The 41586-nt window shown below is 68.8% G+C and carries 53 protein-coding genes and 1 pseudogene; 4 read left to right on the forward strand and 50 right to left on the reverse strand.

From position 1 onward, the window contains the following. Window positions 1–12 precede the first annotated feature (12 nt). The gene (locus FMP39_RS27455; protein WP_228558380.1) at window positions 13–330 is read right to left on the reverse strand and encodes a cell wall protein; all 318 of its coding nucleotides are present in this window, start codon (window positions 328–330) and stop codon (window positions 13–15) included. A 601-nt stretch (window positions 331–931) separates the two neighbouring features. On the opposite strand from FMP39_RS27455, the gene FMP39_RS27460 reads away from it, so the two are divergent. Further along, the gene (locus tag FMP39_RS27460; RefSeq protein ID WP_141593104.1) at window positions 932–1234 is read left to right on the forward strand and encodes a hypothetical protein; all 303 of its coding nucleotides are present in this window, start codon (window positions 932–934) and stop codon (window positions 1232–1234) included. A 113-nt stretch (window positions 1235–1347) separates the two neighbouring features. Here FMP39_RS27460 and FMP39_RS27465 read toward each other — a convergent pair whose 3' ends face one another. From FMP39_RS27465 to FMP39_RS27555, 19 genes are all read right to left on the reverse strand, one after another. Further along, window positions 1348–1578: a hypothetical protein gene (locus tag FMP39_RS27465; protein ID WP_141593151.1), complete on the reverse strand. Its 231-nt coding sequence runs from the start codon at window positions 1576–1578 to the stop codon at window positions 1348–1350. Window positions 1579–1586: 8 nt separating this feature from the next. Next, window positions 1587–1973 carry a gamma-glutamylcyclotransferase gene (locus FMP39_RS27470; RefSeq protein WP_141593105.1) on the reverse strand — a complete coding sequence of 129 codons (387 nt, stop codon included), beginning with the start codon at window positions 1971–1973 and terminating at the stop codon, window positions 1587–1589. Further along, window positions 1970–2410 carry a gamma-glutamylcyclotransferase family protein gene (locus FMP39_RS27475; protein WP_141593106.1) on the reverse strand — a complete coding sequence of 147 codons (441 nt, stop codon included), beginning with the start codon at window positions 2408–2410 and terminating at the stop codon, window positions 1970–1972. The genes FMP39_RS27470 and FMP39_RS27475 overlap by 4 nt, the downstream gene beginning before the upstream one ends. Window positions 2411–2934: 524 nt before the next feature. Beyond that, on the reverse strand, window positions 2935–3900 hold the full coding sequence (locus tag FMP39_RS27480) for an amidoligase family protein (RefSeq protein ID WP_141593108.1): 966 nt from the start codon (window positions 3898–3900) through the stop codon (window positions 2935–2937). 369 nt (window positions 3901–4269) lie between these two features. Beyond that, window positions 4270–4575, reverse strand: coding sequence for a hypothetical protein (locus FMP39_RS27485; RefSeq protein ID WP_228558381.1), 306 nt, complete (start codon window positions 4573–4575; stop codon window positions 4270–4272). Between the two features lie 186 nt (window positions 4576–4761). Continuing rightward, window positions 4762–5100 (reverse strand): hypothetical protein, encoded by a 339-nt coding sequence (locus FMP39_RS27490; RefSeq protein WP_141593109.1) that lies wholly within the window; start codon window positions 5098–5100, stop codon window positions 4762–4764. A 277-nt stretch (window positions 5101–5377) separates the two neighbouring features. Beyond that, complete coding sequence (locus FMP39_RS27495) at window positions 5378–5563, reverse strand: hypothetical protein (RefSeq protein WP_141593110.1); 186 nt, start codon at window positions 5561–5563, stop codon at window positions 5378–5380. Window positions 5564–5736: 173 nt separating this feature from the next. Next, complete coding sequence (locus tag FMP39_RS27500; protein WP_228558386.1) at window positions 5737–6312, reverse strand: DUF2924 domain-containing protein; 576 nt, start codon at window positions 6310–6312, stop codon at window positions 5737–5739. 187 nt (window positions 6313–6499) lie between these two features. Further along, complete coding sequence (locus FMP39_RS27505) at window positions 6500–6724, reverse strand: hypothetical protein (protein ID WP_141593112.1); 225 nt, start codon at window positions 6722–6724, stop codon at window positions 6500–6502. Between the two features lie 184 nt (window positions 6725–6908). Next, entirely contained in the window at window positions 6909–7133 is a 225-nt protein-coding gene (locus FMP39_RS27510) for a hypothetical protein (protein ID WP_141593113.1), read from the reverse strand. A gap of 71 nt (window positions 7134–7204) precedes the next feature. Beyond that, a complete protein-coding gene (locus tag FMP39_RS27515; RefSeq protein WP_141593114.1) occupies window positions 7205–7498 on the reverse strand; it encodes a hypothetical protein in 294 nt (97 codons plus the stop codon). 81 nt (window positions 7499–7579) lie between these two features. Then, window positions 7580–7798, reverse strand: a complete 219-nt coding sequence (locus FMP39_RS27520) for a hypothetical protein (RefSeq protein WP_194858591.1) — start codon at window positions 7796–7798, stop codon at window positions 7580–7582. Between the two features lie 131 nt (window positions 7799–7929). Further along, the gene (locus FMP39_RS27525; RefSeq protein WP_141593115.1) at window positions 7930–8367 is read right to left on the reverse strand and encodes a hypothetical protein; all 438 of its coding nucleotides are present in this window, start codon (window positions 8365–8367) and stop codon (window positions 7930–7932) included. A 10-nt stretch (window positions 8368–8377) separates the two neighbouring features. Next, entirely contained in the window at window positions 8378–10288 is a 1911-nt protein-coding gene (locus FMP39_RS27530; protein WP_141593116.1) for a hypothetical protein, read from the reverse strand. Between the two features lie 64 nt (window positions 10289–10352). Further along, window positions 10353–11690, reverse strand: coding sequence for a phage tail protein (locus FMP39_RS27535; RefSeq protein ID WP_141593117.1), 1338 nt, complete (start codon window positions 11688–11690; stop codon window positions 10353–10355). Between the two features lie 9 nt (window positions 11691–11699). Beyond that, a complete protein-coding gene (locus FMP39_RS27540; RefSeq protein WP_141593118.1) occupies window positions 11700–12095 on the reverse strand; it encodes a hypothetical protein in 396 nt (131 codons plus the stop codon). A gap of 5 nt (window positions 12096–12100) precedes the next feature. Then, window positions 12101–12796 carry a hypothetical protein gene (locus FMP39_RS27545; RefSeq protein WP_141593119.1) on the reverse strand — a complete coding sequence of 232 codons (696 nt, stop codon included), beginning with the start codon at window positions 12794–12796 and terminating at the stop codon, window positions 12101–12103. A 7-nt stretch (window positions 12797–12803) separates the two neighbouring features. Continuing rightward, entirely contained in the window at window positions 12804–13331 is a 528-nt protein-coding gene (locus FMP39_RS27550; protein WP_141593120.1) for a hypothetical protein, read from the reverse strand. Between the two features lies 1 nt (window position 13332). Beyond that, window positions 13333–14862 (reverse strand): baseplate J/gp47 family protein, encoded by a 1530-nt coding sequence (locus FMP39_RS27555; RefSeq protein WP_141593121.1) that lies wholly within the window; start codon window positions 14860–14862, stop codon window positions 13333–13335. 688 nt (window positions 14863–15550) lie between these two features. On the opposite strand from FMP39_RS27555, the gene FMP39_RS27560 reads away from it, so the two are divergent. Continuing rightward, window positions 15551–17047: an AAA family ATPase gene (locus FMP39_RS27560; protein WP_141593122.1), complete on the forward strand. Its 1497-nt coding sequence runs from the start codon at window positions 15551–15553 to the stop codon at window positions 17045–17047. Window positions 17048–17247: 200 nt separating this feature from the next. On the opposite strand, the gene FMP39_RS27565 is transcribed toward FMP39_RS27560, so the two are convergent. The 28 genes from FMP39_RS27565 to FMP39_RS38195 all read right to left on the reverse strand — a co-directional run bounded on the left by FMP39_RS27565 (window position 17248) and on the right by FMP39_RS38195 (window position 38555). Beyond that, window positions 17248–17634: a GPW/gp25 family protein gene (locus tag FMP39_RS27565; RefSeq protein ID WP_141593123.1), complete on the reverse strand. Its 387-nt coding sequence runs from the start codon at window positions 17632–17634 to the stop codon at window positions 17248–17250. Window positions 17635–17644: 10 nt separating this feature from the next. Then, on the reverse strand, window positions 17645–18319 hold the full coding sequence (locus FMP39_RS27570; RefSeq protein WP_141593124.1) for a hypothetical protein: 675 nt from the start codon (window positions 18317–18319) through the stop codon (window positions 17645–17647). An 8-nt stretch (window positions 18320–18327) separates the two neighbouring features. Then, the gene (locus FMP39_RS27575) at window positions 18328–18906 is read right to left on the reverse strand and encodes a phage baseplate assembly protein V (protein WP_141593125.1); all 579 of its coding nucleotides are present in this window, start codon (window positions 18904–18906) and stop codon (window positions 18328–18330) included. Window positions 18907–18916: 10 nt separating this feature from the next. Continuing rightward, window positions 18917–20200 (reverse strand): phage late control D family protein, encoded by a 1284-nt coding sequence (locus FMP39_RS27580; RefSeq protein ID WP_141593126.1) that lies wholly within the window; start codon window positions 20198–20200, stop codon window positions 18917–18919. Further along, window positions 20197–20538, reverse strand: coding sequence for a hypothetical protein (locus tag FMP39_RS27585; protein WP_141593127.1), 342 nt, complete (start codon window positions 20536–20538; stop codon window positions 20197–20199). The genes FMP39_RS27580 and FMP39_RS27585 overlap by 4 nt, the downstream gene beginning before the upstream one ends. Further along, window positions 20538–21050, reverse strand: coding sequence for a peptidoglycan-binding protein (locus tag FMP39_RS27590; RefSeq protein ID WP_141593128.1), 513 nt, complete (start codon window positions 21048–21050; stop codon window positions 20538–20540). The genes FMP39_RS27585 and FMP39_RS27590 overlap by 1 nt, the downstream gene beginning before the upstream one ends. Window positions 21051–21064: 14 nt before the next feature. Then, a complete protein-coding gene (locus FMP39_RS27595; RefSeq protein ID WP_141593129.1) occupies window positions 21065–23749 on the reverse strand; it encodes a phage tail tape measure protein in 2685 nt (894 codons plus the stop codon). A 3-nt stretch (window positions 23750–23752) separates the two neighbouring features. After that, a complete protein-coding gene (locus FMP39_RS27600) occupies window positions 23753–23944 on the reverse strand; it encodes a hypothetical protein (protein WP_141593130.1) in 192 nt (63 codons plus the stop codon). Further along, a complete protein-coding gene (locus FMP39_RS27605; protein WP_141593131.1) occupies window positions 23941–24714 on the reverse strand; it encodes a hypothetical protein in 774 nt (257 codons plus the stop codon). Before FMP39_RS27605 ends, FMP39_RS27600 begins: the two co-directional genes overlap by 4 nt. A 234-nt stretch (window positions 24715–24948) precedes the next feature. After that, window positions 24949–25410: a phage tail protein gene (locus tag FMP39_RS27610; protein ID WP_141593132.1), complete on the reverse strand. Its 462-nt coding sequence runs from the start codon at window positions 25408–25410 to the stop codon at window positions 24949–24951. Window positions 25411–25421: 11 nt separating this feature from the next. Further along, window positions 25422–27638 carry a phage tail protein gene (locus FMP39_RS27615; protein ID WP_141593133.1) on the reverse strand — a complete coding sequence of 739 codons (2217 nt, stop codon included), beginning with the start codon at window positions 27636–27638 and terminating at the stop codon, window positions 25422–25424. After that, window positions 27635–27964, reverse strand: a complete 330-nt coding sequence (locus FMP39_RS27620) for a hypothetical protein (RefSeq protein WP_141593134.1) — start codon at window positions 27962–27964, stop codon at window positions 27635–27637. Before FMP39_RS27620 ends, FMP39_RS27615 begins: the two co-directional genes overlap by 4 nt. Then, a complete protein-coding gene (locus FMP39_RS27625; protein WP_141593135.1) occupies window positions 27961–28863 on the reverse strand; it encodes an IPT/TIG domain-containing protein in 903 nt (300 codons plus the stop codon). Before FMP39_RS27625 ends, FMP39_RS27620 begins: the two co-directional genes overlap by 4 nt. Then, window positions 28863–29468: a hypothetical protein gene (locus tag FMP39_RS27630; protein WP_141593136.1), complete on the reverse strand. Its 606-nt coding sequence runs from the start codon at window positions 29466–29468 to the stop codon at window positions 28863–28865. Before FMP39_RS27630 ends, FMP39_RS27625 begins: the two co-directional genes overlap by 1 nt. A gap of 7 nt (window positions 29469–29475) precedes the next feature. Then, complete coding sequence (locus FMP39_RS27635) at window positions 29476–30117, reverse strand: hypothetical protein (protein WP_141593137.1); 642 nt, start codon at window positions 30115–30117, stop codon at window positions 29476–29478. Further along, entirely contained in the window at window positions 30114–30392 is a 279-nt protein-coding gene (locus FMP39_RS27640; RefSeq protein WP_141593138.1) for a hypothetical protein, read from the reverse strand. Before FMP39_RS27640 ends, FMP39_RS27635 begins: the two co-directional genes overlap by 4 nt. Beyond that, window positions 30389–30913, reverse strand: a complete 525-nt coding sequence (locus tag FMP39_RS27645) for a hypothetical protein (RefSeq protein WP_141593139.1) — start codon at window positions 30911–30913, stop codon at window positions 30389–30391. The genes FMP39_RS27640 and FMP39_RS27645 overlap by 4 nt, the downstream gene beginning before the upstream one ends. Continuing rightward, a complete protein-coding gene (locus FMP39_RS27650) occupies window positions 30913–31551 on the reverse strand; it encodes a hypothetical protein (protein ID WP_141593140.1) in 639 nt (212 codons plus the stop codon). Before FMP39_RS27650 ends, FMP39_RS27645 begins: the two co-directional genes overlap by 1 nt. 1 nt (window position 31552) lies before the next feature. After that, window positions 31553–31930: a hypothetical protein gene (locus FMP39_RS27655; protein WP_141593141.1), complete on the reverse strand. Its 378-nt coding sequence runs from the start codon at window positions 31928–31930 to the stop codon at window positions 31553–31555. An 8-nt stretch (window positions 31931–31938) separates the two neighbouring features. Beyond that, window positions 31939–32109, reverse strand: coding sequence for a hypothetical protein (locus tag FMP39_RS27660; RefSeq protein ID WP_158625657.1), 171 nt, complete (start codon window positions 32107–32109; stop codon window positions 31939–31941). Continuing rightward, the gene (locus FMP39_RS27665; protein ID WP_141593142.1) at window positions 32100–32879 is read right to left on the reverse strand and encodes a phage major capsid protein; all 780 of its coding nucleotides are present in this window, start codon (window positions 32877–32879) and stop codon (window positions 32100–32102) included. Before FMP39_RS27665 ends, FMP39_RS27660 begins: the two co-directional genes overlap by 10 nt. A gap of 45 nt (window positions 32880–32924) precedes the next feature. Further along, window positions 32925–33623, reverse strand: coding sequence for a hypothetical protein (locus FMP39_RS27670; RefSeq protein ID WP_141593143.1), 699 nt, complete (start codon window positions 33621–33623; stop codon window positions 32925–32927). Further along, entirely contained in the window at window positions 33620–34972 is a 1353-nt protein-coding gene (locus tag FMP39_RS27675; RefSeq protein ID WP_141593144.1) for an XkdF-like putative serine protease domain-containing protein, read from the reverse strand. The genes FMP39_RS27670 and FMP39_RS27675 overlap by 4 nt, the downstream gene beginning before the upstream one ends. Then, a complete protein-coding gene (locus FMP39_RS27680) occupies window positions 34965–35150 on the reverse strand; it encodes a hypothetical protein (protein ID WP_141593145.1) in 186 nt (61 codons plus the stop codon). The genes FMP39_RS27675 and FMP39_RS27680 overlap by 8 nt, the downstream gene beginning before the upstream one ends. A 55-nt stretch (window positions 35151–35205) precedes the next feature. Next, window positions 35206–36285 carry a head morphogenesis protein gene (locus FMP39_RS27685; protein WP_141593146.1) on the reverse strand — a complete coding sequence of 360 codons (1080 nt, stop codon included), beginning with the start codon at window positions 36283–36285 and terminating at the stop codon, window positions 35206–35208. Continuing rightward, window positions 36266–36547, reverse strand: a complete 282-nt coding sequence (locus FMP39_RS27690) for a hypothetical protein (protein WP_141593147.1) — start codon at window positions 36545–36547, stop codon at window positions 36266–36268. The genes FMP39_RS27685 and FMP39_RS27690 overlap by 20 nt, the downstream gene beginning before the upstream one ends. Further along, entirely contained in the window at window positions 36544–38343 is a 1800-nt protein-coding gene (locus tag FMP39_RS27695) for a phage portal protein (RefSeq protein ID WP_228558382.1), read from the reverse strand. Before FMP39_RS27695 ends, FMP39_RS27690 begins: the two co-directional genes overlap by 4 nt. Then, window positions 38340–38555 (reverse strand): hypothetical protein, encoded by a 216-nt coding sequence (locus FMP39_RS38195; protein ID WP_228558383.1) that lies wholly within the window; start codon window positions 38553–38555, stop codon window positions 38340–38342. Before FMP39_RS38195 ends, FMP39_RS27695 begins: the two co-directional genes overlap by 4 nt. A 289-nt stretch (window positions 38556–38844) precedes the next feature. Between FMP39_RS38195 and FMP39_RS27700 the strand changes: the two genes are divergently transcribed. Together FMP39_RS27700 and FMP39_RS27705 are read left to right on the forward strand one after the other, a co-directional pair. Then, complete coding sequence (locus FMP39_RS27700; protein ID WP_228558384.1) at window positions 38845–39126, forward strand: hypothetical protein; 282 nt, start codon at window positions 38845–38847, stop codon at window positions 39124–39126. A 121-nt stretch (window positions 39127–39247) separates the two neighbouring features. Continuing rightward, on the forward strand, window positions 39248–40132 hold the full coding sequence (locus FMP39_RS27705; protein WP_141593149.1) for a hypothetical protein: 885 nt from the start codon (window positions 39248–39250) through the stop codon (window positions 40130–40132). Between the two features lie 80 nt (window positions 40133–40212). On the opposite strand, the gene FMP39_RS27710 is transcribed toward FMP39_RS27705, so the two are convergent. Both FMP39_RS27710 and FMP39_RS37545 read right to left on the reverse strand, forming a co-directional pair. Then, entirely contained in the window at window positions 40213–41400 is a 1188-nt protein-coding gene (locus FMP39_RS27710) for a hypothetical protein (protein WP_228558385.1), read from the reverse strand. Further along, window positions 41397–41586 (reverse strand): annotated as a pseudogene (locus tag FMP39_RS37545) (hypothetical protein); the annotation flags it as partial. The pseudogene FMP39_RS37545 and the gene FMP39_RS27710, both read right to left, overlap by 4 nt.

Genomic DNA, 41586 nt, shown 5'->3' on the forward strand with positions numbered 1-41586 from the left:
GGCGGGGGCGCTTCAGCCGCGCCGCGTCCGCGAGCGGAACTCGCTGGCCCAGCGCTGAGCGGTGGCCTTGGCGCGCTCGCCATCCGAGGGAAGGTGACTCGCTGGCGGCTTCCCGGCAGGCGTTGGCGCTCCAGGGCTGGAGGGGCCGTCCGTCCCCGTCGCCCCCTTCTTTCGCACCCACATGCGAGGGGCAGGGTTGACGGTGGGGGGTGGCGTAGCAGGCGCGGTGTCAGCCTTGGGCTTGCGCCCGCGCGGGAGGATGACGTCGGGGATGCTGCGGGGTGCGGCGTCCTCCACCCACGCGGAATGCAGGCGGCCTGTCGCCATCATGAGGCGCCGCTTCTGGTAGTGCGCTCCGCAGTAGCCCTGGCTGCGGTGGGGGCGCTGGCAGCCGATGACGGCACACGCCCTGGCCGTAGTCGCGGGAGGTGGGCGCGGGGGCAGGTGCTGCGCTGGAGCGGGTTGCGGAGGCCGCGCGTCGTGGCCTGGGCGCTGGCGCGACACTTCCTGTTGGGGCCCTGGGGCGAGACGCTTCGCCACCTCGGCCAGTCTCGCGACGAGGCTTGCGAGTGGGCGCGCCAGCTCCTCATCGAGGGCGGTGCGGAAGGCCGCCTCAATAAAGCTTGGGGACTTCGGAGCGGGTGGGCGGAGCGGCTGCCTCGTGGATGAGGATGAACCCTGAGCCGAAACGGGAGGACGTGGAATTTTGGGCATGTGTGGCTTTACTCGCCTTGCTGTGTATTCGGGGCGAATGCGCGTTGAGACGGCGGGTGATGATTACCATTCTTTGGGCATGTGTCGTAGTCGAGTATTGCTTGAGTGGAGGAAGGGAGCGCCCGCCTCTGGTGACAATACGCAGTGACCTCACGGAAATGGTTGTTGGCGTGAGTCGCCCGGCGAACTGGCACGTCGCGTGCTGTGGGGAATGCGGATGACGATGAGCGAGCGGGAGGCCCTCGCAGAAGAACTGCGGCGGGTGGAGGTGGCGTTGCAGCGAGCGTACGCGACGATGGACGGGAGTGCCGAATCGCGGACGCGGCTCGCCAGGGCGAAAGAGGAGTACCGACGAGCAGAGGTCGCGGCGTCGCACGTACTGGGAGCGGAGGATGCGTTGAGGCTGGTGGAGGCGAATGACTCGGCGTGCGCTCACCCCCCGGAGCAGGAAGCACTACGGGAGTGGGTTGTTCGCGGCGCGAGAGAGTTGCCCCTCAGTAGTGGCGAGCACCACGCATGAGGGGCGCGCCTCCTGGACGTGTGTGAAACATCAGGTGAAACAGGGCGCTTCGGCCGGCGGACGGGCCCGGGCCGCATGGGCATACCCTGAGAGGCATGCCATGCCGGCACGGCTCACCCTCGCGTCGCCAAGCCCTCGCGCAGCATTTCATCCACCAGGGACGCGGCCTTCTCCTCGGCGGTTGCGCCCTGCACGCGCAGCGCGACGGACTCGAAACGCTGGGTATTGGCAACCACCCAGTCGATGTACTCGGGAATGGAGAGGCGCTCCACGCCGAAGGCGATGTTCTGCATTCCCTTCACGATTTGGACGGCCGTGCCCTCGAAGACACGTCCGTCGCGCATGATGATCATCATGACTTCTTCTCCTTCAGGTGAGTGCGCCAGCAACCGGACTCGATGATGGGGCGGCCAGCCAACCGCCCCTTGGGAAACAGGTATGCCTCGACGCGGCCGGCACCGTCGAGGGCAATGGACGTGCGCTGGTAGAAGCGAGGGTGGCCCTCGAGCCTGTCGAGCGCCGCCAGCATGAGCGCGTCGACTTCGTACATCTCTCCCTCGACAGCGTGCTTGCCCCTGGAGGCGAGGGCAGGGAAGGGCCCGTAGTCGTAGAGGGTAAAGCGGGGAAGCGTCCGCGCTAGGCCGACGAGGCGTGCGCCGCACAAGAGTCTGTGGTTGGGCTCGCCGGACAGCAGCGTTCCGTAGACGAAGACGCGCGTCGACTTTGAGGCGCGCTTCATGCCGCACCGCCCAGGGCGCCCGCGAGCGCGGCGCGGTTGAAGCCCAGGCGCCCATAGGCGTGCCAGAGGACGCGGAAGTAGCGGCCAGCGGGCGGCCAGGCCTCGAAGCCTGCTTCGGGCTGCAGGTACACCAGCGCGCGGCGGCGGTGGCCGGCCTTGTCCGTCACCAGTCGGGCGGCGCGCCGGTACGCAAAGGGGTGCCCCTCGAAGGTGTCGAGGGCGCGCAAGTCCTCGGGGGTGAGGCGGTACAGCAACCCCTCGACGTGGGCGCCGCGCACGCGCTGGAGGCTGGCGACTGCGCCGCCCCAGCGGCGGCTGTAGCCGCCAAACACCAGGGTGTGGCCGGGAAGGGTGGCCCGGGCTTCGACGGTGGCGCCGGGGCATCGCGTGCGCATTTGGGCCCTGTCGAGGTTGGAGCCGTAGGCGAAGTAGAGCATGCGGTTCTCGCATTCGAGGCGGGCGCGGCCCGCCGTTGTCGGTTCTGATTCCAACCCAGGCACGAGGAGATACTCCTCGGCGAGCGGCCTCTTCATTCCTGGTCCGAAGCGTCATCCCGAGGAGACGCGACCTCCTTGGCCAGTTTGAGGATCTCCACCGCCTCAAGGGCACGGGCGCGCCTGTGTGCGAGCCGGGTGCCGCGGACGTGCACCTTCCGAGAGAGACGTCCGTCGTAGCTTTTTGTGGGGTACCTGCCGTGCGATGGGCAGCAGCCCCATCGGCAGTTGCCCCGGTCCTTCCGATTAACTCCGTATGCTTTCATTATTGCGTCTCGCGGTTGGCGAGGGGCACCTGCCCTTCGCGAAAGACATACACGCTCTGGTTCGCCATTGAAGCAAGCGCTGTCTGAGGGAGGGGCGCGAGGACCGCAGGAAGGTGCGGGCCCGGTGCCCGGGCTCCTTCCTCGGGCCCTGGCGCCAGCGCAGGCAGGCGCCAGGGCTTCGTGGCGCCCGCGAAGGCCCCGTCACGCGGCGGCGCGGGCTTCGGTGGGCGTGTTGCCCGGAGCGACCCCTGCGTCGCCCTGCGAGCCCTCGCTGCCGGGCGAGCCGTCCCCACCCCCACCCGGGCCGCGCCTGTCGCGGCGCTGGCCCTTCCAGGCGGCGCTGCCCTCCAGCTTCTTGAGGAGGTGGAGGCGGGCCGTCTTGAATTCCTCGCCGATGAGGCCCAGGTGCAGGAGGAACACCCGGAAGTCGTACTTGGCGGTGGCGGGGTTGAAGTCGCGGCGCTTGCTGGAGGCGGCCTTCGAGGCCAGGGCGCGGGCGGCGAGGGCCAACACCAGTTGGACGTAGGCCTTCACCTCGCCCGCGTGCACCGAGCCGTTGAAGTAGCGGAATTCAATCGTGCCCCGGAAGAAGAGGCTGTTGAGGTTGAGGCCGTGGTAGCGGCTGGAGTCGTAGCGCTGCGGGGCGAGGTTGCGGCGCCCGTACCAAGCCTCGTTCACCTCCTGCAGCGTGCGCGGGCGCCGGGCCTCCAGCCGCTGGAGGAAGGCCCCGTCAATGGGCTTGCAGAAGCGGCTCAGCCGCGCCGCGCTCACCCCGAGGGCGGTCTCCAGGAGGCGCTCCTGCTTGTGCACCATCTTCACCAAGTTGGTGACGCCCTTCGCGTCGAAGCGGCTGCCGTCGACGTGAATGTGGATGCCGGTGGAGGCGTCGGCGCGGGCGCCAGCCTCGCGGGCGGCGCGCACCACATGCTGTAAGGCGTCCAGGTCCTGGTAGGTGAGGATGGGGGAAACGATTTCGCCGCTGTAGTCGCCCCCGCTCAGCGAGCCGTCAGGCACCACCTTCCAGGCGCGGCCCTGGGGGTCCGTCACCTGCCAGCCTCGGTAGTCGCCGGAAACGTGCCCGCCCACCGCGCCCTGAATCGCGTGGGCCAGCTTCTGGCGGCTGGCGCCAACCGTCTCAATCTCAATTCCAAACCGGAGCGTCTTCATGGAGTTCGCCTCTCGCATTCGCGCGGGGCTGTGGCGCCCGTCGCGAAACACATACACGCTCTTGTGTGCGAATGAGGCAAGTCCTCTTCGACGTCTGGTTGGGTGGGTTTCAGGTGTCTGGGATAGTTGCGGGAATTCGCGGGTTTTTGCGCCGGGCGCCTGTGAATGGGTGCGGCCAGTCTGCCTGGATTGGCGGCGGTGGGCGGAATTCCAGCGTGTGTGATTGTCTCGCCGGCAGGGCGTTGGGGATTGGCGGCATAGCCCGGAGCGGACTGCCACTGCCTCTCCCGCTGATTCAGCCGGAAGAGCCTCTCACCTGCGCAGGGCTCCTGGCGTGCGCGCGCCGCATGCCGAGGGGCTCAGGAGGGGTCAACCCACGAGGCTCTTGAGCATCGCCATCGCCCGCTCCGCTTCCTCCGGTGTTCCCTCTGCAAGCTCCACGTACACGAAGCCCCCGGAGTACATGAGTATGTCTGGGAGCAGCTCAATGCGTACATTCCAGCACTCTCGCTCCGAGGTTGCCATCTCAACATCGGCGTAGATGCGATGGAGGGCGGCGTTCAGCGTGCGCTGGCGTATCTCCCTCGGGAATCGCACCTCGATGTACGGCTGGGGAATCCCATAGCGCGCGGTGCGCTGTCCCACCATCATCAGTTGCTGGCTCGTCGTGGCCATCGTTATCCTCGCGTTTCGTAGGGATGTCGCCCCGTTGTGAAAGACATACGCGCTCTTGTTGATGCGTTATGCAAGTCGAGTCTTGGGGTGCGGCGCCTGTAGGCAGTGCGTCCGCGAGCATGGACGGCTTTCGTATGGCCGGGAACCCGCGCGGTGCTGCGGCGCGGATTCCCGCCGTCCTCTCCTTCAGCCCAGCAGTATGTTGAGGAGCGCCATGCCCCGCATGGCCTCGGCCTCGTCGCCTTCGGCCAGCTCCAGGTAGATGCGGCCGTGGTTCGGCTCCGAGAGGCGCTCGGACTGCACAATCCACCGCTCGCTGTTGGGGGTGTTCAGCTCCAGGCTGGCGGCGAAGGTGTGGAGCAGCGCGCTCACCTGCCGGTGGGTGGCGCCGGGCTGAAGGAAGATGTCCAGTTGCGGCTGGGCCGTGCCGTACCGGCTCTTGCCGAGGGTCAGCGTCAATACGGTGTTGCTGAAATCAACAACCTTGACCGGGACGATGAAGGTAGGGATGGCCGTGGCGCTCATAGTCGATATTCCTGCGGAGTCGCGCGGTGCTTTGTTGCCCGTCGCGAAAGGCATACACGCTCTTGTGGGTGAGCGTATCAAGTCCTCTCTGCTGTCTTTGGGGTGTATGTGCTGTCCGGGGCATTGGCGTTCGGGCCGGGACGCTGTTCCTGATGGAGCATGTGGCTGGCGGTGAGGCAGGGCGTGCGCGCTCGGGCCCTATTTCGGCCTGCTCGCGTGGCTTGCCGGACGCGCCTGTCGCAGCCCGGCAAGGCCCTCGAATGGAGAGGGGCTGCGGCTAGGGCGCCCTCTTGGAGGCAGGGGCGGGCTTCGTGCCCTCCCGCTCGGCTTGAATCTTCATCAGCTTGTCGATGATCTCCGACTTCCTGGTTTCCCCCAGGTAGGGGAAACTGTTTCCGGTGTCGATGACATAGCGGCGCAGTTTCTTGACGGTCATTGCTTCCAATTCGCTGCGTGTCTTCATGTTGTTCCCTTGGGGACTGCGTTGAAAGAGGGGCCGGTCGAAGGTCTCGGGCGGTGTTCCACTTCACGGCGATGTTGGCGCCCGCCTCGCGTGTGGACGGCGGGGCGGAGCGCGTCCGGGTTGGGGGCCTCTCGGCCTATTCGTTGTCCTGCTGGGGCGAGTGGGTACGGGCCTCACTCCTCCTCTTTTGGGGCGAAGCGCGCGGCGGCTTCGGTGGCGCCCATGGCCGTGAGTTCTCGGTGGACCGCGCGCTTGAAGAAACGAGTCCGGCTCGGGATGCCCGCGTCGCGCCAGGCCTTGTCCAGGACCGCCAAGTCCTCCGCGTCGAAGGAGAGGGGGATGACGCGCTTGCCGTCCTCGCCCACCTTCACCTCGCGCTCGGGACGGGGGCCCACCGGCACGCGCCCGGCCTCCGCCTCCCGGATCTTCCACTTGAGGTAGGGGATGTCGCTGCTGCCTGTCGGGCGTCCCACGACTTCGCGGTACTTCGCCTGCACCTCCTCGAGCGACATGTTGGCGAAGCGCCCGCGACGGGGAGCCGGCTGCGTGCCCTCGGCCGGGGTGTCGGCCCGTGCGGCAGGCGCCGGAGGCGCGCTGGGGGTGGCGGCCGTCGCCCGGTGGGTGGGGCTTCTCCGCTTCTTCGCGGCGAGTGCCTCCTCGATGCGGCGGATGAGGTGCGTCCTGTTGGGGCTGCGCGTCTCCTCGCCCACGACTTCGCGGTACCGGGCGCGCAGCTCCGTCAGGTTCATGGACTCCAGCTTCTTCGTCTTCGTCGTCTTCGTCGTCTTCGTCGTCTTCGTCGTCTTCGGTGCGGCGTTGCGAGGCATGGTGGTGTTTTCCTTTCCGGGCCGTGGGTACACGTCTGCCGTTCACGGGGGCGGCCCGGCGGCCCTCGTGCGCGGCTGCCCCGCTGGGCGGGGCGTCGGTGGTGGTGGACTACTTGGTGGGTGTGTTGCTGGCGTCGCGCTTGCCGGCTTGGTAGGCCGCTTCGAGGGCGTCCCTCAGTTGCCATACCGCCACTTCGTAAATGTCGAGGCTGTCGCTGTTGCGTGTCTTCAGTGTTTCAATGTTCATCTCCTCGCGCGCAACGCGTTCGAGGGTTTCTGCGGGCGCCCGGGCGGGCTTCGAGGGGCTGCTGGGGCGCGGCTTGCTGGGCGTCATTGTTTCGTCCTCCCTGTGCGCCTTGGGCAGGCGCGTGCGAGGCATATGCGCTCTGTTTTTGAGGCATAGCAAGTCGAGTGGAGAGGGTTTGGGGTCGCCCTGGCTGTGACGGGCGCAGGGAGCTGTTTCGCTGTTGGTGTGTGTCTATTTGCTGGGGCCCTCCTGGAGCGAGGGAGGGAAGGCGCTATTTGCTGGGTGTGTTGCCGGCGTCGCGCTTGCCGGCTTGGTAGGCCGCTTCGAGGGCATTCCTCAGTTCCCCTACCCCCACGTTGTGGAAGTCGAGGCTGTCGCTCCAGCGCCTCTTTAGTGTTTCGATGTCCATCTCTTCGCGCGCAATGCGCTCGAGGGTTTCTTCGGGCGCCGGGGTGGGCTTCGTGGTTTTGGCGGGCCGGGGCTTGCGGGGTGTCATTGTTTCGTCTTTCCGTGCGCCTTCGGCGGCGCGCGTGAGGCATACGCGCTCTGTTTTGCGCGTATGGCAAGTCATTGCCCGCTAGGCTTGCTCAGGTGCGCGAAACACTCCAAGTCGATGGCGCGTGGATCGACATGGACGAAGGGGGTGGTGCCGTCCGGGAGGACGGGGGCGGCGTCGATGCAGTCCTCGGCCGTGACGCCTCCGAGGCGCGCCAGCGTCTCGTCGTCTTTCACGTAGTAGTCGTCCGCGTCCGGGTTGGCGTCGGGGCGAAGGGCGCCGCGCAGCACCGCGAAGATGCGGACCTTCTGCCCCCGGAGGCCGGGGATTTCGCTGCCGAGGTACGTGGTGTCGGTTCCGAACATGTGTCTCTCCCAATGCGTGCTGGTGATTTCGGTGCTGCGAATTCGGTGCGGCTTGGCGGGCAACGAGTGGCCTCGCGGCCTCTATTCATCCATCAAGTAGAAGAAGCAGCTCAGGTCGTCGGCGCGCACCGTGACGCGCGTGGGGCTGCAGGTGCGATCCGGGAGGAGGCGGGCCACCTCGACGCGGTCCGAAGCCTTGACGTCGTGTCCACGGCTGTGGACCGCGAGGATGCGGACCTCCTGCTGCTTGTGTCCGGGGACTTCGTCGCCGAGGTAGATTGCGGTGGTGCCGATATACATATGAGTCTCCCCTCGCGCAGTGGGGTGCGCGCGAAGACATACATGCTCTATCTTCGAGGCATAGCAAACCGAGAAGAGTGATGTTCGGACTGCTTCGGGGTGTGGGGTCTGGTTTTGCTGGTGGTGTGTGTCTATTGGCTGGACTCTTCAGGGGCGCGGGGCTGTTCGTCGGCGAGCACCGCGATTCGGAGGCCCTGCGGGAACCAGCGCTCGCGAGCCTCCTGCGACAGGGGATGCACGGCCACCTTCCTGGCGCCGCCCCCCTTGGGCTTGAGCACCGTATGCAGGCGTCCGCGCTGGACGAGCTCTGCGTGGACATGGCCGACGAGGAGTCGGTGCAGGTGTCCGAAGCTCCCTGGCGCCGGATGCGCCGGCTCGCTCTCGGCGGCGCGGATGAGAAATTCGGTGGAGCGGCAGGCGGGACAGGGAGGGAGCTGGACGAGGCTGTCGTCCACGTCCTCCCGACGCGCGACGCCGACCTCCAGGGTATCGAGGGAGAGGCGATTGCCACTGCCGCACCGGGCGCAGCGCTGAAGTACGTCGTCGGTGGTGACTTCGTGAATGGCCATGGGGGCGCCCTTACGCGACAGCGGTGTATGAGCCGAACCAGTACGTCGCGGCGAGGCCTGGGAGGTTTTGGTGGCTGTAGAAGGCGAAGCCGTCTTTGTCCGGCACCATGACGGTGGGATTGCCGACGAAGCTTCCGGAGAAGGCGTAGGGGCTGAGGGTGATGGAGGAGGGCGCGGAGGGGAAGCGACTGCGGAACGTCACCGAGCCGCCGCCGGCCAGGCTGTCATGCGCGACAGTGTCGCTGTTGCTGTACTGGAGGCCGAGCCGGCCCACCTCGCGCACGCTGCCCGCCAACTCGAAGGAGGTGTTGCTGGCGGTGCTACTCAGCGGGAGTCGCAACGTGCGCGTCCAGGAGGCGAAGGTGGCGGTGAGGCTGGCGTCATGGAGGAACTCGGCCTCGTTGCGTGAGAGGCGGAAACCGCCCGCCGCCGCCCCGGTGGTGTCGCGGGCCCAGGCGCTCCCATTCCAGGCGGCGTTGAGGGTGAACCACACCGAGTCGCTGTCGGCGTAGAGGCGCAGCCGCGCGGCTGCGCCGCCCGCGCCCTGGGTGTCGAGGAGAAGGACGCGACCGGCGCCCAGGACGGGCTGGAGGATGGCCTTGTGCTGGCCCGCCGACGTCTCGTTGCCGCGGAAGTGCCCGCCGCTGAAGGTCGAGAGGACTTCCGCGAGGGCCGCTTCGACGGTGCCCGCCGTCAGCAGGTTGCCCGCGTCCGCGACGGAGACGGAGGAGGCCGCGTGAGCATCGGCGGACTGGGTGACGTGCCCGTTGAGGAAGCCCAACAGCGCGGCCATCTGCTGCCGCAGGCTGCTGGCAGGGAGGGAGTGGGGCGTCCCGGCCAGCGCGTCTCCTCCGACACGAGAGGCGCCGGGACTGTTTGCCGTCGTCTCGCCGAGGCGGGTGACGACCTCCTGGAGTTGAGCCTGCACGCTGGTGCCGCTGATGTAGCCGTGGGGTGTGGCGCCAATGGCGCTGGCGTGGTGGGCCCCCGTGGCCGCGCCCTGGTGGGCGTTGACGAAGCCCAGCAGCGAGGAGAGCTGCGCATCCACGGTGCCTGCAGGCAGGAGGTTGGGCGTGCCGGGCACCGCGTCCGCACCCACGCGGGAGGCGCCCGGTGTGCCAGCAGCGGCCGAGGAGAGCTTGTCCGCGACTTCGTCCACGGCCTCCTGCACGGTGGTGGAGGTGATGAATCCGTGGGGCGCGTAGTCCACGGCACCAGCCCCGTGTCGCCGGGCGGCGCCGGAGAAGTGCCCGGCCAACTCGGCGTCCACCTCGTCCAGTGTCGCCTGCACCGTCTCCGTGCTGGGGCTCAGGACGTCCCAGGTGCCGCTCTCCACGGCCACCGAGGTGCCCCGGGCGAAGATGAAGGCCTGCCGGCGGGAGGTGTCCAAGTCCGCGGCGAGAATCTGCGTCTGCCCGGGGCGCCGCCGGACGTCACACAGCAGCAGCTCGTCGGGCTGGAGGGCGGGCTTGGGCGCCTGGCCGACGGGGCCCTCCGGCGCCTGGCGCACCACCAGCACGAAGGACTCGTCGCGGCGGAAGTACACCTGCTGGGAGTTGCCGTCCGTGCGCGGCTCGGACAGCAGTCGGGTGAAGCGCAGGAAGATGCCCACCCACCGCTCGCTGCCCGAGGTGGAGACGTCGGTGGGGATGCCGGAGACGTCCACCGCGCAGTCCACCGTTTGCCCGGTGCCGAAGAAGATGCGCTGGCCGAGGTTGTCGTAGGCGCGGCCCGGAGCCGTCAGGTCGACGGAGAGGTTGGGCACGGGAGAGTGCGGCGCGGGCACGGCCCCGGAGATGACACCGTGGACGCCCAAGTCAGAGGCGAGGTTGCGGTCGGCCTGCTCCAACTGCGCGAAGGCCAAGTCCAGCTCCGCCTCCGTCACCTTCTGCCTGAAGAAAAAATCCAGCCGGTTGCTCATGCCTGTGCCCTCCAGAGGAAGACAAAGGCCGGGCGCGAGAAATCGGGGACATGCTGAGCGAGCTTCAGTGCAAGACGGTCGTTTCGCCCAGCTCGCTGAGTCCCAGCTCCCAGTGCTCGGGGAGAATGGGCGGCAAGGGCTCCACCATGTCCACGAAGTGGGTGTGCGCGGGCTTGAGGTACTCGACGAGGGCGCGCAGGCGCTGGCGCTCCGAGAGCGTGAGAAGGCGGTCCACCTCGACGTTGAAGGCGTAGCGGGCGAATCGCTCGGAAGGGCCCAGCACCCAGTCGACGCCCAGCTCGGACTCGCCCAGCACGAGGGTGTCCGAGGCGAAGGGGGAGATGGCCCTCACCTCGATGCCCAAGAAGAAGCGGATGGCGTTGCGCAGGCCCAGTGCGGTGCCCTTCTGCTGGTACATGTGCACGAGGATGGCGGCCAGACGGCGCCGAGCGAGGACGTCCAGCTCGAAGGCGAAGGGGTTGCCCAAGTCCTGGAGGATGGCGTCCAGGAATGCCTCCGGCGCGCGCTCCAAGTCGAAGACGTCGGGGAAGGCGTCCAAGTCGGACAGGAGCAAGTCCGTCACCTCCTGGAGGCAGGACACGAAGCGGTGCAGGTCGCCCGTCACGTCGTCGCGGCGGTTGTGGCGGGGCAGCATGTCCCAGAGGCGGAAGTGCCGAGAGGGCGGCCTGGCCGGCCGGAAACCCGCGAAGGTGGCGCGGTGGTAGGGGGCGAGCACCAGGTTGCCGTGCGCGTCCGTCACGCCCTCCACACGCACTTCGTACACCACGTCCGGCGTCAGCTCCGTGTCGAGGGCGAAGTGGACGAGAAGGCCGTCTGCTGCGGCCTCGGTGACAACCACCGGGACGGCGGGCGCGCCGCGCGGGGTGAGGGTGAAGCACGCCGAGGGCGGCACCCGGACAGACTCGTAGAAGGCGAGGCGCACGGACTTGGGCCCCACGGCCTGCGCACCCACGAGGCGCGGGGCCGTCCTGTCCTCCACGGTGAAGGTGTACGTCTCGTCGAGGAGGTGCGCGCCACCGGCCGTGGCCGAGATGACGTGCACGGAGACGGTGGCCTGGCTGGCCAGCGGCACCGCCGGGTGGAGCACGACACGCAGGGTGTCCGCCGTCTGCGTCGCCGCCGCCAGCGGCCCCGCGAAGGCGGGTTGCACCTCGACGCTGTCCCCGCCCGCGAAGGCGAGGACTCCGTCCACCCAGACGCGGGTGGACGCCCGGGCGATGCCGTCTACGCCGACGTCCACCAGCTCCAGCTCCAGCGCGGCATCAACGGGGACGTCCTCCTCCTCGGGGCCCGGAGCGCGGTTGAGGAGGAGGGGGCGGCGCGTCTCGGCGAAGAGGGAGACGGTGTCGACGTAGAGGGTGGGCAGCTCAACCGTGGCCATAGCGACACCTCACGGGGAAACGAGCTCCAGGCGGACGCCCACCGTGTGGACGCCGGAGAGCTTCGAGACGTTGGCGGCCATGTCCGTGACGAGGCGCTCGCGGCCGGGGCGCCCGAGGCAGCGGGCGTACTTCACCCCGCCCACGACGAGGGACGCTTCCCAGGCCAGGCCCGCCGGGGCGCCTGAAGGCACACGGAGGCGCAATGCGGCGCGGACCAGGTCCACGCCGGTGACGTCCACGGTTTGCGTCACCTCGGCATAGTCCCCGGGAGCCAGCTCGAAGCGGCGCCCAGGCTCCTCGTCGCCGAGGACGAAGAGGTACTCGCCCGAGGCGGGCGTGGCCCGCTGGGGACGAATGCGTCCCTGGCCCAGGCCGAGGCGGCTCGTGAAGGCGGTGAGGGCCATGGGCGTCACACTTGCCGGGACAGCTCGAGCGAGTCGAAATAGGCGCGGCGCGTGACGTCCTTTACCGCGAAGCCGAAGCCGCCCCGGCCGGAGGTGAGGGGTTGGCTGCCGGAGTTGATGCCGAGGGCGTCGTCGATGAAGGCGGCCATGCCCGGCACGGGCTGCCAGTCGGGAGGCGTGCCGAGCGGGTGCGCGGCCAAGTCGTTGTGGAAGGCCTTGAGGACGACGTCGCCGTTGGCGTTGACGATGACGTCCAGGCGCAGGTGCAGCCAGGCACCCTGCGAGAAGCTAGCCGAGGACTTCAGCAGGACGCCGGGGCCGTCCGCGTCAGGCAGGCCCGTGGCCACCGCCCCCTTTCGCAGTACCACCCGGTGCGGCTCGTCGTCGGAGAGTCCGAGGAGGTAGGCGGAGTCGTTGACGGAGGTGCCCTGCCCGCAGAGGAAGAGGAAGGGGGAGAAGCCGGTGGGGCCGCCACCGGGCCCGCGCTGGAGGCAGCCACGAATGCTGCCTCCCTTGGCCATGGGGGCGAAGTCCGGGAGGTTGGCGAAGAGGCCAACAGCGCCCTGCGCCGCCGACAGCGAGTTGAACGCGAAGAGGAAGTTGCTGCCGCCCGGGGGACGGGCAATGCCCGCCGTCACGCCTCTGTCCACGGTGGCGATGTCCAGTCCGCCATTGAGGTAGGTCCAGTCTGCGAGTGCCATGGTGTCCTCACTGCGTGGTGGCTGCAGGCCACCCGGTGTTGAAGTCCTCGGTGGGCTGCGTGGTGCTGAAGAGGGCCACGCGCGCCGTCACGTCCTCCCAGCGCCAGGCGTAGGCCTCGTTGGTGTGCCAGCGCTGCTCGAAGTCCTCCCGCGGCGACTCGCTGAAGAGGCCCTCCACGGAAGCTGCGTCCCCCCAGTCTTTGAGGAAGGGCTCCTGGCCCCATGTCTCGACGGCCTGCCCCTCGAAGCGGTGCGGGACGAGCTGCGCGGGCGGCAGTTCGAAGAGGAAGGCGTCGTTGTCCCAACCTCGGGAGAAGGCCTCGAAGCCCTCGCGCTGGCCGAAGAAGGCGAGGGCCACAGGGACGTCGGAGAGGGCGGCGCGCCACACGTACCAGCGCTCGAAGTCCTCGCAGGACTCCTCCGGCACACCGAAGCCCGCCAGGGCTTCGAGGCGAGTCACCGCCGTCAGTGTCCAGTGGGCAGCCTCGCCGGGCTGGCCGCCCGCGTCCTCGAAGCTGGGGTTCAGGAGGGCCATGTCAGAGGAGCCCTCCGGTGTCCCCGTCCTGCAGGGTGACGCTTCCGAGTACCGGCAGCTCCCGCACCGTTAGCTTCACGTCCGCAGGCAGGCCGTTGAGCGTCAAGTCCATGCGCGAGTCGCCCAGCTTCCGGACGCCGGGCACGTCGCGGATGACGTTGAAGACGTCAGACCAGGCCACCTCGCCGGACGGGACGCCCTGGGCGTCCTTGCCGTTGAAGCCGAAGTCGATGCGCGGATTGGGCGTGCCGTCCGGCTCGCTGATGCGGAAGTAGGCGGCGAGCGCCTGGCGGACGCGCGCGGAGACGGCCTGGGCCGAAGCGCCCTGGCGCAGGAAGAGGCGCACGGAGACGTCCACGCGCCGGTACACCGGCTCCTGGACGCTCACCTGGAAGGTGAGGGTGCAGGGGTAGACTTCCGTCACCTGCCGCAGCACCTGGGCCTTGAGCGCGGGCGTGGGGACTCCGCCGCCCTGGGGCACCACGTAGAGGATGCCGGCGTTTTCCGGAATGGAGGCGTCCTCGTTGGACGTCAGCATGAGCGCGCGCGCCACAGCGGGGAGGCGGCGGGCATTGATTTCGAAGTCCTCGCGGGAGACGGTGCGCGTCAGGGCCCGGAGGCTCTCGGGGGCGAGCAGCTTCGCGGAGGCCACCGTCTGCCTATCCGCGCCGCCGGAGGCGGGGGAGGGGTTATGGACGGCCACCTGCACCGCGTGGCCGTGCACGTCCCGGAAGTTGCCCTCCACGACGACGAGGCGGCCCGCGTCCACGTTGCCGGCCGCGCCGCCGCCCGTCTTGTACACGACCGCCACGGTGCCAGCGGGCGGCAGGCCGTTGGTGCCGTTGCCAAAGCGGATGGTGGCCTTGTCCCCCTGGTCCACCGAGACGAGGAAGTGGGCGTCGACGGCGCGCGAGTTGAGGAACGTGTCGGCCTCGGTGAATGCGCCCTGGGCGGTGGACACGCGTGCGGAGCCGTCGAGGTAGGGGGCGAAGTCCAGGTGCACCTCGAAGTCAGTGAGGCCACGGGCGTCGAAGAGCTGGGTGTGCGTCTTCGAGTGCTCGGCCACGGCGAGGACGCGCGGCGGGTTGGCGCCGGCTGGAATGGTGACGGGCAAGAGGAGCTGGAAGCGGACGGCCTCCGTCACCTCCTGGGTGCGGACGACGGTTCCAGCGGGGAAGGTGACGGTGGCTGTGGGAGGTTGGGCCAGGCGCAGCTCCACTTCAGCCGTGGCCGCCTGGGCGCCGTGAAGCCGGTAGCCCAGCATGCGCGCCAGGGCGATGACGTTGCGGCGCTGGGTGGCCGAAACGAGGCGCGACTCGCGGGCGAGGTTGTCCTGGTAGAAGCCGAGGACGTCACCGACGAAGGCGTACATCTCCAGCAGCAGGTTGCCGAAGCTGGCGACTTCGAAGTCGCTCCAGTCGGCGAAGACGCTCTTCACCAGCGCTAGGAGGCGTGCGCGCAGGGCGTCGAAGTCGCGGTGGGTGTAGTCAGTGGACGCGGGAAGAAGTGGCACGTCGGCGAAGGCCTCCATCGGGAGGCAAAGGCCTTGGGGCCACCTTTTCAGGGGACATCGGGGACATCGATTCGAGTCGGGATCCGCCTCGTCTTAGGTTGCGACCGAGATTAGGTCGCCTCAACATGTCGTCGCGCGATGAGGACGAGAGGTCGGGGGCCGCCAAATCCACGAAGTTCGGCGCGGTCGCCCACGATTAAGTCGGGCAGGCGAGGAAGTTCATGCTGGCACGGACCAAGTGACGGATGGGGCCCGTATCACCAGGGACTGCCGCAGGGCTGCACGCGCTGTTTCTCTTCACGACCGCTGCGGTCGACTTGTTACCTCGTTTGGGCTTCGGGCGTTTCGACCGTGCCAGCTTGCCGTTGGTACGCCATGCCTCGGAGGCGTTTCGTGGTCCGTGCCGGCGACTGTCGTGGTGATGCTGCGGTTGGTGCTCCCGACGGGTTGTAACCTCTCGACTATTCAGGGAGGCAGGCGCCTTGCGTGTCCGGCAACGAGATGTCGGCCTCCTGCGGTGCAGTGGGTCCAGGGTTTCGAGTCCAGGTCTGTCCTGGGGGACAGAGGCCATTTGTTCGGTTTGGCTGTCGGAACCGGGCGGCAAGGAGGCGGCCCGCCAGGGTGGGTCAGGCGGGAGGTCACTGGGCCGTCCGGATTTTCCGTGCGAACATCCGGGCCGCCGGTCTGGCTGTAAGGGAAGGGACCTATGCAGGTATTCCAAAGCGAAATTCGGCCGACGCAAGTCAACGCACTGATCTCGAAGGTGCGGAAGCGCAACTACGAGAAGTACCTCATGCGGGTGGTTCTCGAGAAGGTTCGGGGCTTTGAGAACCAAGTGGTCAACTTCGACTTCCCGGTGACGGCCCTGATTGGGCCGAACGGAGGAGGAAAGACCACGATCCTGGGAGCTGCGGGGTGTGCCTACAAGATCATCAAGCCGCAGATGTACTTCGCGAAGAGCGGGACCATCGATGACAGCATGCAGGACTGGCGGATTGAGTACGAGCTGATCGACCGGGACATCAATCAGAAGGAGCCCGTTCGCCGGTCATCCAGCTTCCGCAGCTACAAGTGGAAGAGGGAGTCGGTTGCGACTCGCGACGTCGTTGCCTTCGGCATTTCGCGCACTGTTCCTGCGAACGAACGGCGTGAGATGCGGCAGTACGCCTCCACGAAGTTTGAGGTCGGCGAGAAGCGCGTCGAGCAGATCGAGAAGAGTGCGCTTGATGCGATCCGGCGCATTCTTGGCAAAGAGGTCTCTGGCTATACCCGAATTCGGGTTGATGAGCGCGGTCGGGTTTCGATGCTGGCTGGGACGACAGGAAGGGGGGCTCGCTACTCGGAGTTCCACTTCGGTGCTGGTGAGTCGAGCATCATCCGGATGGTGATGGCGACAGAGGCTACTAAGGATGGTGCGCTCATCCTTATCGAGGAGATCGAGAACGGCCTTCATCCAGTGGCAACCGTTCGGATGGTTGAGTACCTCATCGATGTCGCCGAGCGAAAGAAGGTCCAAGCAATCTTCACCACTCATTCCAACGACGCGCTTAAACCGCTGCCTTCCGATGCGATTTGGGCCTCACTGGATGGAAAGGTGTTCCAAGGCAAGCTCGACATCCATGCGCTTCGGACCATCACCGGACAGATCGAGGCCAAGCTAGCAATCTTCACGGAGGATACGTTCGCGTCGGACTGGGTGATGGCGATGCTGCGGTCGCAGAAGGACATCGCCGTTGACCACGTCGAAGTCCACTCGATGGCGGGTGATGGAACCGCCGTGAAGATCAACGAGAACCACAACAAGAACCCGGCCATTTCGTTCTCCTCGGTCTGCTTCATCGACGGGGACTCACAACAGAAGACCTCGGACGAGGGCCGGGTCTATCGGCTTCCTGGCGAGTGCCCAGAGGAATACGTCTACGATCAGGTTATGGCGGTACTTGAGAACAAAGCCGGGATCTTGGCCGTGGCGCTGCACATGGACTACGAAGACCAGCAGTGGGTTTCCGATGTTGTTAGATCGGTACGGCACACCAACATGGACCCGCACCTTCTCTTCTCTCAGGTCGGACGACAGCTCCGCCTGCTCGCTGCGGAAACGGTTCGGAGGGCTTTCCTTTCGGTTTGGGCGTCGTCGTACCCGGAGGAGGTAAAGAGCCTTCTTGCGCCGCTGAGGGATGTCTTGCCGGCTGAGCGAAAGTGAGTGTGGCCGTGGCTCGTCTCCCAGCGGTTCAAGAAACTGGAGCAGCTCTGCTCCGCGCTCCCGAAGCTGCGCGGGGACATTCACGACAAGCGGCAAATCGCCCTCGTGCCTGAAGACCATGAGTCGTGTTTGACGAGCCGGTAGTAGGACTTCAGTAAGAGCTTTCGGAGCGTTGTGTCCGACCGGCTGTTGCTCGCAACTCAAGGTCCCCGTTGGAGGGGAACGTCGAAGTCCGCCGTCGTGTCACCCACGCGCACGCGCACACGAAGCGTCAGCGTGGCTGCGTCCTGCTCGACGCGGACCTGCACGAGCTGGACGCCAGGCAGCCAGCGCGCGAGAGCGTCACGGACGTACACGCGCGCCAGCTCCGCCAGCACGGTGTCGTTGCGCTGGTGGCGCAGCCGCGAGAGTCCGGCCCCGAAGCTGGTGCGCCAGGGCATCTCGCCGGTGGAGTGGGGCGTCGCTCCCTCCGTGAGCAGCACCTGCCGCACCTTCGAGGCGAGCAGCTCGGCCCCGCTGCCCACGGCGAAGTCCCGCTTCCTGTCTCTGCGGAAGGGGACGAGGAGATTCTGGCGGGCTCGACTCATGACGTCCTCCTCACGGAACGGGGATGGCTGCGCGCACCTGCTGCAGCGTGCGGACGATGGCATCGAGGGGGGCAATGGCTTCTTCCAGCGCGCTGCCCTCGAGGCTGGAGAAGTCCGGCACCTGGGGGCCGCCCACCAGGCCGAGGAGGACGTTGAGGAGGGCCATGAGATGGGAGAGGGCGGCCAAGGCCTTGCCGACGTTGACGGCCTCCTGGGCGACATTGGCCTCCGCGCAGCCGGCCACCCTCAGTAGGCCCGCGTCCCCGAGTTGGACGGCGCGCATCCGGGCCTGCCCGACGCTCGACAGGCGCAACTGCAGGTGGAGGAGCTGGCCACGGGCATGGCCCAGCTCGCCCAGGACGATGTCGATGACGCCCACCACGGTGTACGGCACCGAGAGCTGGGGGACGAGGCGGAGCAGCTTGGACACCTTCTCGGCCAGCTTCGGCAGGGCCGCGGCGATGGCTGTCGGGTCCGGCGGAGGCCCCAGCGCGTCAGGTATCGCCTTCACGACTTCGACGAGGGCCAGCACCGCGCCGATGATGTCGAAGAGGGGCGTGAGCGGCGCGAGGGCTGGCTGGACAGCCTGCAGGAGCTGGTGGTGCTGCAAGGTGGCGCCGCCAGGCAGGGTGAGGGTAGGCGCCTCGGGAAGCGGGGGGATGTGGATGCAGATAGGCAGCGCCATGGGCTTCCTCAAATCGGCTCGGCGATGGGACGCACCACCCGCCCGGCGATGGTGACCTGGGCCGCCTCCAGGGAGATGGCGCCCACCGCCCGCAGGGTGAGGGCGGTGGTGGCCTCCAGGGTGACGGTGTTCTCCTCCGCGTCGAAGGTGAGGCAGTCGCCTGTCTTCCGGTTGGTGAGCTTCATCTTGCGGTGGCCTGCGGACTCGTCCATCTCGATGCGGAAGGTGGGCGTGGCGAGGACGCGGTTGTCGGGCGGAGACACCTGGGCTTCTTCGGGAACCTCGCTCTGACCGCCCGGCTTCCCCCAGTGCGCGCTGAGGTAGTAGGGGGCGTCGACGTCGCCCTGGTTGAAGAAGACAGCCACCTCGGCGCCCACGTGCGGCACCGCGAAGAACCCCGTGTCCTTGGCGCCACCCCCGGAGGTGCCCAGGGGCCAGGCCCAGGCGGACTCGGGCTCAAGGACGCCAGGAATGCACAAGCGGACGCGGCCGAGCTGATCGCCGTCGTCGCGGCTGGTGACGTAGCCCACGTACATGCCGAGGAGGCGCGTGTCGTGGGTGAGGATGTCGTCGTCGAAGGTGCTCATGGTGGGCTCGCTACCTGGGGAGACTCATTCCTGCTTCGGGGTCCTCGACACCGATGGGCTGTCCGTCACGGCGGTACTCGATGTACCGGGTGCCGGTGTCCCGCTCGAATGCCTCGACTTCCTTCAGTGCCCCAGTCGTCTCGGGTGCGCTGGTGTTGGGCTGTCCGCCCTGGGGCTGGCCCTGCTTCTCGGCGCTGGCTTGCTGACGCTGCCCCGTGCCGTCACGCGACAGCTTCAAGTCGGTGGTGTAGCCGGAGGAGGAAAGGACGTGCTTCGCCTCGGTGACGTAGTACTTCCCGGACAGGAAGCTGGAGATGCCGCGCACCTCCACGACGGACTTCGCGCGCAAGCTGGGGTTCCCCACCACCTGAAGGGACAGCTTCACCGTGCCGGCTTCCGCGCGTCGGAAGCGGGCATCGGACTCGCGCTGGGCTTGGGCGGGTGTCGATGCCGAGGTGGGCTGGACGCTGGTGGTGCTGTTGCGGAGCTGCAGCGACGTGGTGCCCGTGCGCTTGTCCACCACCTCGAGGAAGTCCGCGAGGGTGGTGCGCTCCACGGTGCCACTGCTCGCCTGGGCTTCGAGGTTTCTCTTGGCCATGGCGTCCCGGCCGCGCACGTCCACCTTGCCCACTCGGCGGCCCAGCTCCGACTCGACGTTGACCGAGAGGACGTCGCCCCGGCCTGAGTCGGCGTACCACCACAGCACATGGGTGGGCGCTGCGGCCTGGTTGCGCGGGCCGAAGGTGAGGCCCCTGTCGTCGACGTGGAACTGGAACTCCTCCCGCGCGGCCAGGCGCCGGAGGAACCTCGCGTCCGTCTCCCCGGCCTGGTGGATGGTGTCGAAGGACTCTCCGGTGTCTTCGACGTGGACGGAGTCCTCCTCGTAGCCGTGCTCGGCGGCCACCTCGCGCACTACCTGGGCGCGCGTCTTGCCCGCCCAGGTGCGCGTCTTCGCTTCGCGGTGCATGAGGGCGCTGAGGGCCTGGCCCTCGACGGTGAGCACCTGGAAGCCCTTCAGCTTCTTCACCACCACTCGCCGCGGAGGAGCCATGAGCCCCGGGTAGCCCCAGGACACCTCCAGCACCGTGCCGCCCACCAGCTCCGCCCTGTCGAAGAGGGCCAGGTCGAAGTTGTCCAACTGGAGGGACAGCTTGTCGGCCTTCGTCGCGCTGTCCTCGAAGGTGAGGCCGAGGACGCGGCCCTCAAGGGAGAGGGGCTCGCCGCTGGGGGCCCTCTCGTGTGCCAGCAGCGTGAGGCGCACGCCAGGCGCAGTCCTGTCGAGGGGCCGCGTCATTCGCTGACCCTCCGCCGCTGCTCGCTGAGGATGACGTCGGTGAGGACGCGCAGCGAGGGGATGTAGACGCGCCGCCCAGCCTCCAGCTCCAGCGTCGCGTCGATGATGGGCTCCGGCTGGAAGTCCGCGATGGCCCACCAGAAGCCGCAAGCACGCGAGAGGGGCGCGAAGTAGCGCCCGGCAAGCCCCCAGAGGGAGTCGCCCTCGGCGACGAGGTGGACGCGCGTGTCCGCGTGCGGCTGGAAGCCGTAAGGGACTCTCTCGCTGAGGAAGAGGTGGCCAGCCTCGTCCCGGAGGCCGAGGGAGAAGGAGTAGCGACTGCCGGCGTGAGGGGCCACTACGGCACCTCCTGGCGGAGCTGCTCGGAGGTGACGCGCGTGTCCAACACCTCCTCGAAGGTGACGGTGGCGGTGTAGACGAGCACGCGGCCATCGACGGCGAGCTGGCGGTACTGGAACTCCACGCTGGCGACGACGCACTCCACGGTGAGGACGCCGGGCCAGAGGACGAGGACGCGCGGGGGGGCCGTCGCCAGCACGCCCTCGGTACCGGCCGGGGGCACAGTGAGGGCGCGGACGAAGGCGCGGAACGCCATGATGTTGGACGTGTCGGCCTGCTGGGCGGCGAAGAAGGCGTCCAGGTAGAACTCGACGCCCGAGAGCTGCCGGTTGGAGGTGCCCTGAAACTGGAGCACCTGGTGGGAGAGGCCCGGCACCGCCAGGCGGTTCCAATTCACCTGGCACTTCTCGGTGAGCTGCGTGGGGTTGAAGAGGCACTGCATGGCCTCTCCGGTGAGGACATTCACCAGCACGCAGCGAGGAGGACGGGCGAGGCCAGCAGCGAAGGACACGTGGGGCCTGCCTTTCAGTAAGACGCCATGGGGGAGAAGCTGCGGGAGGCGGCGTCTCGCTCGGCGCGCGCCGTGGCCTGGGCAAGCACCTCTCCGTCCACCTGGACACTCACGAGGACGGGCGCGGCGGGAGGCGCGTCGGGCTGCGAAGAGAGCACCTCGGGTTGGGGCAGCGAGGCCTGGAGGGCTGCCACGGCCGGCATGGACGAGGACTCCAGGGGCCACTCCGCCGGCAAGGTGGAGGCCGTGGAGGCGACGGGCGCCGGGGCCGAGCTGGGGGAGTCCTCGAGGCCGAAGGCGACGGACAAGTCCCGGTGGAGGCCCAGCCGAGCCGTGCGCAGGGCCTGCTGGAGGCCGGTGTCCTTGCCGAAGAGGCTCGCCACCGCGTCCGCGACGCCGAGGATGGCGCCCACCAACTCCAGGAGGACGCCGGAGATGGCGTCCACCACCCCGAAGACGATGAGCTTCAGGCCCGTCCACGCCTCGGCCCAGTCGCGGGTGAGGATGCCACTCAGCATCAACACCACACCCCAGAAGACGTCGACGATGCCAGAGAAGGCGGCCAGGGCCGCGTTGAGGATGCCCCCCACCACCGACACCACGAGGGAGATGGCGGACACCAACACGCCCACGACGGTGGTGATGTTGCCGATGGCAAACCCAATGGCTTCCCCCATGAGCGTCCACCCACTGGTGCCCTGCTGCACAGCGGAGGTGGTGCCAAAAAGGCCCGAGAGCGCCCCACCGAGGACGCGGCCCAGGTGCGCCAGGCTGCCCAGGAGGACGTCGACGCCGGCCTTCATGTAGTGCCATTGCCCGGCCAAGCCCTCCGCCACCTCGGCACCGGCCGTCATGCCCATGACGACGAAGTCGAAGACGCGGGCGAGGACGCGCCCCACCGTGGCCCCCGCCTCGCCGAAGGCCGCGAACTTCGAGGCTGCGGTGGCCGCGTCGTCTCTCTCGGAGAGGAAGCCCAGCGCCTCGCCCACCCGCCGCAACGTCGTCTGGAAGGTTTCGAGGGTAGGGCGCGCGGCTTCGAGTCCGGAGGAGAAGCCGTCGGCGAGGCCCGAGAAGAAGCTGTGGAGGCGATGGCCCCACAGGTAGAGGTTGATGAGGAAGTCCTTCAGGCCGGCGTTTTCAGCGCGGCCCAACTCCTCGCGCACTGCCCCCGAGAAGCCGCCGTCCTCGAAGAGCTGGACGAGGCCGCGGAAGGCGAGCGTCACCTGCTCCTGCACACGCCGCGCGAAGTCGCCCAGGCCCCCGAGGTTGTTGCGGACCGCGTAGGCGAGGCCAGCCACCGCGACGCCGAGGAGAACGACAGCGCCCACGGCCGGAAGCACCGTGGCGAGCAACCCGCCCACGGTGAGGCCCAGCACCTTGAGGCCCACCACCAGCAGCGCCAGGCCCACCTGGCCGGAGACGACGGCGCCGACGAGGGCGATGACGCCCCCGGCAGCCAGCGTGAAGGCCGCGAGGGCACGCTTCACGGGGCTGGGCAATGCCTCGAAGACGCCCAGCACCTGCTTCACAGCGTCGGCGACGAGGGCGACGAGAGGCTTCAACACCTCGTCGAACGGCTCCCCCAGGACGATGGCCAGCGCCTTCATGCGTCCGGCCAGCAGCTTCGTCTGCCCCTCGTAGGTGTCGAGCATCTGCTTACGGAACTTCTCGGCCGTGCCCCCTGCATTCGTGAACTCGTCGCGCAGGTACTCGAGGGCCGCGCCGCCGCGGACGACTTCGCCGGTTTGTTTGCGCACGCCGTCGGTGAGCTGCTTGAGGATGGCATTCACGCCGCCCAACGCCTCGCGGCCGAACGTCTTCAAGAGAAAGGCGCTGCGCTGGGCCGCCGTCATCTGCTCGAGAGCAGGGGACAGCTTGTCGAGGATGCCGAGGAAGCTGAGGAAGTTGCCGCCCGCGTCCGTGACGGCGACACCGACGCCTCGCAACTGCTGCTGCACCTCCGGGTCCGCCATGCGCTCCATGGCGACGGCCACGGCGGTAGACGCGCGCTCCACGCCCGGGACGACGTTCTTCACGAGCCCCAAGGCGATGAGCGTCTCGGGCAGCTCCTGGTTGAGGGCCTGTGCGCCTCGGGCCGCAGTGCCCAGGGCCAGGGGCAACTCGTTCGCGGAGAGGGCGAAGACGTTGACGGCCTGGAGCATCTGGTCGACGGAGAGGGAGGCCTTGTCAGTGGAGAGGCCGAAGGCCTTCATCGCCTGGGACGCGAGGCCCGCTGCACCCTGGGGCGTCAGCTCCCCCAACGAGCCACCGGCCAGGTCCAACACGGGCTCCAAGAGCTCCATGGCCTCGGCGGCGGTGAAGCCGGCCTGGGTGAGTTCTCGCAGGCCCAGCACGGACTCCGTGGGAGTGAACTGCGTGGCGAGGCTTGCTTCGAGGGCGGCGTCACGTAGCTGCCGCAGCTCTTCGGCCGAAGCTCCGGAGACGGCGGCAACCCCCGCCACGGCCTGCCCGAACTCACCTGCGGCGTTGGCCAGGGAGAACGAGGCGCCGATGGTGACAGCGCCGGCCGTGAAGAGGGCCATGGCGACGCCGAGGCGTTGGAAGGCGCCTTCAATCCGCGTGGTGCCCAACCCCACGCGCCTGTCCAGGCTCATGAAGTTGCGCTCCACCCCCTGAAAGGTGCCGGAGGCCAAGTCCCGTGCGGTGAAGACGAAGCCCATGCCGACGTTGTTGAGCACGCGCTACCTCCGCTTCGCGGACTTCTCCAAGGCCTTCGCCTCGCGACTGCGTTGCTGGCCGATGCGCTCGAGGAGCCAGTCCCTGTCCGAGGTGGGCAACTCCAGGGCGTCACCGAGGGGAGCTGCGAGGCCGCTGCCTCCGTGCTGGTGCCAACACAGGTTGAAGAGGCCCTCGCGCCACGTCTCCAGCGTCACGCCGGGGAAGAGGTGGAGCGCTCCCGGCGCCTCGCTGTCCGGGCCTGCCCCGGAAGGAAGAAGCCCCGGTCGAAAGGGAGCTCCACCTCCTGGCGCATGAGGCACTCGGGGCACTCGACTTCGAGCGTCGTGTCCACGCCGCAGTCGACGGCGTCAAACTCGTCAACGAGGAAGTCCGCGTCGCGCAGGCTCAAGTCTTCGAGGAAGCGGCGCTTCTCGCGCGCGTCCACGCCGTCGACGTCCAACACCCGGTAGGCGAGGACGGAAGACAGCAGCTTCTCCGGCGCCGCGCGCTGGAGCTGCGGCAGGCGCCGCTCGTCCTCCCCTGTCAGCAGCTTGAAGCGCACGCGCTTGCCAGCGTCGGGCAGCGTCGTCTCGAAGCGGTTGCCGGCCATGAAGGCCGCGCGGCTGGCGTCCGAGAGGACTCGCACCGGCAACTGCGTCAAGTCCAGCTCCCAGTCGATGCGGGCCCGGCAGGCCGCGTTCTGACAGGGGACGGCGAAGACGTACTCGGGGCCGTAGGTGTGGACGCGCACCTGGAGCAGGGCGAAGAAGCGGTCCCCCTGCAGCACCTGGCCCCAATCCACCTTCCCGTCGGCGAAGGCGTAGGGGCCTGCCTCCAGCAACTCTTCCCAGCACGCTGAGAGCAGCTCATCCACCTGGCCGCCGCTCTTCGCCAGCTTCCTGTCCGCGAGAATCCGCTCCTCGCGCACCTTCATGCCGCGGATGCGGCCCGTCAGCCCCGAGGGGCACGAAATGGTGTCCGCCATGTCCTTCCTCCGGAAAGGACAAAGGCCTCGGACGACAAATCGGGGACATCGACAGACGCGGCACCCAGTCGAGGCAGGGGACACTGGGGGACGAGCGAGGACTTTTGTGAACGCTGCGCCGAAGCCACGCTCGTGACGAAGTTCGCCAGCTCATGGGCTGAGCGGGCGCCTCTGTGCAACGTCAGGCGCCCGCCAGGGTGCAGCACTCATGGAGAGTACGTGACTGGCTGGGTCCTACTTGGCCAGCTCGAAGAAATCGTAGGTGAGGGTGACACTTTCGATGACATTTTCATCGGACTCGTTGTCCCACTCGCCCGCGACGAACTTCACCGGCCAGGCCCGGGAGAGGCTCCACCGACGCAGCGTGGTGCCGTCCCTGTCTTGCTGGACGATGTCGAGGTTGCGCTTGTAGAGGCTGTCCGGCAGGCCCAGGCCGCTGGTGGTGTGGACGACGTCCTGGAACCAATCGAAGAGTTCGTGGTCCTGCGTGGCGCCTCTCTCCAGGGTGACGTCGGAGAAGGTGAGGCGCCCCGGGGACTTGTTGGGGATGAGGCTGCCGCCCTCGAAGTATTGGACGTTGGCGACCTCGACGGACAACTCGCTGCACTTCTGGAAACCGGAGTGCCCGAGGCCGTCAGCCTCACAGAGAAACTTGAAACGCTTATGGAAGCTGCGCGGCTGTCCGATGATGGCCATGGCCAGTCTCCTTAGAGGCCCGCCGAGGCCAGCTCGGCTTCGAGGGCGCGGGTGTCCTGGGCGATGCGCAGGACGATGAACTCGGCCGGCTTGGTGGTGGCGAGCCCGATGCGCGCCACCAGTTTGCCGGCGAAGACCACGGACGGCGGATTGAGCGCGTCCGAGACGTCGACGAAGAAGGCCTTGGCGGGCTCCTGACTGCGGAAGGCCCCGTTCTTCATCTGCACGAGCAGGAAGGCGGCAATGGAGCGCCGCACCTGCGCGCGCAGCCCCTCGGTGTTGTTGCGGTGCCTCGCGAACTGCAAACCGGACTTGAGGCTCTTCTCGATGAAGGACACCCCGCGCCGCTCGGCGACGTAGGGGAAGTTCCCGCTGGCCTTCAGCGTGCGGCTGCCGTCGATGAAGCGCGGCAGGCCGGGCCCGGTGGTGAGCGGATTGATGCGGCGGGGGTAGACGATGTCCCGCTTCTTCTCTTCCAACGTCTCCTTGGACTCGAAGCCGAGGACGCCGAACATGCGCCCGGCCTCGATGCCCGCGGGCGCGTCGTACACCCCGCCGGGGCGCGCGCCGTCATTGCGCGCGAAGACGCCGGCGATGATGCCGGAGGGCGGGACGACGAGTTGCTCCTCGTTGCCGAAGACGCCGCGGGCGGGGTTGAGCACCTTCACGCGGGGCCAGTAGATGGCCGCGTGCTCAGAGAGTCCTTCGAGGGCGGCTTCCTGCGAGACGTAGGAGACGATGTCCGTGGCGCTGTAGCCCGAGGGCGAGTCGAGGACGGCGAAGACGAGGCCGTCGCGCGCCACCTCACAGTAGCGCACCATGGCGTTGTGGACGGCGGGCGTGGCGCGCCCGGGCACCAGCAGGAGGGACAGGTCCTGCACCTCGTCGAGCGCGTAGAGGCCCGTCCTACCCGCCTCGGAGCCGATGAAGTCGGTGTCGTCCAGTCCGACGAGGCCGTCCGCGCCGCCTGAGAGGGCCACCGTCTGCACGTCCGGAAGCGCGTCCGGCTGCACCATGAAAGCCTGGACGTAGGTGGAGCCGGTGCGCCTGTCATTGAGGATGCGCTCGACGTAGCGCGCGTCGCCCTCGACGGTGGAGAGGTTGGGGAAGGACTCGCGGTAGGCGCCGTCCTCGAGGACGAGGACGTCGAAGGTGTCGGGGGAGCCGTTGGTGGAGGGACGCACCTCCACCTCGAGGCGGTTGGCGTAGGCACCCGCGTCCTTGGCCTCCAGGTGGAGGACGTCGGTGGCGCCGGAGGCGTCGCCCGTGTGCGGCATCGCGTCCAGGCCGAGGCCGGAGCGCGCGTCGCCCTGCACCTGCAAGGAGGCGCCAGGCCCCGTGGACTGGGTGAGCAACTGCAAGGCCCCCAGGGAGGACGGCGCCACGCGGACACCCGCCACAGCAGCCTCCACGAGGGCTCGCACCTCGGCCAGCTCGACGGCGCGCAGACTCTGGACGTTGCCGCTCCCCACCTGCGGGCCGCCAGGGAAACCGAAGAGGGCGCCCGCCACCTCGTCGCCCACCTCTAGACGGCTGGAGGCGCCCTGGGTGTCGCTGGCGATGCTCAGCACACCGTCCTCCACGGTGGCGCGGCCCCCAACGAGTCCGGCGTTGAGGACGGCAGCGACCTCCTGAGCGGACGCCTGGGCCAAGTCGCCGAAGTCCCCCTCGTTGAAGGGGATGAAGACGTCCCGCCCGTCGTCCACACGCACACGAAGAGACTGTCCGGCGGTGAGGGCGTAGGGCCCCGGGCGGCCAGCGGAGACAGAGGCCGCGACGCCGGAGAAGACGACGTCCACCGCCTCGGTGCCGTTGGCGGACACTTCCAGGCGCTGGCCGTCCCGCAGCGTGAAGGGAGGACGCAGGGTTCCGCGCACGACAGCGGGCGTCGGTCCACCACCCGTTGTGAGGGCCGCCGCCGCGCGCGTGGCCGTGTGCGACGCGGAGTCAGAGGCGTCCTCGTAGTGGGCGGTGCGCACCACCCAGAGGTGGCTGCCGCCATTCTCGAAGAATCCCATGGCGGCGAGGGCGAGGTCCGAGTCCGGCGTGAAGCCGCCGAAGGTGGCCTGGTACTCCTCGAAGGAGGTGCACAGCACCGCCTGGCCGATGGGGCCGCGCTCCGCCAGGCCGACGGCGCCGGCCACGGAGGTGGGCGCGGAGGGAATGCCACGGACGCGAGGCTCCTCCTCCTCAACCACGATTTTCGACGACAGCAGCTCACGACTCACGAGGCACCTCGCTTCTTGCGGGACGCGCGCGCCGACACCTCCGGCGCGGCAGAGGGTGGCGACGACGGCGGGGCCGTGGGGGCTTGCCGCTTCAGGGCGACTTCTCCGCGGCGAATGGCAGCAGCCACCGCGGGCACGCAGAGAGCGGCCTCGGGCACGTCCTCCAGCGACACACCCGTGGCCAGGGTGAGGGAGGAGGGCAGGCGTCGGCCGCCACGGCCTGGCTGCACGCCGCAGGCGCACTCGCCGCGCGCGACGCAGTACGACTCATGGGGCAGGAGGAAGGTGACGAGCCTGCCCAGGGTATTGGTGAGGGTGACACTCATGAGGTGCCTCCAGAGAGAGAGTCCGTTTCGAGGTGCGTCCCGGCGACGGCCTTGCCGAGGTCGAGGGGCAGGCCCGAGTCCACGTCGAAGCCGCGCACCACCAAGCCCCAGGTGAAGGCGCGCACGTCGTCGCGGCTGCCGAGCTGCGTGCGCACCTCGCCGTCCGCGTCCATCTCCCAGCGGACGGTGCCGCGCGAGGCGTCCTCGGCGTCCCTCGGCATGGCCAGCCAGCGGTTACGGTTGAGGAAGGTGGCCACGGCGGCCATGAGGTTGAAGAGTTCGGCGGTGCGCTCGGAGGCCACCGTGAGGGTGAAGGCCAGGTCCACCGTGTACGCGGGGCGCCTGCGCACCAGCTCCGCGCCGGAGGGGCCCTGCACGACGTCCTCGTGCAAGACGTTGGTGGAGTAGCGACGACTCTCGCGCAACGTGGGGCCTGACAGCACCACGGAGGGCAGCGCGGCCATGGCGATGACGTTGAGGCCGTCCGCCACCGTGTCGTCGTAGTCGACGGAGACGCTGGCGCTGACGTTGGCCACCACCTGCCGTTTCAACTCCTGCAGCAAGGTGCGCACGAGGCGGGTGAGGTCCGCTTCCTTCGCGACGCGCGGGCGCAGGTAGCGGTACGCTCCCGGCAGGACAGCGGCCTCTCCTGGAATGGGGCGTCCGTCCGCAGAGAGGTTGAGCAGCTCCACGTCGACGGTGCCCGCCTCATGGGGCGGCGTCCTCACGTCGACATGCGAGGCGCCCGACTGCTGGCGCATGGAGATCACCTCCGCGCGCAGTCCGCCCAGGCGCACGGCCACCCGCGCGGCGAAGCCCACCCCGGCGAGGCGTAGGATGTCGCCGCCGCTGGTGGGCCCCGAGGAGGGCGTCACGGAGGCGAGGGAGGGGACGGCCATTACCCGGGCCCTCCGAGGCCCAGCTCTTTCGCGACGCGCGCGAGGAAGCGGCGGCTGGCGCCCTGGCGAAACCGTGCGAAGGCTGGCCGCAGGAAGGGGCGCGCTGGCGTCTGAGTCACAATGACGCCGCGCCCCCTGCCGCTGTTACGCGACTCGCCAGCCAGGCCGGCCTGGCGCAGCAGCGCGAAGAGGAAGCGCCGCATCTTCGGCGTCATGGGGATGACGACGGGTGGGCCTCCGTACTCCTGGAGCTGCGCCACGTCGACGAGGGACTCGCCGTCCGGGCTCTTCGCGGTGCGCGACACGCCGATGAAGGCCTCGTCGCCCTCCACGACGACGGAGATGGAGTTGCGTAGCGCGCCCGAGACGAGGAGGGCCTTCGTCCCGTTGAATCCGGCGAGCTGGCGCGCCGCGAGCGTGAGGGGCGAAGGCGGGCGGAGCGGCTCTCCACCCGGTGCCTGCTGGGTGAGGCCCTGCACCACCTCCTTGCGCAGGGCGTGCGCCTCCTGGCGCAGCGCCGTCTGGAGCGCACCCTCAAGGCGTGACGAGCCCGCCGCCAGCAGTTGGCGGGCCCGTGCCCAGTCTCCGGTGCGCGAGACGGCCATGGGGGCCTCAGCCCTTCTTCGCCCGCAGGTGGGGGACGTGCGAGTTGAGCCACTCGAGGGCTACGTGCGTGGCCTCACTCACCACCGCGCCGTGGCGAACGGACACAGAGGTGAGGGCCAGGGTGTGGGCGGCGACTTCCACGTCCTCCGGCCGGCAGCCGTAGTGCTTGAGGCCCTCGGCGATGGGGCGCACGGCGGGGAGGGTGCCGTAGCGCCAGTAGTGCAGCTCCAGGTTGCAGGTGTAGGCCTCGGCCTCATAGCGGGCGCGGGCGGCGGAGCTGGTGAGGTAGGCCAACTCGTAGCTGGGGCCCTCCTCGTCGTGCTGGACGACGTGCTGGTGCTCGTGGACGCACACCACTACCTGGGCCCACAAATCCCAACCGGACTTCGGCGTGCCCACCTCGAAGGGCAAATACAGGGTGCGGCCAACGGTGGTGGCATAGCGCTCGAGGAAGCGCTCCCTGTCGAGAATGCCCATCCGTCGAAGCACCTCGGCCGCCAGCTGCATTTCGAGCGAGTCCGACTTGCTCGCCGTCTTCGTGCGCAGGCGCGACTGCATGTGCTGGTAGAAGGCCCACACCTCCGCGGGCTGGAAGTCGCGCTGGAAGAGGGGGCCCACGCCAGGCAGGGACTGGAGGTAGCCCTTCACAGGACACCGCCTTCCACGGCGCCCGCGTCCACGGTGGTGGGCAGGCAGGTGTGGCCGGCGATGCCTTCCTCGTCGACGTAGGTGCAGGTGAAGGCCGTGCTGCTGTGCTCGCTGACGGCGTTGCAGTCGGCCAGCACCTGCCAGTTGCCATCGCCGTTGCAGATTTGCGCGACGTTGCCAGCGCACCGTGTGGATACCGGCGCACACCCGTCCGGCGCGCGGCAGCGGGTGAGGAGAGCGGTGGCGAGAAGTGGGGCGAGTAGCAGTGCTTTCATGCGAGTCCTCGGGCTTGGGGCCTGTCGTTGAAGGTGACGAGAAGGAGGTTGCGGCGAGGCCTCCGGCGGTGGAGTCCGAAGCCCGTGGGACGTGCCTCGGTGACGTAGAGCCCGGGCGGCGTCCTCACGGCCTGCACGAGGGCGCCCGCGACGTCGTAGAGGGCGCCCAACCTGTCGCTGGGGCGGATGAGGGCGTCGCCAGTGGCCGCGTCGACGAGGCCGAGGCGCTCCAAGTCTCGGAAGTGGAAGACGAGCTCGAAGCTCGTCCGGGGGCTGTTGCCGGAAGGTGCCATTCGCAATGAAGCAAAGGCATCCGGCTCCACCTGGCAGGGGACACGCACGGGTGGAAATTCGCGGCGGAAGGCTTCGGCCACGCCGTCGTCGTCCGCGTCCACCAGCACCGGCTCGCGGAAGTCCGCGTCGTACCCGCTGGCATGGGGGCCTGGGCCGGGGCCAGCCATGGCGGCGGTGTCCAAGCGGTACAGCTCCGCCAAGAAGGGGTAGATGAGCCGGCCTCGCACTACGCGGCTCCGGGCAGCGAGGGCTTCACGTAGGCCGAGAGAAAAAGGTCCACTTCGGGCTCTCCGGTGAGAGGCCGCACGGAGGGGCGGACACTGTCGAGGCGGTAGCTCTGCTCTCGCGTGCGCTCCTCCACCACCCGCCAGCGCGTGCGCTCCTCCAACGAGTCTTCATCCGCCAAGGGCGAGAGGCTGCGCAGGACGAGAAGCATGCAGGCGCGGCGAATGGCGGGCGGCGTGCGCCCCTCCGGCGTCCCGTCCGCCTCGGTGTAGCCCCAGCGCGCGCCTACGGTGACGCTGCCCTCACCACGCGGGAAGACACGGCCATGGCGGAAGGTGAGGCGTGGCCCATCGAAGCCCGGGCCCACCGGGGCACCCACCACCACCAGGTGCTCCCTGGAGAAGGACACGTCCGCCCCGTACAGCGCCAGGCGGTAGATGCGGATGGGCGGCACCGGCAGCCAGAGGGACGGGGTGCCGCGCCCGTCGAAGTGCAACGTCGCCGAGCGCGGCTCGAAGTGCCACCCCGTCACCTTGTCAATGGTGCGCGTCGCCTCGTCGAGGAGGACGGCCAGGCGGGTGTCGCCCGCCATGGCCGGTGTAACGCCCTCGGCGCGCATGTCGGCCACCGTGGCGTACACGTCAGTCCTTCTCCCGCTTGGCGCGGCGGGTGTCCTTCTCCTCGCTGGCCTTCGGGAGGTCCTCCGTCGTCAGCGTGCCGGCGGGCCGCGCTGCACTCAGCTTCAGCTCGTCGCTGGCGCTGCGCTTCACGCGGGCCTCGTCGGCCTCGGTGGCGTCGAGGGATTTCGCCTCCGCTTCCGTGGACACGTCGAAGGCGAGCGGCGAGTAGGTGTCGCCGGGCAACTGGTGCACGGTGCGCAGGTAGTCCGCCACCGGCTTCTCCACCCGGTACCAGCCGCGCTCCTCCTGGAATTTGATTCCGGCATACGTGTAGCGCCGCAGCACGTGGCCCCGGCGCGCGTCGTAGGCCTTCAGTCGGACGAGATAGGTGTTGTCCATGATGAGCCTCACAACTGCACGTTGATGGCCTTGGCCGTGCCCGACTCCTCGGCGAACTTCGCGTCGAAGCGCAGCGTGGCCACCACCTTCAGTGTGCCCTCGGAGATGTCGCGCGCCGACTCGATGCGAATCTGCCGCCAGATGCCGACGTGGATGTTCTTGGGATTGGTCAGCAACACCGCCGTGCGGTCATTCGTCGCACCGAGGTTCTCCGGCCAGAGGGGGATGGGCCGCACCGGGACACCCGAGTAGAGGACCGGCGCATCGCCCTCGAGGAACTTGTCGCCGACCGCCGTGGCCCGCTCCGCGAGCGTGCTGCGGTAGTCCAGGTCCGCGTCGACGCTGGTAAGAGGAACCCCATGCTGCTCTTGTCGCGCAGGTGCTCCGAGGGCAGCGACTTGAGCAGGTCTCCGAGGACGTCCTTGCTGATGGGCGCGCCGGCCGCGTCGACGACGTTGCTGGTGGCCTGCTTCAGCACGCCATCCATCGTGGCGAGGAAAGGGTCTGCCGAGGCCGTGTCCCCGTTGACGAGAATCTCCTCCATGTCCCTGGAGATTGCGTCCGCGAGCATCTCCATGAGCGTCTGGCGCAGCTCGCCGCGCTCGATGCTGTCTTCGAGCACTTCGTCGGAGAGGCGCACCTCGCCCTTGAAGAGCTTCGCGTCCAGCTCCACCTGGGAGAGGTCGGGCTTCACGCGCTGGGCGGCGGGGACGGCGGTGGCCTCCTGGCCGGGGCGCAGAATCCGGCTGCCGAACTTCAGCTTGGAGAACTGCTGCTTGGGGGCGGCCATGGGGACAACGGTGCACTGCTGGAGGAGCACCGATTGCTTGATGAGGAGTCGCAGGAACTTCTGCGCCTGCGCGGGCTGGAGGACGCCTCCGCCGGCCGTGAGGTCGGCGAGGGCCAGGTCCGCCTTGGCCAAGAGGGTGCTGTTGTCGATACGACTCATGGGGATTCCTTCGGCGTTGAGGCTTCCTGGTGGCGGGTGGGGACGTCAGACGTCGTGGAAGGAGAGGGCCTTGTCGACGCTCTCCCGGTTGAGGGGCTTGTTCATGTCGAGGGGCCAGCCGACGTCCTCGACGGGGGGCTTGGGCGGGCGCTCCGCGGGGGCGCTGCTGTTGGGCAGGCCGAACTGCTTCTCCACGCGCCCCAGTCGCTGGTGCTGCTCCTTCACGGAGCCCTCGAGCGCGCGGACGGCGTCGGTGAGTTTCGTCAGTCCTTCCATGACGCCGGAGGCGTCGGGGCTCGTCGCGGGCGCGGGCGGAGCCGACTGAGGAGGCGGCGCGGGGTTGGCGGCCTTGGCGCGCGCGTCGACATCCTCCTCGTCCTCGGAGTCGTCCTCGCTCTCCTCCAGCGCGTCGGCCAGCGCGCGCAGGTGCTGGGCCACCTCCACCACGCGCACGCCGTCGATGCCATCCGTGGAGGCCAACGCCTCGACGAGGGCCGTCACCGCTTCGAGGGCCTGTTGGGCAGCGGTGAGGACTGCGTCCTCGGCCTTGTTGGTGTCCGAGGCGGTGCTGCTCGCGCCCTCGGCTTGCGTGGTGTCCTGGGAAGCGTTGTCCATGGTGTCTCCGTCTCGCTTCACGAGGAGGAAGCGGTGCTTGTTGGCGGCCCTGTCCACGAGGGACACCTCCTCCACCACCATGTCGACGAGGCGGTGGACGGACGCGGGGCCTTGGGCGGTGGTCGTCATGCGGCCTCCGGTTGGGTGTCAGCGGCAGGTGTGTCGGAAGGGGGCGTCTCGGAAGACGGGGAGGCCTCGGGAAGGCGGCGCGCGGTGCCGCCAATGGAGAAGCCCGTCAACTGCCCGTCCTTCACACGCCCCCAGAGCTCGTCGGAGAGGACGCGCACGGCGAGAAGCCAGGTACCCTTGCGCACCTGCACCTCGCCCAAGGAGAAGTCGACAGGAGCGAGGTAGCTCTCCAGCACCTTCACGTGCCCATTGACTCGCATCTGGTGCATGAGGCCCAGGCCACCGAACTCCTCCATGAAGCGGTGTTCCGCCTGGCGAATCTCCGCTGCGGAGTAGAGGTCGCCCTGCGCGTCCACCGTCTCCGGCTCCAGGACGACGCCCAGGACGTACCGCTCGTCGTCGGGCTCGACGCCCTTGAGGAGGGACGTCGTGGTAGCGAAGGGGGCGGTGCCGGGCGGCTCCTCCGGCTTCCAGTCGTCCACGGCGAAGTCGCCGTCACCTTCCAGTGCCTTCGCGGCGGGCTGGTAGTTGCTGACGAGCAGCTGCGTCAGCACGGAGGAGCCGCCCACGCCGCGCATGGCTGCGATGGTGCGAGGCGTCCGGATGCGCTTCACGAGGAAGCCGGAGCCCTTCAACATCCCGGGCAACTTCCCCCGGATGCCATACGTCATGAGCCAGCGGCCCTTGAGCGACTTGAGGACGCCATAGAAGCGCTCCTCGTCGAAGTCACCCTCGCCGACGTCGACGTTGTAGCCAGGGTAGGGCGGGTCCAGGAAGAGGACGGTGTCCTTCCCGTCGTACTTGCGGACCACCTTCTCGTAGTCCCCGGCGTACACCTTCACGCGCTTGAGGCGCGGGGCGTGCTGCTCGATGCGGGCGAGCGTCTTCGCCTCGACGCCCATGCCGTTGGGGCTGACGCTGCGACCGCGCAGCTTCCCGTAGGAGAAGTGCGTCAGGTAGAGGAAGCGGTGCAGGCGCTCCACGTCCCCCTTCGGCTTGGAGTCGAAGAGGCTCTTGAAGGTCTTCTCGTCGCCGACCCACGGCAGCTTCTTCAGCTTGGCGAGGCCCGCTGGCGTCAGCTTCTGGATGAGCCGGTACGCGTCGGCGATTTCGGGGTCCGCGTCGTTGATGGCCTCGACGTCCGAGGGGGCCTTCTCGAAGAGGACGGCGGCGCTGCCGGCGAAGGGCTCCACGTACGTCTTGTGCGCGGGCAGCATTGCCACCAAGCGCTTCGCCAGGCGCTTCTTGCCAGCAGGGCTGCCCCAGATGGTCTTCTCCACCGGCTCACCCTGGAGGGACTCCAGGACGTGCCGGGCCCGGGCGAGGGCTTTCGTGAGGGCGTCACCCATCCTGGAGGCCCTCCGGGTCGAAGCCCCACGTCAGCTCTCCCGAGGTGGGGAGATTGAGGTCGCGAGGCCAGACGATGGGCGTCGCCTCGGCCTTGGCCGTGGAGGTCGACTCCTGCGTCGTCGTGTTGCCCTCCGGCGTCGGAGGTGAGGTGGGGGTCGGTGTCGAGGTGGCCTGCATGGCGTTTCGTCTCCGAAAGAGACAAAGGCCTGCGGCGCGAAATCGGGGACATCACTTAAGTGACGGCGAGCGTCGTGGTGCGGCAGAGGCCGTGGTACGGCGGGAAGCCCACGCCCGCGTCCGCGAGCTGCCTGTCCGAAGCGAGCGAGCGGAACTCGCCGACGTCGTCGCGGGTGCCAGCGGCGGAGCGGAGCACCTCGGCCAAGCGCGTCTGTTGGCCGCCTCGGTTGACGTAGAGGAGGGCACGCCCGGTGTCTGCGTCGAGGCGCTCCCTCACCCAGGGCAGTTCCTGCTTCACGTCCTCTGGCCGATCGAGCGACTCGACGCGCTCGAAGCGCTTGAGGGCATCCGCCACTGAGAATGTCTTCCCATGGAGGAAGCGGCACGCCTGGGTGGTGGCCTCGTCGAGGACGGCCTCGATGCGGTAGCTGCGCACGCCGGTCTCCGCGTAGCTGCTCACCTGGGCGAAGGAGCGTCCCTGGCTGACGAAGTGGCTCGCCACCACCTCCCAGTAGAAGGGGGCCCGCTCGATGAGGGCGCCGCGTGCGGCCCTCTCCAGCGACTCGGCGATATCGCTCCTGCCGAGGCCGGCCTCCAGCCCCTCGGCCACCAGGCGCCGGGCCTCATGGCCGAATGCGTCCAGCCGGCGCCCGTACTCGTCCCGGACGAAGTTGCCCTGGGTGCGGACGATGTGCTGGGCGATGCGCCTGTCCATGGCGTTGAATCGGGCGGCGAGGGCGAGGCCCTGCTCGCGCCGGGCGTGGCTGCGGGTGGACGCCACCACCTCCTCGGCTGCGTCGCCGAGGGGCGCCTGGATGCGGGAGGGGATGACGGCCGTCCGCCGGCCCGCGGCCTCCAGGGACCGGGCAACGAGGCGCCTGCGCTGGGCCGCCGTCGTCTTCCTCCAGTCCACGTCGAGGACGGCCACCGCCTCTCGCATGGCGTCCACGTCCGCGCGCCCGACGGCGCGGCGAAGGCGTGCGGCAAGCAGGGCCACGGCGCGGTCCATGCCTGCAGCGGTGCCTACGTCCAGGGCCTTGGCCACCGGCAGCCGGAGGACGTCTCCCAGGAGAGCGTCCGCCACCTCCCGCGCTTCGTGCAGGAGGAGGAGGCTGTCAGCGGGGGCCGTGCACACGGGGCACCTCCTGCGTCACCAACTCCACGGAGCTGCGGCGCCTGGCGCGCACCTCGACGCCGGCCGCAGTGGGGGAGAAGACGACGTCGTGGCTGGCCGAGCACCTGTCACACAGGGCGAAGACGAGGAGGCCGTTGCGCCACAGCGTCGTCGTCTCCTCCAGGGGACCGCGCTTTCGGCACATGCGGCACTCCAGGACACCGCGCTCGGCGTCGGCCTGGGCCTGGAGCACCCACGCTCGCTGGAGCTGCTCGGGTGTCATGTGGAGTGCCCCGAGAACCAGGTGTCGAACTCCTCGCGGGGGACGGGGACGTGCTCGGTGTCCATGTACCGGCGGGCCAGCGCCAGGCGTCCCTGGGCCAGGCGCTCCTCCTCGGCCCGAAGCTCTTCTCGCAGCCCCAAGAGGCGTTTCGCCTCGCCCAGCAGTGAGCCCTTGTCCTTCTGGGGCTTCAAGTCTTCGACGCCCGTCTGAATGCCCGCCAGCGTGAGGGTGAGGGGGCGCTTCACCCAGTCGTCCGCAATCTTGCGGAACTCGCGGTGGAAGATGTCGCCGGCCAGGTGGCGGCCCTCCTCGGGAGTCAGCACACCCACGCGCACCAGGCGCTCCACCATCTCCGTCATGCGCTCCGGGTCTCGGGTGGCCGTCGTCTGGCTGCGGAAGCGCCAGAAGCGCACGCCCATGTCCGCGAGCACCTTGCGGTTGAGGAGGAAGTCGAACTCATCGCGTTCGGGTTGGAAGACCTGGTCCTCGGCGAAGCGCAGCTGGGCCTCGGCCACTGAGCGGTTGAAGTCACGGCCGTCGCCGCGCAGCAGCGGCGGCAGGCGGAAGGCGCTGCCCACCTTGTCGATGTTGCGCTGGTCGTACTGCTGGAAGAGGGCGTCCTGCTGCTGGGCGTCCGTCAGGGGGCGCAGCTCAATCTTCGCGCGGCCTCCGTCGCCGGTGCCGGCGCCGTCCGCCTCGAGGATGAGAATCTTGTGGAAGTTGGCCTTGCCCTTGAGGTTTTCCTCGATGAAGCGCTCGATGCGCGGCACGGACGCGTCGGAGAGCCGCCCTCCAGAGACGAGCAGCGCGAGGGGAGGGACGGACTTGTTGTTGAAGTAGAGGTAGTTGACCTCCTCCATCTGCCGGGAGCCGAGGACGGACAGCAGGGTGCCCACCCAGCGCGGAATGCCGTAGGGCGAGCGCGGCGAGTGGATGGCGAAGTGGATGAGCTCCGTGGCGGGGCCGTCCGAGGCGTCCGCGGCCTTGAGGGCGGCGACACTCGCGAAGACGCGGCCGGTGAGGCGGGAGATGACGCGCGAGTCCCCGAAGGACTTGAAGAACACCCGCTCGCTGCCCTGCACTTGGATGTAGCGGCGCAGGCGTCGACGGGTGCTCACCGTGTCGAAGCTGACGGCGGAGATGCGCACGCGCTCGCGCACCTCGACGGCCTCCTTGTCGAGAGGGAGGAGCCGCACTGTGTACGAGGGCACGTAGACGAAGCGGGCGATGTCGCCCTTCCCGTCGCGCAGCACCTCCCAGTAGGCGTTGCCCGTCACCTCCAAGTCATGGCGGGTGCGGCGACGCAACTCGACGAAGCTGCCGTCGAAGCAACAGAAGTCGAAGAAGGATTCCAGGCGGGCCTTCTCCACCCGGGCCTGCTGACGCACTGCCTCGGCATGGGCGGTGACTTCCTCGTCCGTGGGAAGCGGGGGCGTCCCCGAGGGCAGCGTGCCCGCGTCACGCGCAGCCAGGCGCTCCAGGGCCATGGCGTCGGCCACTTTCTCCCGGGCGCCGTCGGCGTCGAAGTCGATGGCAGGCTCGAAGCGGTACCCGAACCCGTCGATGTTCGTCGCGTAGGCGTCGACGTTCTGCCGCAACGAGTTGGAGTGCTCGACGAGAAGGCAGAGGGCCTCCGGCTCATAGGGAGGGGTGAGGGCGCCTGCCTCACTGAAGGCAAAGGCCTCCTCGCCCCCAGGGCGGCTGGCGGGCTCATCCACGCGGGCGCCCACCACCACTGCCTTGAGGATGGCTTGGAGGCGCTCCTCGGCTTGGTGGACCTCCGCAGGCCCCGTCACGGGCGGTCCTCCACGTAGGCAAGGAGGCCCGTGGGGGTGTGAGAGACGGCGCGCACGCGTTGGCCGCGGGCTGCCACCTCGGCGTGGACTGCCTCCAGCAGGTTGTCGTGGGTGGAGGACTCGACGGTGAACTCCGGCCCGGGGTGTGGCGCGCCCGAGGGGGAGGAGAGGACGAAGACTCTGACGACGCTCTGCACACGGGCCTCCCACACGAAGTGGAGGCAAGGCGCGCGGTGGGAGGGGCGCCCCCACGTGAGAGGGCGTTGGGAGCCGCACGCCTTGCCTCCAGCCAAGACAAAGGCCGCGGGCCCAATTTCGGGGACATCCAGCGCGTGCTTTTTCTCTCAGGGACTGCGCATCAATGAGTTGTCTTCGTCGGAAGACAGAGCGCTATTGGCAACACCTGCGGCTGAAGAGAGGGAGCCCACGCGCGAGCCGAAGCGCATGCGTGGGGGCGCCTCTGCTGCCGAGACTCACAGAGACGATTGGGAGAGACAGTCGATGAATCCAGGCCAGGGGTGTTTGATGCGAGAAGGGGACGCGCGCGGCGTCGCGTCCACTGGTGACGTTGCCGCCACGACGGCCGACGTGACGACGTGCCCATGCGGGTGCCCGGAGCGGGAGGACGAGGCACACCACCCGAGCGACTTCCTCGTGACGGCCGAGGAGTACCCCGAGCACCCTGCTGCCCGGGCCGGCTACGAGGGATGGGTGTTCTGCGTCCACTGCGGTGCGTGGCGCGCCGACGATGATGACGCGCCCGACGCGGACTGGGTGCCCTGACGCGCGCTGTATCCGCGCGGAGTGCTGGTCGCACGAACCCCGCTCCTCATGGCAGGAGCGGGTCGGTCGCGCCGTCCATGGTGAGCACGTTGAAGCCCCTCTTCAACGCGGAGGAGACACCATGGACACCTACCGTGTCGCGAGATTGCCCGCGCGCCTGCGTGGCTTCGCGCTGCCGGACACGAGCACGCAGCCCGGAGGCTACGTCGAGGCGGGGGACTACCTCGTGCTCGAGGAGAAGGCCCACCACCCCACGCTGGACACCGACTACGCCCGGCTGCTGGTGCCGAAGCTGGGCGCGCTCGACACCTGGGTCTGCACGCGCTGGCGCGCCCAGCGCTACGCGACATTCGCTTCCCAGGAGTGCGCGCCTGCCATGGCCCGGCTGTCGTTCGACAACGAGCCGCTGGCTGTCCCGGAGGCGCGGCTCATCGCGCTCCTGGGAGCGTTCCCCGACTACAGGTACGACGTAAGTCGGGCGTACTACCCGTGGGCGCTGCCCGGCGTTCGCGTTCAACTCGCGCCGCCCCGGCTGAACAACTGCTGCACCTTCGTCGAGGCCTTGTTGGTGAAGGCCTTCTCCGAGGCGCATGGTGCGGTCTTCTCGTGGGACGTACGCCGCCACCGGCAGATGATGATCGCCTCCACGACCGACTACTTCTCTCCGGTGACGGCAGCCGCCGAGTCCGGCATGGCCCTGCTGGCGCCGTCGGCGGACGTGCCTCCCCACCCTTGGACACTCATCCAGGGGTGGCGCAGCCAATGGGGCTCGGGGCACACCTTCCTCGTCGCGGACTTCCACCCGGAGACGGACAAGGTGCTGGTGCTGGAGTCCAACGCCGCCTACGGGCTCGACGGCGTCGGCTACCGTGGCATCGGCAACCTGCGCGACGTCGGCCTCCAGCCACCTGCGGACTGGTGGACGCAGAGCGAGGTGTGGACGTGGCGCCGCATCTGCTCGACGTACCCCGTCCGGCGCCAGGCGTGGCTGAAGGTCAAGGAATGATGGGACCGTGGAGTGGGCTCTCTCCTGAAGCACTTCCGAAGACGGAGTTCTCGAAGTGCCGCCCCAAGAAGCCCCATCTATTAGTGGAAGCTGACCGTGGTCCGCGCGAGCACCAGCCAGGACGTGCGCCGGTCGGGCTCCTCGAGCGGCGCGGTATCATAGCGCTGCACGTAGCCGGCGGCGCCAAGTCCCAGGAAGGACGTTGCCCACCAACGCACCGCCAGCGCGCCGCTCCGCGAGCCTCCTGGCGGCACGTCGGACGCGCCGCGCCCCAGCCACAGGCGTTCGACGCGCGCGGCCAGCTCCAGCGCGCCGTCCGGCAGCTTCCCCGCGCGCAGGGTCTCCAGCGCGTCCGCGTCGCTCGCGCTCGCCTGGGGCCACAGGGGGCCATCGCTTCGGGGCTGGCCCCATACGACATAGGACATCTCCAGCGAGGCGCCCTGGCTCTCCATCGTGGGCAGCGCCTCGCGCGGGGTGCCTGGGTTGCCGTCCGTGTCGCGCGAGCGTCGCTCCCACGCTGCGGCGGCCTCGGCCGCGACACGCAGCCGTCCCGCGTCCACGCGCGCGTGCGCCTCCGTCACCGTGCGCGTGCCGCTGATGGGCGGAGGCCGGTAGTAGACGAAGCCCTGCGGCCCCGTACCTCCGATGCCGGCCCGGTCGAACGCGCTCTCCACATGCACGCCCGCGCCCACCCGCGCGCCCCAGAAGGACTGCGTCGCTCCCGCCGAGCGGCCCCATCGTCCGTCCACGCGCGTATCCAGCGCGGGGTGCTGGTTGTCATTGCCCAGCGGACTGCGTGAGCCATTGCCCACCCGCACCCACGTCTCCAGCGGCAGCGTCGAGGGCGTCCATCTCACCTCCAACCCGAGGTCGCGCCGGGGCCAGAACGCCTGGTCCAGGCCGGACAACTCGGGGATGGCGCGCGCCTCCAGGTGCTCGTCATGCGCGCTGGGGAACAGCGGCGTCTTGTTGTAGCCCAGGGAGATTCGCCAGTCCTTCAGGCCCGTGAACGCCACGAAGGCGTCGATGAGCACCGGCTTCTCCAGCGCCCACTCCGCCACGCCGCGCGCCACCAGCCACGACACCGGCCGGGCCTCGGCGCCCAGCCGTAGGCGTGCGAGCGTGAAGCCGTCGAAGCCCTCCACGTCCGAGCCATGCTGGCGGTAGTCCACCTCGCCCACCAGCGTTGGCCGCAACCAATCCTCCTCCGCGAGCGCCGGCGACGCGGCCAGCCCGCAGAGCAACACCCAGCCCTGTCCTCGCATCATTCGACCGGGATGATCTGCAGGAAGTGGGTGGTGCCGTTAGTCTCGTCGTCATCGTGGTCCGCGACGAAGAGGCGGCGGTTCGCGGCGTCGTACGCGATGCCGCGCACCTGCTGGAACCCGCTGGCCAGCGCGGACGTGGCGCCGTCAGCGGTGGAGATGCGCAGCACCTTGCCGTCGCGCGTGCCG

The organism is Myxococcus sp. AB056, assembly GCF_006547365.1.
Classification (GTDB): Bacteria; Myxococcota; Myxococcia; order Myxococcales; family Myxococcaceae; genus Myxococcus; species Myxococcus virescens.

What these genes read in the sequence shown, in the direction of transcription:
- FMP39_RS27620 (WP_141593134.1), bottom strand. Translation starts at nt 27,964, where the DNA reads ATGAGTGTCACCCTCACCAATACCCTGGGCAGGCTCGTCACCTTCCTC.
- FMP39_RS27700 (WP_228558384.1), top strand. Translation starts at nt 38,845, where the DNA reads ATGAATCCAGGCCAGGGGTGTTTGATGCGAGAAGGGGACGCGCGCGGC.
- FMP39_RS27530 (WP_141593116.1), bottom strand. Translation starts at nt 10,288, where the DNA reads ATGAGCAACCGGCTGGATTTTTTCTTCAGGCAGAAGGTGACGGAGGCG.
- FMP39_RS27480 (WP_141593108.1), bottom strand. Translation starts at nt 3,900, where the DNA reads ATGAAGACGCTCCGGTTTGGAATTGAGATTGAGACGGTTGGCGCCAGC.
- FMP39_RS27565 (WP_141593123.1), bottom strand. Translation starts at nt 17,634, where the DNA reads ATGAGTCGAGCCCGCCAGAATCTCCTCGTCCCCTTCCGCAGAGACAGG.
- FMP39_RS27490 (WP_141593109.1), bottom strand. Translation starts at nt 5,100, where the DNA reads ATGAGCGCCACGGCCATCCCTACCTTCATCGTCCCGGTCAAGGTTGTT.
- FMP39_RS27460 (WP_141593104.1), top strand. Translation starts at nt 932, where the DNA reads ATGACGATGAGCGAGCGGGAGGCCCTCGCAGAAGAACTGCGGCGGGTG.
- FMP39_RS27525 (WP_141593115.1), bottom strand. Translation starts at nt 8,367, where the DNA reads ATGGCCATTCACGAAGTCACCACCGACGACGTACTTCAGCGCTGCGCC.
- FMP39_RS27470 (WP_141593105.1), bottom strand. Translation starts at nt 1,973, where the DNA reads ATGAAGCGCGCCTCAAAGTCGACGCGCGTCTTCGTCTACGGAACGCTG.
- FMP39_RS27630 (WP_141593136.1), bottom strand. Translation starts at nt 29,468, where the DNA reads ATGGCCGTCTCGCGCACCGGAGACTGGGCACGGGCCCGCCAACTGCTG.
- FMP39_RS27640 (WP_141593138.1), bottom strand. Translation starts at nt 30,392, where the DNA reads ATGAAAGCACTGCTACTCGCCCCACTTCTCGCCACCGCTCTCCTCACC.
- FMP39_RS27670 (WP_141593143.1), bottom strand. Translation starts at nt 33,623, where the DNA reads ATGACGACCACCGCCCAAGGCCCCGCGTCCGTCCACCGCCTCGTCGAC.
- FMP39_RS27690 (WP_141593147.1), bottom strand. Translation starts at nt 36,547, where the DNA reads ATGACACCCGAGCAGCTCCAGCGAGCGTGGGTGCTCCAGGCCCAGGCC.
- FMP39_RS27665 (WP_141593142.1), bottom strand. Translation starts at nt 32,879, where the DNA reads ATGAGTCGTATCGACAACAGCACCCTCTTGGCCAAGGCGGACCTGGCC.
- FMP39_RS27710 (WP_228558385.1), bottom strand. Translation starts at nt 41,400, where the DNA reads ATGATGCGAGGACAGGGCTGGGTGTTGCTCTGCGGGCTGGCCGCGTCG.
- FMP39_RS27605 (WP_141593131.1), bottom strand. Translation starts at nt 24,714, where the DNA reads ATGGCGGACACCATTTCGTGCCCCTCGGGGCTGACGGGCCGCATCCGC.
- FMP39_RS27505 (WP_141593112.1), bottom strand. Translation starts at nt 6,724, where the DNA reads ATGACGCCCAGCAAGCCGCGCCCCAGCAGCCCCTCGAAGCCCGCCCGG.
- FMP39_RS27535 (WP_141593117.1), bottom strand. Translation starts at nt 11,690, where the DNA reads ATGGCCACGGTTGAGCTGCCCACCCTCTACGTCGACACCGTCTCCCTC.
- FMP39_RS27560 (WP_141593122.1), top strand. Translation starts at nt 15,551, where the DNA reads ATGCAGGTATTCCAAAGCGAAATTCGGCCGACGCAAGTCAACGCACTG.
- FMP39_RS27575 (WP_141593125.1), bottom strand. Translation starts at nt 18,906, where the DNA reads ATGAGCACCTTCGACGACGACATCCTCACCCACGACACGCGCCTCCTC.
- FMP39_RS27625 (WP_141593135.1), bottom strand. Translation starts at nt 28,863, where the DNA reads ATGGCCGTCCCCTCCCTCGCCTCCGTGACGCCCTCCTCGGGGCCCACC.
- FMP39_RS27520 (WP_194858591.1), bottom strand. Translation starts at nt 7,798, where the DNA reads ATGTATATCGGCACCACCGCAATCTACCTCGGCGACGAAGTCCCCGGA.
- FMP39_RS27545 (WP_141593119.1), bottom strand. Translation starts at nt 12,796, where the DNA reads ATGGCACTCGCAGACTGGACCTACCTCAATGGCGGACTGGACATCGCC.
- FMP39_RS27455 (WP_228558380.1), bottom strand. Translation starts at nt 330, where the DNA reads ATGATGGCGACAGGCCGCCTGCATTCCGCGTGGGTGGAGGACGCCGCA.
- FMP39_RS27705 (WP_141593149.1), top strand. Translation starts at nt 39,248, where the DNA reads ATGGACACCTACCGTGTCGCGAGATTGCCCGCGCGCCTGCGTGGCTTC.
- FMP39_RS27655 (WP_141593141.1), bottom strand. Translation starts at nt 31,930, where the DNA reads ATGGACAACACCTATCTCGTCCGACTGAAGGCCTACGACGCGCGCCGG.
- FMP39_RS27475 (WP_141593106.1), bottom strand. Translation starts at nt 2,410, where the DNA reads ATGCTCTACTTCGCCTACGGCTCCAACCTCGACAGGGCCCAAATGCGC.
- FMP39_RS27550 (WP_141593120.1), bottom strand. Translation starts at nt 13,331, where the DNA reads ATGGCCCTCCTGAACCCCAGCTTCGAGGACGCGGGCGGCCAGCCCGGC.
- FMP39_RS27570 (WP_141593124.1), bottom strand. Translation starts at nt 18,319, where the DNA reads ATGGCGCTGCCTATCTGCATCCACATCCCCCCGCTTCCCGAGGCGCCT.
- FMP39_RS27610 (WP_141593132.1), bottom strand. Translation starts at nt 25,410, where the DNA reads ATGGCCATCATCGGACAGCCGCGCAGCTTCCATAAGCGTTTCAAGTTT.
- FMP39_RS27495 (WP_141593110.1), bottom strand. Translation starts at nt 5,563, where the DNA reads ATGAAGACACGCAGCGAATTGGAAGCAATGACCGTCAAGAAACTGCGC.
- FMP39_RS27485 (WP_228558381.1), bottom strand. Translation starts at nt 4,575, where the DNA reads ATGGCCACGACGAGCCAGCAACTGATGATGGTGGGACAGCGCACCGCG.
- FMP39_RS27500 (WP_228558386.1), bottom strand. Translation starts at nt 6,312, where the DNA reads ATGAACCTGACGGAGCTGCGCGCCCGGTACCGCGAAGTCGTGGGCGAG.
- FMP39_RS27680 (WP_141593145.1), bottom strand. Translation starts at nt 35,150, where the DNA reads ATGCAGGCCACCTCGACACCGACCCCCACCTCACCTCCGACGCCGGAG.
- FMP39_RS27465 (WP_141593151.1), bottom strand. Translation starts at nt 1,578, where the DNA reads ATGCGCGACGGACGTGTCTTCGAGGGCACGGCCGTCCAAATCGTGAAG.
- FMP39_RS27675 (WP_141593144.1), bottom strand. Translation starts at nt 34,972, where the DNA reads ATGGGTGACGCCCTCACGAAAGCCCTCGCCCGGGCCCGGCACGTCCTG.
- FMP39_RS27580 (WP_141593126.1), bottom strand. Translation starts at nt 20,200, where the DNA reads ATGACGCGGCCCCTCGACAGGACTGCGCCTGGCGTGCGCCTCACGCTG.
- FMP39_RS27540 (WP_141593118.1), bottom strand. Translation starts at nt 12,095, where the DNA reads ATGGCCCTCACCGCCTTCACGAGCCGCCTCGGCCTGGGCCAGGGACGC.
- FMP39_RS27510 (WP_141593113.1), bottom strand. Translation starts at nt 7,133, where the DNA reads ATGACACCCCGCAAGCCCCGGCCCGCCAAAACCACGAAGCCCACCCCG.
- FMP39_RS27555 (WP_141593121.1), bottom strand. Translation starts at nt 14,862, where the DNA reads ATGGAGGCCTTCGCCGACGTGCCACTTCTTCCCGCGTCCACTGACTAC.
- FMP39_RS27515 (WP_141593114.1), bottom strand. Translation starts at nt 7,498, where the DNA reads ATGTTCGGAACCGACACCACGTACCTCGGCAGCGAAATCCCCGGCCTC.